At 46.2% G+C, this 57,671-nt stretch carries 49 protein-coding genes and 1 tRNA gene (2 of these 50 only partly in view); 24 read left to right on the forward strand and 26 right to left on the reverse strand.

Annotated elements, in window-relative coordinates; genetic code table 11:
- The 4 genes in view from H027_RS0114440 to H027_RS18490 are tightly spaced (at most 12 nt apart) and all read left to right on the forward strand, a layout consistent with a single transcriptional unit that may run on beyond the window.
- Window positions 1-387: the 3' portion of a GNAT family N-acetyltransferase gene (locus H027_RS0114440; protein ID WP_024873159.1), read on the forward strand. It extends 33 nt beyond the left edge of the window; the window shows 387 of its 420 coding nt (coding positions 34-420); its start codon lies beyond the left edge, outside the window; it ends in the stop codon at window positions 385-387.
- Window positions 380-1,141, forward strand: coding sequence for a hypothetical protein (locus H027_RS0114445; RefSeq protein WP_152536737.1), 762 nt, complete (start codon window positions 380-382; stop codon window positions 1,139-1,141). Before H027_RS0114440 ends, H027_RS0114445 begins: the two co-directional genes overlap by 8 nt.
- A gap of 12 nt (window positions 1,142-1,153) precedes the next feature.
- Complete coding sequence (locus H027_RS0114450; protein ID WP_152536738.1) at window positions 1,154-2,674, forward strand: hypothetical protein; 1,521 nt, start codon at window positions 1,154-1,156, stop codon at window positions 2,672-2,674.
- Window position 2,675: 1 nt separating this feature from the next.
- The gene (locus H027_RS18490) at window positions 2,676-5,216 is read left to right on the forward strand and encodes a lytic transglycosylase domain-containing protein (protein ID WP_024873162.1); all 2,541 of its coding nucleotides are present in this window, start codon (window positions 2,676-2,678) and stop codon (window positions 5,214-5,216) included.
- Between the two features lie 365 nt (window positions 5,217-5,581).
- Here the strand turns inward: H027_RS18490 and H027_RS18865 are convergent, their stop codons facing one another.
- Entirely contained in the window at window positions 5,582-6,082 is a 501-nt protein-coding gene (locus tag H027_RS18865; protein WP_152536739.1) for a hypothetical protein, read from the reverse strand.
- A 289-nt stretch (window positions 6,083-6,371) separates the two neighbouring features.
- Window positions 6,372-6,728 (reverse strand): Arc family DNA-binding protein, encoded by a 357-nt coding sequence (locus H027_RS0114475; protein WP_024873165.1) that lies wholly within the window; start codon window positions 6,726-6,728, stop codon window positions 6,372-6,374.
- Between the two features lie 112 nt (window positions 6,729-6,840).
- Here H027_RS0114475 and H027_RS18945 point away from each other — a divergent pair, with 112 nt between their 5' ends.
- The 12 genes from H027_RS18945 to H027_RS17980 all read left to right on the forward strand — a co-directional run bounded on the left by H027_RS18945 (window position 6,841) and on the right by H027_RS17980 (window position 22,179).
- A complete protein-coding gene (locus H027_RS18945; RefSeq protein ID WP_161632464.1) occupies window positions 6,841-7,017 on the forward strand; it encodes a hypothetical protein in 177 nt (58 codons plus the stop codon).
- A gap of 87 nt (window positions 7,018-7,104) precedes the next feature.
- On the forward strand, window positions 7,105-7,965 hold the full coding sequence (locus H027_RS18495) for a phage antirepressor N-terminal domain-containing protein (protein WP_051448999.1): 861 nt from the start codon (window positions 7,105-7,107) through the stop codon (window positions 7,963-7,965).
- A complete protein-coding gene (locus H027_RS0114495) occupies window positions 7,962-8,153 on the forward strand; it encodes a hypothetical protein (RefSeq protein WP_024873166.1) in 192 nt (63 codons plus the stop codon). The genes H027_RS18495 and H027_RS0114495 overlap by 4 nt, the downstream gene beginning before the upstream one ends.
- A gap of 262 nt (window positions 8,154-8,415) precedes the next feature.
- Window positions 8,416-10,191: a hypothetical protein gene (locus tag H027_RS0114500; RefSeq protein ID WP_024873167.1), complete on the forward strand. Its 1,776-nt coding sequence runs from the start codon at window positions 8,416-8,418 to the stop codon at window positions 10,189-10,191.
- A complete protein-coding gene (locus H027_RS0114505) occupies window positions 10,192-10,455 on the forward strand; it encodes a hypothetical protein (RefSeq protein WP_024873168.1) in 264 nt (87 codons plus the stop codon).
- Between the two features lie 529 nt (window positions 10,456-10,984).
- Window positions 10,985-11,758, forward strand: a complete 774-nt coding sequence (rhlP, locus tag H027_RS0114510) for a rhombotarget lipoprotein (protein WP_081741523.1) — start codon at window positions 10,985-10,987, stop codon at window positions 11,756-11,758.
- Between the two features lie 173 nt (window positions 11,759-11,931).
- The gene (locus tag H027_RS18500) at window positions 11,932-12,552 is read left to right on the forward strand and encodes a hypothetical protein (RefSeq protein WP_152536740.1); all 621 of its coding nucleotides are present in this window, start codon (window positions 11,932-11,934) and stop codon (window positions 12,550-12,552) included.
- Between the two features lie 60 nt (window positions 12,553-12,612).
- Complete coding sequence (locus H027_RS0114520) at window positions 12,613-13,086, forward strand: WbuC family cupin fold metalloprotein (RefSeq protein ID WP_024873171.1); 474 nt, start codon at window positions 12,613-12,615, stop codon at window positions 13,084-13,086.
- Window positions 13,087-13,357: 271 nt separating this feature from the next.
- Window positions 13,358-14,593, forward strand: a complete 1,236-nt coding sequence (locus H027_RS0114525) for an MdtA/MuxA family multidrug efflux RND transporter periplasmic adaptor subunit (protein ID WP_024873172.1) — start codon at window positions 13,358-13,360, stop codon at window positions 14,591-14,593.
- 14 nt (window positions 14,594-14,607) lie between these two features.
- Complete coding sequence (locus H027_RS0114530; protein ID WP_024873173.1) at window positions 14,608-17,709, forward strand: MdtB/MuxB family multidrug efflux RND transporter permease subunit; 3,102 nt, start codon at window positions 14,608-14,610, stop codon at window positions 17,707-17,709.
- Complete coding sequence (locus tag H027_RS0114535; protein WP_024873174.1) at window positions 17,706-20,813, forward strand: multidrug efflux RND transporter permease subunit; 3,108 nt, start codon at window positions 17,706-17,708, stop codon at window positions 20,811-20,813. Before H027_RS0114530 ends, H027_RS0114535 begins: the two co-directional genes overlap by 4 nt.
- Complete coding sequence (locus H027_RS17980; RefSeq protein WP_038149303.1) at window positions 20,806-22,179, forward strand: efflux transporter outer membrane subunit; 1,374 nt, start codon at window positions 20,806-20,808, stop codon at window positions 22,177-22,179. Before H027_RS0114535 ends, H027_RS17980 begins: the two co-directional genes overlap by 8 nt.
- Before the next feature lie 11 nt (window positions 22,180-22,190).
- Here H027_RS17980 and H027_RS0114545 read toward each other — a convergent pair whose 3' ends face one another.
- Window positions 22,191-23,084, reverse strand: a complete 894-nt coding sequence (locus H027_RS0114545; protein ID WP_024873175.1) for a carbohydrate kinase family protein — start codon at window positions 23,082-23,084, stop codon at window positions 22,191-22,193.
- A gap of 140 nt (window positions 23,085-23,224) precedes the next feature.
- Entirely contained in the window at window positions 23,225-23,863 is a 639-nt protein-coding gene (locus H027_RS0114550) for an NAD(P)H-dependent oxidoreductase (protein WP_024873176.1), read from the reverse strand.
- A gap of 239 nt (window positions 23,864-24,102) precedes the next feature.
- On the opposite strand from H027_RS0114550, the gene H027_RS0114555 reads away from it, so the two are divergent.
- Window positions 24,103-24,894: a DNA/RNA non-specific endonuclease gene (locus H027_RS0114555; protein WP_024873177.1), complete on the forward strand. Its 792-nt coding sequence runs from the start codon at window positions 24,103-24,105 to the stop codon at window positions 24,892-24,894.
- Window positions 24,895-24,896: 2 nt separating this feature from the next.
- Here the strand turns inward: H027_RS0114555 and H027_RS18505 are convergent, their stop codons facing one another.
- The 4 genes from H027_RS18505 to H027_RS0114575 form a co-directional block, all read right to left on the reverse strand.
- The gene (locus tag H027_RS18505; protein WP_024873178.1) at window positions 24,897-27,350 is read right to left on the reverse strand and encodes an EAL domain-containing protein; all 2,454 of its coding nucleotides are present in this window, start codon (window positions 27,348-27,350) and stop codon (window positions 24,897-24,899) included.
- Complete coding sequence (locus tag H027_RS0114565; protein WP_024873179.1) at window positions 27,347-27,790, reverse strand: response regulator; 444 nt, start codon at window positions 27,788-27,790, stop codon at window positions 27,347-27,349. Before H027_RS0114565 ends, H027_RS18505 begins: the two co-directional genes overlap by 4 nt.
- A complete protein-coding gene (locus tag H027_RS18510; RefSeq protein WP_024873180.1) occupies window positions 27,787-30,528 on the reverse strand; it encodes an ATP-binding protein in 2,742 nt (913 codons plus the stop codon). Before H027_RS18510 ends, H027_RS0114565 begins: the two co-directional genes overlap by 4 nt.
- Before the next feature lie 196 nt (window positions 30,529-30,724).
- Complete coding sequence (locus tag H027_RS0114575) at window positions 30,725-31,162, reverse strand: carboxymuconolactone decarboxylase family protein (RefSeq protein ID WP_024873181.1); 438 nt, start codon at window positions 31,160-31,162, stop codon at window positions 30,725-30,727.
- Window positions 31,163-31,267: 105 nt separating this feature from the next.
- Here H027_RS0114575 and H027_RS17995 point away from each other — a divergent pair, with 105 nt between their 5' ends.
- Complete coding sequence (locus tag H027_RS17995; RefSeq protein WP_038149305.1) at window positions 31,268-32,170, forward strand: LysR substrate-binding domain-containing protein; 903 nt, start codon at window positions 31,268-31,270, stop codon at window positions 32,168-32,170.
- 40 nt (window positions 32,171-32,210) lie between these two features.
- Here the strand turns inward: H027_RS17995 and H027_RS0114585 are convergent, their stop codons facing one another.
- From H027_RS0114585 to yccS, 3 genes are read right to left on the reverse strand one after another with little or no spacing between them, the layout of a single operon-like run.
- On the reverse strand, window positions 32,211-32,609 hold the full coding sequence (locus H027_RS0114585) for an NUDIX hydrolase (RefSeq protein ID WP_024873182.1): 399 nt from the start codon (window positions 32,607-32,609) through the stop codon (window positions 32,211-32,213).
- A gap of 31 nt (window positions 32,610-32,640) precedes the next feature.
- On the reverse strand, window positions 32,641-32,970 hold the full coding sequence (locus H027_RS0114590) for a TusE/DsrC/DsvC family sulfur relay protein (RefSeq protein ID WP_024873183.1): 330 nt from the start codon (window positions 32,968-32,970) through the stop codon (window positions 32,641-32,643).
- On the reverse strand, window positions 32,971-35,148 hold the full coding sequence (gene yccS, locus H027_RS0114595) for a YccS family putative transporter (protein ID WP_051449000.1): 2,178 nt from the start codon (window positions 35,146-35,148) through the stop codon (window positions 32,971-32,973).
- 178 nt (window positions 35,149-35,326) lie between these two features.
- On the opposite strand from yccS, the gene H027_RS0114600 reads away from it, so the two are divergent.
- Window positions 35,327-35,417 (forward strand) — tRNA-Ser (locus H027_RS0114600).
- Between the two features lie 143 nt (window positions 35,418-35,560).
- On the opposite strand, the gene H027_RS0114605 is transcribed toward H027_RS0114600, so the two are convergent.
- The 5 genes from H027_RS0114605 to H027_RS0114625 are packed head-to-tail and all read right to left on the reverse strand — an operon-like array spanning window position 35,561 to window position 39,975.
- Window positions 35,561-36,568: an ATP-binding cassette domain-containing protein gene (locus H027_RS0114605; RefSeq protein ID WP_024873185.1), complete on the reverse strand. Its 1,008-nt coding sequence runs from the start codon at window positions 36,566-36,568 to the stop codon at window positions 35,561-35,563.
- Entirely contained in the window at window positions 36,561-37,262 is a 702-nt protein-coding gene (locus tag H027_RS0114610; protein ID WP_024873186.1) for a GTP-binding protein, read from the reverse strand. Before H027_RS0114610 ends, H027_RS0114605 begins: the two co-directional genes overlap by 8 nt.
- Window positions 37,253-38,266: an ABC transporter substrate-binding protein gene (locus tag H027_RS18000; protein WP_051449001.1), complete on the reverse strand. Its 1,014-nt coding sequence runs from the start codon at window positions 38,264-38,266 to the stop codon at window positions 37,253-37,255. Before H027_RS18000 ends, H027_RS0114610 begins: the two co-directional genes overlap by 10 nt.
- On the reverse strand, window positions 38,263-39,363 hold the full coding sequence (locus tag H027_RS18005; protein ID WP_051449002.1) for a hypothetical protein: 1,101 nt from the start codon (window positions 39,361-39,363) through the stop codon (window positions 38,263-38,265). Before H027_RS18005 ends, H027_RS18000 begins: the two co-directional genes overlap by 4 nt.
- Before the next feature lie 18 nt (window positions 39,364-39,381).
- Window positions 39,382-39,975: a nitroreductase family protein gene (locus H027_RS0114625; protein WP_024873188.1), complete on the reverse strand. Its 594-nt coding sequence runs from the start codon at window positions 39,973-39,975 to the stop codon at window positions 39,382-39,384.
- A gap of 432 nt (window positions 39,976-40,407) precedes the next feature.
- Between H027_RS0114625 and H027_RS18515 the strand changes: the two genes are divergently transcribed.
- Genes H027_RS18515 through H027_RS0114640 form a run of 3 tightly spaced genes read left to right on the forward strand, consistent with a single transcriptional unit; the run spans window position 40,408 to window position 42,322 of the window.
- Window positions 40,408-41,148: an energy transducer TonB gene (locus H027_RS18515; RefSeq protein ID WP_024873189.1), complete on the forward strand. Its 741-nt coding sequence runs from the start codon at window positions 40,408-40,410 to the stop codon at window positions 41,146-41,148.
- A complete protein-coding gene (locus tag H027_RS19275; RefSeq protein WP_024873190.1) occupies window positions 41,148-41,909 on the forward strand; it encodes a MotA/TolQ/ExbB proton channel family protein in 762 nt (253 codons plus the stop codon). Before H027_RS18515 ends, H027_RS19275 begins: the two co-directional genes overlap by 1 nt.
- Window positions 41,906-42,322, forward strand: a complete 417-nt coding sequence (locus tag H027_RS0114640) for an ExbD/TolR family protein (RefSeq protein WP_024873191.1) — start codon at window positions 41,906-41,908, stop codon at window positions 42,320-42,322. The genes H027_RS19275 and H027_RS0114640 overlap by 4 nt, the downstream gene beginning before the upstream one ends.
- An 80-nt stretch (window positions 42,323-42,402) precedes the next feature.
- Here the strand turns inward: H027_RS0114640 and H027_RS0114645 are convergent, their stop codons facing one another.
- The 10 genes from H027_RS0114645 to H027_RS0114690 all read right to left on the reverse strand — a co-directional run bounded on the left by H027_RS0114645 (window position 42,403) and on the right by H027_RS0114690 (window position 55,417).
- A complete protein-coding gene (locus tag H027_RS0114645; RefSeq protein ID WP_024873192.1) occupies window positions 42,403-43,176 on the reverse strand; it encodes an ABC transporter ATP-binding protein in 774 nt (257 codons plus the stop codon).
- A 1-nt stretch (window position 43,177) separates the two neighbouring features.
- Window positions 43,178-44,248, reverse strand: a complete 1,071-nt coding sequence (locus H027_RS0114650; RefSeq protein WP_024873193.1) for a FecCD family ABC transporter permease — start codon at window positions 44,246-44,248, stop codon at window positions 43,178-43,180.
- A gap of 13 nt (window positions 44,249-44,261) precedes the next feature.
- Window positions 44,262-45,314, reverse strand: a complete 1,053-nt coding sequence (locus tag H027_RS0114655; protein WP_024873194.1) for an ABC transporter substrate-binding protein — start codon at window positions 45,312-45,314, stop codon at window positions 44,262-44,264.
- A gap of 42 nt (window positions 45,315-45,356) precedes the next feature.
- Window positions 45,357-47,546: a TonB-dependent receptor gene (locus tag H027_RS0114660; protein WP_024873195.1), complete on the reverse strand. Its 2,190-nt coding sequence runs from the start codon at window positions 47,544-47,546 to the stop codon at window positions 45,357-45,359.
- Between the two features lie 246 nt (window positions 47,547-47,792).
- On the reverse strand, window positions 47,793-48,656 hold the full coding sequence (locus H027_RS0114665; RefSeq protein WP_024873196.1) for a TOBE domain-containing protein: 864 nt from the start codon (window positions 48,654-48,656) through the stop codon (window positions 47,793-47,795).
- A gap of 316 nt (window positions 48,657-48,972) precedes the next feature.
- Window positions 48,973-49,854: a nitrogenase iron protein gene (gene nifH, locus H027_RS0114670; RefSeq protein ID WP_024873197.1), complete on the reverse strand. Its 882-nt coding sequence runs from the start codon at window positions 49,852-49,854 to the stop codon at window positions 48,973-48,975.
- Between the two features lie 482 nt (window positions 49,855-50,336).
- Window positions 50,337-50,888, reverse strand: a complete 552-nt coding sequence (locus H027_RS0114675; RefSeq protein ID WP_024873198.1) for a NifB/NifX family molybdenum-iron cluster-binding protein — start codon at window positions 50,886-50,888, stop codon at window positions 50,337-50,339.
- Between the two features lie 11 nt (window positions 50,889-50,899).
- Complete coding sequence (gene nifN / locus H027_RS0114680) at window positions 50,900-52,318, reverse strand: nitrogenase iron-molybdenum cofactor biosynthesis protein NifN (protein WP_024873199.1); 1,419 nt, start codon at window positions 52,316-52,318, stop codon at window positions 50,900-50,902.
- A gap of 10 nt (window positions 52,319-52,328) precedes the next feature.
- On the reverse strand, window positions 52,329-53,762 hold the full coding sequence (gene nifE / locus H027_RS0114685) for a nitrogenase iron-molybdenum cofactor biosynthesis protein NifE (protein WP_024873200.1): 1,434 nt from the start codon (window positions 53,760-53,762) through the stop codon (window positions 52,329-52,331).
- A 2-nt stretch (window positions 53,763-53,764) separates the two neighbouring features.
- Complete coding sequence (locus H027_RS0114690; protein WP_024873201.1) at window positions 53,765-55,417, reverse strand: sigma 54-interacting transcriptional regulator; 1,653 nt, start codon at window positions 55,415-55,417, stop codon at window positions 53,765-53,767.
- A gap of 546 nt (window positions 55,418-55,963) precedes the next feature.
- On the opposite strand from H027_RS0114690, the gene vnfD reads away from it, so the two are divergent.
- A complete protein-coding gene (vnfD, locus tag H027_RS0114695; RefSeq protein WP_024873202.1) occupies window positions 55,964-57,385 on the forward strand; it encodes a nitrogenase vanadium-iron protein, alpha chain in 1,422 nt (473 codons plus the stop codon).
- A protein-coding gene (gene vnfG, locus H027_RS0114700; protein WP_024873203.1) for a V-containing nitrogenase subunit delta crosses the window boundary here: on the forward strand, window positions 57,385-57,671 show its 5' portion. It continues 52 nt past the right edge of the window; only the first 287 of its 339 coding nucleotides appear in the window; it begins with the start codon at window positions 57,385-57,387; its stop codon lies beyond the right edge, outside the window. The genes vnfD and vnfG overlap by 1 nt, the downstream gene beginning before the upstream one ends.

Here is a 57,671-nt window from a genome sequence, read left to right on the forward strand (position 1 = left end):
TCTGTTATCTGTCACCCGCGTAACTGGCCTCGATTAGCCGAAGACACTACCAACCAAGAAGCATTCCAGCCAAACCCAAACAGCATTTATTTCAAGCATGAACATTACGGGTTCGTCGAGGCCCGTCATGTGCTTTCGCGTACCTGCGAACTGCATATCTGCATGCTTCCTGGTGCTACTGGTGTGACTGAGTTTGGCTGCTTGGTTCTGGAATACCTCTCATCCAAAGGCATCAAGTCAGTGTTTTCAAGCATTCCTTCGGATAACCGCGCGGCCATTGCATACGCAAAACGGGTCGGCATGACAGAAACAGGTCGGATCAAAAAATCCATGCTTCGGCGTGGCGAGATGATTGATTTAGTGATCATGGGGAAAACGTATGAGTAGTGTAGTTGGTGACGTCGCGTCAATAGCTGGTGGCATCCTTGGAATGGATTCCGCTCAGTCTGCAGCTCAGACGCAATCAGATGCGGCGACTGCAGCCGCGAATGCCACAATGTCGATGTACAATCAGAATCGACAGGATTTATCGCCATATCGGACGTTGGGGCAGAATTCAATCAACCCGCTTTTGTCTGCCATGGGATATAACACTGATTCATCAGGGAATATCACTGGAACCAACTCGAATAATATTCTGCAGCAGAAATTCAGTTTTGATGGTTCAAACTTATCAAATAACCCTGGCTATCAATTCAATTTGCAGCAGGGATTGAATGGTGTTAACGCATCAGCTGCCGCTCGAGGTCTTGGCGTATCAGGGGCCAACATTAAAGGCGCCGAGTCATACGCAGAAGGGCTATCCAATCAGTATTACAACGATTACTACAATCAAGCAAAAAACACCTTCGACACTAATTACAACTCAGCTGCCAATAACGTTAATCGGTTATATAACCTGGTGAACATGGGTCAAAACTCATCAGCACAGACAGCACAATTAGGCTCGAACGCACAAAGTACAGCGAACAACTATCTTACTTCTGGTGCGGCTGCCACTGCTGCTGGGACGGTTGGTTCAACCAACTCACTGACCAGCGCCATCAATAATGCGGTTAATTACGGCAATCAGGCTAACCAAGTCAATAACGCATATAACACGTCCAGCAACAGCAACAACCTTCTCGCTGCAATTTTCTAAAAGGTCATGATCATGGCTATTAATCCAGATATCAGTCTTGGCGTACAACCAGTTCAACTTCAAAACCCTCTGACGCTCGCCATGCAAGGGCAAAGCCTGAGAAATTCGGCGATACAGGGGAACATGCTTACCCAGGCCGTGCAGTCAAATCAGGCTGTCGGTCAGGCCATCCAGCACAACACCGATCAAAACGGCAATGTGAATTATGGTGGGGTACAAAAAGAGCTCTCTACAAACCCATTTGCACAGTACAACTTACAGCAAGCGACGGGGAATAACATTACACAGCAAAATCAGCAGACTGCGAATCAGCAGGCGCAATTTGATTTAGCTAACAAGCAGTTGACCTATTATAAGGATCAGTTGGCTCCATTTGCTTCAAATCCAAATTCAACGCGGGCAGACCTTATCGGGGCAATGGCGACCGCAGTGAAAGAAAAAATGATGACGTATAATCAAATGGAAGCTGAGTTGGCAGATCCGTCATTCCCTAGCTCTGACGGCCAAGCAGTTCAAAGCTACGCTGCTCAGCATCTAAATACTGCAACGGGCGCCCTAGAGTCGCTGCGTAATATTTCCCCGGGTGGATTGATGATTAACACCGGCGATAAGACCATTATCGCTAACGGCAATAACCCACTTCTTACCAACAAGCCATATGCCAGTCCAGAAGCGACGTATCAGCAACAAGTAACACCAGCGCAACTCAATACTCCAATACAGGTTGTTGGACCTAACGGTCAGATGCAATGGACGACTCAAGGTCACGTTATTCAGCAAGCTAATCAGGCTGATAATCCATGGAATGGGGTAACTGGAAAAGCCTCACAACCAACCACAGCACAAACACAACCTGCCTCAGCCTCGCTCCCGCCGGGCTTTGCCGAAGCAACCACAACACTAGCTAAAGGTGGTGCCGACGCAGCTCAACAATTAACAAATTCAGTTCAGGACGCGCCAACGCGCATCACATTACTGAATAAAGCGCTCGATGAACTGCGTAGCGGTGATGTTAAGACGGGTATCGGTACGGAAAATGTGCGAAATGTTACCGCTGCGATCAGCAACGCAGCTCCCGGCTTGGCGCAGGCAATTGGCATCGACCCAACAAAGATTCAGAGTCAGGATGAACTTAATAAGCTGCTTACTCAGTACGCCTCTCGAAAATCCGCTGAGTTTGGAACGGGAACGGACGCAAAATTGGCCGCCGCATTAACGGGTAATGCGAATATGCATGTCAGCTCATTGGCGAATGATGACATTCTGCGTTACACGATTGGTATTGAGAAAATGAACCAAGCTAAAAATGCAGCTTGGCAACAATATGCAGCACAAGGTGGCCCAGCTGCGGCGGCTAATTTCAATAATTGGTCAACAAACTGGAATGCTCAGAATGATCCTCGCATCTTTATGATGGATGAGATGACACCACAACAGCAGCAACGCATGATCTCAAATCTAAGTAAGCCTGACTTCGATAAGCTGAAACAGCAATACAACTCCGCTTATCAGCAGGGATTGGTGGGCCATTAATATGTCAAATCAAGAATTGCCAGATCTGAGTTCATATGACTCACTAATAAACCAGGCAGCGCAGAAATATGATGTGGACCCTTTGCTTATTAAGTCTGTTATTGCTACTGAATCATCAGGTAAATCAGATGCAATAGGAAAGCCTACATCAGCTGGTCAGGCTGTTGGACTCATGCAATTGATGCCATCAATTCAGAAAGCGTATGGCGTCACAGACCCAAAAGATCCAAGCCAGAATATCAATGCTGGTGTGGCGTTACTTGCCGACAACTTAAAGCAATACGGAAATCCACAAGCTGCGGTATTGGCATTCAACGGTGGATCAGATCAGAGCAATTGGAACCCTGATTATGCTAACTCAGTGATCCAGAAATATCGTCAATACCAGCAGCAACAACCACAGCAACAAACTCAATTACTGACAACGCAAGAGAATGCTCCTGATGTGTTTACTCAACGGTTCGGAGATCACCCGCAAAATGAACAAGATCCATTTTCAAGAAAGTTTTTAAGTAATAATCAAAGCCAAGCCGACGAATCAGACCCATTTACTCAGCGGTTTTTAAGCAAGCAACAGCCTCAATATCAGCAAACACTGGAGCAAAAAGCTAACTCTGACGTACCGACTGATGAGAACCTTGCTGCATCAACGGAACTAGCTAACCAGCGAGCTGAGAAAGCAAAAATACAATCAACTCAAGAGGCAAGTAAGCCAGCAGATGTTTCAAATAATCTTGGCATTGATATATCGATACCAAGCAACTCACCATTTGGAAAACCAAGTCCATTACAGCCAATAAAGGATGCTGCAAATGGATTAGAGGAGGCAGCGACATCAGCCATTACGGGCGCAACAACTGGTCAAGCTGCTGGTGCGGTGGGTGCTGCTCAGGCGATCATGGAATCCATTGGAAATGGAACATTCGGAACGCAGCAAGCTGCTGATGAAGCAGAAAAACTATCACAACAATATCAACAGGCAGCAACATATCAACCACAATCCGAACAAGGGCAGAAATATACCGAGATGCTCGGTGACACCTTTTCTAAGTTTGCGCCACTACTTCCTGAATCATCTTTAATGTCTGATATTGGTGAGATGGCAGGTAACGCAGGAAATTCTGCAAAATTTGCAGCAACAAAAACCTCAAACACCATGTCATCAGTTAAAGATCTATGGAAACCAGAGCAGGAATGGGAAGGAAGTCAAAGCTCACAGCCAGCCAAATCTTCATTTGGCGGGGAGTCGTCAAAAAGCGCTGGGGCAGCGGAGGCAACCCCAGAGTCTATTGTTAGGTCTACTGTATCCAACTCATCACCAGAATTGCAGGCAGAAGTTGAAGATGCAATATCATCAAAGCATGGTGTTAATGATATTGATCAGGGCGCGTTAAATAGACAAGCAGTGGCTGATAAATTTGGGATAAATCTCACCGCTGGACAAGCATCTCGGGATGCTCAGTTATTCTCAGATGAGAAAAACTTGCGTGGTGAACATGCTGAGTTTGCTCAACGATTTGCCGATCAACAACAATCGCTATCTAATTCACTTCAAAAAATAAAAGCAGAAGCAGCGCCAGATGTTTATGCGTCAACTCCAGTTGAACATGGAGACAATATGATTGACGCTTATCAGCAGCTGATTGATAAGAAAAACGAAGAGATTGATGGTAAATATCAGGCATTGAGAGATGCGGCAGGCGGATCTTTCCCTGTCGATACCGGCGCGCTATACGACAACATTACCGAGGCACTTGGCAAGCAATTACTCACGCATGACGCCCCTCAGTCACAGCTCAATGCGATAGAAGAAATGGCGGCATCTGGTCAAATGTCATTTGAGCAATATCTTAACCTGCGTCGCAACTTGGGCAATGTTGCAAGAACGGCACAGGACGGAAATACACGCCACGCAGCAAGCATCATGATTGATCAACTGGAAAATATTCCCCTTAATGACGATGTCGCCAAACTTAAACCATTAGCCGATGATGCTCGTTCTACTGCAAGGGCGTTCTATCAGATGCAGGAAGCAGATCCAGCATTGAAAGCAGTAGTTCAAGGGAAAGCATCACCAGATCGTTTTATAAATAAATACATTATCAACGCAGATACTAACAAGGTTCAGCAGATGATGAATAATTTGCAGGACTATCCGCTTGCTCAGCAAACCGCAGCTGCTGGATTGATGGATTATTTATCGCCAAAGGGTACAAGAGAAATTACTCAAGATGCATTGAATCGAGGGATTCAAAATGTTCAATCAAAAATCCCTATCGTTATGCCGCAAGAGCAAGCTAACAACCTAAGGGATCTTGGTAGTGTTGCAGAATGGATGCAGAAGCAACCACCAGGATCATATGTAAACAATTCAAACACCAACACATCGGCAATGAGATACGCAACCAATGCTGCAATGAAGGCGGTGGGTCAAAATCCAGTTATCAATATTGCATCCGATGCTCTATCGGCAATAAAAACGAAAAGAATGTTGGATAAGCATCTTAAGCCTGGGGCTGGAATTCGCTATAGCGAAAGATGATCACCGCTTAATCCATATGGTTGCGGCAATTATTACCGATCCAATTATTATTGCCGCCGCTATAGATAGACCGTTTATTGTGATGTAAGCCACTGTCGCCGTTATGCACGATACGACGATTATTTTGCGGAAGTTTCTTGATATAAACTCAACAATATATGGAATGCATGATATGAATAAGCTTATTGCTACAGAGCAAGATATTGCCATGCATATGTTTTTTTCTGTATTTTGATATGTAGCCAATAAGTAAAATATCCAAACTCCCATGATAATTGGTAGGTGGATAAACCAAAGGGAAAGAGGGCCGCCTTTTGAGAAAATCATATCAATCACCTCTAATTTTAGATTGAAATGCTGTTAACTTATTGAAAATTATTTAGATTCCCATCAATCACATTTTGAGAATACGTCATCACATCGGTTATTCCTGACAAATTTAGCCTAACAACTGTAAAAACACTGTTTCCTATAGGTACTGCAACTGCAAAAATCTTTGCATCATGAACGAGTCTATACATTTGATTAAAGTCATTGATTATCATTGATGATCTTCCGTCACTATCAACTAGGCATACTCCTGTTATTGAGGTTGCAGCTAGATCGGTATTCAAAAGAAGCGGTGTTTCATCTCCATTTCTGCATGTTGTTTTGGCTCTAATTGAAAATGCGCATTTTTTATTAGATGAATAACATCGATAAAACAACCCTGTTTCATAATTATCAACGCTAGTTCCAGCCACAACATCTCCATTTTCAACTAATAGCACTCTCCACAATCCAAATGTTTTTCCATTTGAATTAGATTGATTGGCCGATGAAGAAGCAAAGGATAAAAACACCACAACCAGCAAAATCCATCTCATATCTCGCACTCCACAATTCTAATGGTTTAATAATGAGTCCGGTTTGGTGGTTTGGCAATAAAGTATTGTAAATTAAGCTAGACCAACAAGACCCGCTCCGGCAGGTTTTTTGTTGGACGAGTGGGGCGATACCGACATTCCGGTATCGATGGACAGATTTGTCCATCACTAACCATGAAGATATTCGGAGTTAACTACCGAGATCTCGGTAGTTTGATTTTTTAGCAGAGCACGTTAAAGGGCTTTGGTGATTCCGGACAAATTTGTCCAGTTAATGGAAATGATTTTATTATTCTATCTTGCTTTTATTTGGTGGGCTGTTGTTTTGATCATCATGAGTGACATCATTACCTTCGCTTATTTCAGCAACAGATTTACTGATTCCCTCAAGCGCCCTAATTGCTTCATCAAGAGTCCTTATGAATTGATGGCTATGGTAAATCTTATACCCATCAGGAACTGTTATCTCAACTCGGCCAGATCTATCTTCAGCTTCATTTTGTAGCAAAACTCTTTCAAAGCTTTGCTGCAGTCGATATACGATCTCCGCGTTCATTGTTCGACCGGATTCTTTGGCGGCAGCATGTATAGCCTCATGAAGACTTTTTGGGAGTCTTAGGGCTGTTTTCTGGATTTCATCATTCATAGCAATAATGATATCACTGTGAATTCATTTTTATCAAAAAAATGTTTGACTCCACAGTGAAGTCAGATCTATTCTTGTTGTGACTTCACGGTAAAGTCAAAGAGAGGTGAGCATGATCGTTTCAAGGAATGTAAAACCAAAAACAGTACGTTTTCCAAAGGACATTGAAGATTTTTTTATTCAGGAGGCTTTTGACGAAGGGAGAAGCTTTAACAGCGAGGTAATGCGAGTGCTTAAAAATGAAATGGAGGCTCGAATTGAAAAGAAAAAGCAGAAGCACGCAGCGTAGAAATGTTGAAGTCCTAACTGCTTGCGACAGTCAGGACTTCGGTGAAGTTGTAATCCCTAACCCATCGAATGATTGAGGATAAACATCATGGTTAGTATAACCAAAGTAACAAACAATTCCAGTACAGGTATTGTTGTGGATTCAGAATCAGGATCAATCTCTAACAATGCTATTGTTGTGCCATTTCACGGCACTGAATTACTGCTAGCGCCATTCAATGGTGAGCCATATGTTCCGATGAAACCGGTGGTTGAAGGAATGGGGTTAGCTTGGTCGGTACAACACCGTAAGATTCAGGCTAAGTTCGGGTCAACCATCACCGAAATGGTGATAGTTGCCGAGGATGGTAAGAATCGTGAAATGTCATGCCTCGCGTTACGGAAACTTACAGCTTGGCTGTATTCCGTAAACCCAAACAAAGTAGCACCTGAAATTAAAGCAAAGGTGATCCAGTACCAGGAAGAGTGCGACGAAGTTCTCTGGCAATACTGGACAAAGGGCTCTGTCACCAAAGAATCGGTAGTCAAAGCGCAGAAACCAATCCGCGAACACGCATCAAAAAGCTACCTGCCGGAGTTTCGCAAAGCCAAGGCCATGAAGATGTCCATGGAGGCGATGGATCTGTGCCTGAAATACACAAACCTGTCGCCAGAATCGAAACAAACTTGTGTCGCCATGGTAGTGAATGACATTGCTGGGTTTGAAGCCATTCCGCTTCCGCGTATCGAAGAGCATTACCACACAGCAAAAGAAGTGGGCGACATGCTCGGTTGTTCTGCTAACAAGATCGGCAAGGTGGCGAACGAGCACGGACTGAAAACTGACGAATACGGCAAGTTCTTTCTGGATAAGTCACCGTTCTCTGCAAAACAGGTTGAAGCGTTCCGCTATAACGCCAATGGTGTGTCAGCCCTGAAACACATTATCGTCGGGGAGGATGCAGCATGACCACATCGACACTTGCTCGAACAGATTTACAGCGAATCGACGCTGCACTTGAAGATATTGCATTCATTGCGTCGATACTGGCTAATGCGGCAGATCATTGGCCTGATCCAAAAGCATTAAAGTGGGCGGCAAATGAAATTCATGGTAACGTCAGCCGATTGCATCAAGTCAGAAACAAGATGAGATAACGAAAAGGCCCCGATAAGTCGGGGCTTATTTTATTCAGCCGTTCCAAATCCGGATGAAATCGACTGGTAATAATTGAGTAAAAACCACTCAGTTGGTAATATCCACTAATCATAGGCATCCTTTCGGGTGCCTTTTTTATTTCCGTAAAACGAGCCCTGGCAGAGATGTCGGGGCTTTTTATTTTCCGCCTGATCCAGCACGAAAATTAACTATCACGCCTTTGGTGTGAGGCATTTTCACGTCTGCAATTTGGAGTGATCCATGACCTTATCTATTTTGCCGCAGGGTAAATCAACGTTTTTTTATCCGAATGGAAGTCCTCTAGCCAACGGTTCAGTTGGGTTTTACCAGCCTGGAACACTCACTCCATTAACGACATACGCCGATAATGCCGGAGTAACCCCAAATGCGAACCCGCTATCTTTAGATGCTAATGGACAAGCGGTTGTGTGGGCCACGGGCACATTCAGGCAGATAGTTAAAGATGTAAACGGCAATACGATCTGGGATCAGATTATTTCAGATCCAACTGTAGCATTAAAAAGCGATCTTTCTGCACCATCCGGCGCAGGTCTTAGCGGAATAAATCTGTTAATGGCGTATCAAGTTGGCACTATCGGGGCAACACTTGTTCCAGTTCCCAACGGAGATAACACAGGTACAACAGACTGCTCGTCAGCATTTAACTCAGCATTACAAGCAAAGGCTTTATCTGGTGGTGGTGTTTTAAAACCAATCCCAGGCACATATAAAATCAACGGAAGCGTCCTGATCCCATCCAACATTGTGCTTGATTTGACAGGAGTTACGCTTACCGGAAATGGCAGCAATACAATACTTAAATCTGGCGCGATTATTTCTGGCGTACTTACAGATATTACAACTGAGTGGGGTACATCTGACACTGGAAATGGAACTCACGCAGTATTCGGTTCTACAATATTAAACGGAACTTTGACTAACGCCGCCTTGGGGGTGCGCGGGCATCGTTTAAATTTTGGTTGCTCTTTAAATGGGGTTTTCTTCGCTAATACCTTAACTCAATCCTGGGACACGACACATAGTTGGGGTTTAGAAATAACTAAATGCACAGTGTATGCCCCTGCAGTATGTAGAGATTTTGTTGATTGGACGGAAATACACAACAACAGCTTTGAGGGTTCTGGTTCCACCAATAATACTGTAGGTCTTACAATTGGCGGGACGTGGGGTGGTTCTTATTCTGCGAATATCCACTCTAACGGCTTCCATCACCTCACAACAGCTATCACATTCGCATGCGAAGCTGCGAATACGATTATTGAATCTAACCACTTTGAAGACTGCATGTACCATGTTACCGGCGGCTCACTGCAAGTCAGTAAATTGAGAATTAAAAACAACTGGATGAAGGCGAATTTAGCAACACCAGCTAACACAGTAATACCTATAGATTTTCAAAATATAGTATTTTCTGAAATAGGTCCAAATAACTTCATTACAGATGGTTCTAGTGGGTATTCCGCACTGGTGATAATGAATACAACAAACTGCATCGGTAATAAAATATATGTAGATTACAGTGTGGCGTCTTTACCAGATCTAACCATGTACCAAATCGGTGTTGCTAATACTATCGAACTGGTGGGAGGTTCAAATAATTCAAGCGTGGCCCAACCATTTAAAGAGACGTGGGCTGGATCATCCGGGCTTACTAGCGAAAAGTACCATTCTCGGTACAACGCCGTAGCAAACTCAATACCATTTTGTACAACCACATACTCTGGTACAACGATAACAATAGATACATTCATCCCTTGCACTGCGTACGGCACAACACAGTTATGCGCATTTAATTTAAAAATAAACGGTTCTACAACGTACATAATGGCGGGGACATTAGCCAGATTTACGGTTTCTTACACTGTTAATATCGGTTTTTTTGGTGGTGAAACTGGGCTGACAATGACCTTATCAAATAACGGCGGATTTTTACGCTTAACGATAATTGGAGCACCGAGTGGCGGTAACGTTACCGGGTGGATCAAGGAGTTATAAATGGCTTTATCTATCACTTTGAACAAAAAAGATAACTTTGGCAGAGAAGCATCATTTGCCTCAGCTTACTTATGTATAGAGTCAGTTACAGGAAGTAAAAGCAATCTTACTGTCTCATTGGTAGCTAGAGACAAGAAAGATGGTGTATTTATTGAGTCTAATCAGATAAATGTGCCGATAGATTTAGAGGGTGATAACTTTATAAAGCAAAGTTATCTTTATATAAAAAGCATGCCAGATTATTCATCAGCTAGTGATTGCTGACACACCTTTAACCCGCTTCGGCGGGTTTGTTTTTTTGCTTGGTGATTTAATTTTAGGATTCGCCATACTGTGGCGAATTTGTGTCGTAACTTGTGCCACACGGCAGATATATTATGCCGCAGAATGACACAAAATTAGAAGTTGGCGTGATTAATTGCTTATATATCAAATAGTTAAAAAATACACTGGTGATTCGTAATGCGAAGGTCGCAGGTTCGACTCCTGTCTCCGGCACCAGTAAAAATTTTATTAATTACTATTATCATTCCTGATATTCATAAACCCCCATTCTTGTTTCAACTGATAAATATCTATTCACCTCATAAAAACTTCTGGCTATGTTGTTTTGGAAGGAAAGTCTCGGAACTAGCTAATGTCTGAGTAGGGATAAAATCTTCAAAAATTTGATTAAAGAAAGTAGTTTTTGATCTGTAGCAATCTCGGTATCTCTATCGGTTTAGCAACCCGATAAAATTCTGCTTTACTTTTAATTGATCCAGTCAAAATTTTATAAAATGCCGGAGGCTATATGCGAAGAATCGTATTGTTCCTGGTGTCTGTCTGCTTGGTTGGGATATTTAGTGGATGTGCTTCAATGGATCAGAGCACAAAGCAGAGACAGGTATCTTCGGTGCTAGCTTATCTTTATCCTGATTCAGATAATTTACCCGTAAAATCAAACTCGATTGCTGTTTTGAAAGTACCATTCCGTGTTGGAATTGCATTTGTGCCAGATAATACGAATGCTGAATTCCGTTTATCCGAAAGCGACCGACAAAAACTAGCTACCAAAGTACGAAATTCATTTATAAATTATCCATTTGTCAGTGACTTGGTTACGGTACCTTCTGTGTACTTAAAATCTGGAGGTGGATTTAACAATCTTGACCAAGTGGCATCAATGCTTCGGTTGGATGTAATTGCGTTGATCTCTTTTGACCAGATTCAAAACTCAGGTGCGACTAAACAATCATTACTTTATTGGACAGGTGTTGGTGCTTATTTAATCCAAGGTGATCAATATAATATTTTAACTGCAGTTGAAACATCTGTGTTTGATATTAAAAGCAGACAATTATTGCTTCGTGCAGGAGGGATTTCTAACGTAGATGGTTCAGCAAGTATGATTTCTTTTCCGAAACAAGCCAGAGAAGCCAGAGTCAGAGGTTTTGATCAGGCCATTGATGACATGATCAATAAACTACATACTGAAGTTGATTCATTTAGGCTTCATGCGCCTGCCGATCCGAATATTAAATTGATTTTACCTCCTGGCTATAATGCCAATGAAGTGCATAAATGACATTAAATCAGCACAATATGAACCGATTCAAGATGGGCTATTGTTTGTTTCGGTCGTTTGACCTGATTGTGTCACCGCAGCCATAGGATAAAATCAGATTTACAAATATTAACCAAAATTGGTTTGATCCTTGCTGAATCAGTCAATCATTTGACGTTGTATATGTTATCGCTATGACCCAAATACGTTTTTATTTCTATTGGATATGTCTGTTCTGGATCCCTTTTGTGCATGCAGATTTTGATGAAGACGATCGCGCCGTGGATTTGTATCAGATTACTCTTCCTGCCTCTCAGGAGGAAAAGATGTTGTTTCATGATTTATGGTGCAATGATGAATCGGTTTGTTATGGTGAAGGCAAGTTTGATAAATATGTTTTGTCTGAGATGAAAAATCTGAGATTGAATGTGAATGTGTTCAATCAAAACGGAAATCTGACTAGTTACCAGAAGAAGCAAAAATTATACGCATTGCATCGGGCCGTTTATTTTGCAAAGCAAATCAATGTTGCCGTAGGTGGTTCGCTGTTTGATTTAATTCGGCGCTGCTCGGCGCCCAACAGTATCAATAATTCTTATGCCCAGCTTGATTTTGATACTGTCCATGATATGAAAACGATGAAAATCAGCTTCTTTCCGGTATTCAAAAACACCACAACAGGGGAGGCTGAGTATATGGAATTCACCTTCATCCGCAATGGTGACAAAATTTTACCCAAACGCGATCTGTTTTCCCCAGATATCCTGCAGCAGAAAGATTTTTTCCGAAATTACGGTATTCGTTGCTGGTCTTAAAATTGACTGCCGGGGCTATTGGTATTAGCGTTGAGCCCTTTGTGTTACTGAGAGATTTATATGAATAAACTTAGTTTTGACCGTCTTTCTGCGTTAAGTGCCGAAGCTCAGCAATCTCCGCGTCAGCGGATGAATCATAATATGCATACTGAGCTGGCTGCTCCTATCCAACGCTTGGCGATTGCAATGGAACCGGGCACATATATTCGTCCTCACCGACATACCCAGACTTGGGAACTTCTGACGTCATTACGTGGCCGGTTTGTTGTGTTGAACTTTGATGACACAGGAATGGTGATTCAGCGTGCTGTGTTAGGTGAAGATGTCTCTGTCATCGAAACACCGGTCGGAGGTTGGCATGCTGTGTTATCTCTGGATCCGGGCGCTGTTATTTTTGAGGTCAAACATGGCCCTTATGTTCCGTTCAAGGAAGAGGATTTTGCTCCCTGGTCGCCTGCTGCAGATAACGAACAATATAAAGATCTGATGGCTTGGTTCCGTCATGCAGAAGTCGGGCAACGTTGGCCTGGTTAATTTTTTTTGTGCTGACACGATTTGTCACATTTTCACATAGTTCAGTGAAATCTCGTTTATAGACTGAATTTCGATAGATTAAAGACTGATATCTGAAAATAGTCGTATTTGAGCAAATGGTAGTAACACCTCGTTTTTTCGTGAGGAAAAGCTGAGGTGTTTTTTCATTTGTATTTGTAGATATCGTCATAAATCAAAAAGAGAAATCGACTATGTTTTTTATAGGTTGATTATAAAAAATTAATTCAAACACTCTCTTTGGAATGCAGCTATGTCTGAAATACAAACCCAGGCGTCATCTTCCAAGTTAAAAATCTATTTTGGGTTAATAGTCATCATTGCCGGAATTGGTGGATGGCTCTATTTCAGACAGGTAGGCCAATCGACGAATGCTGTTGCCCGGCGAAGCCCTCCCGTTTCCGTTTCGGTCGCCAAGGCGGAGAAACAGGATGTTCCGATCCAGTTGTCGGCATTAGGAACGGTTAACTCCACCTATACTGTGACCCTGCACAGCCGGGTAGATGGTCAGCTGAACAAAATTCATTTCGACGAAGGTCAGACAGTAAAACAAGGGCAATTACTGGCGGAACTGGATCCGCGCCCGTATCAGGCGGCACTGACGCAAACGCAGGGACAATTGCTGCGTGATCAGGCCTTACTGCGGAATGCAGAAATTGATCTGGCGCGTTATCGTCGGTTGTGGGCGCAAAATTCGGTGGCCAAACAACAGGTGGATACACAAGAAGCCTTAGTTAATCAGTACCGTGGTACGGTGAAACTGGATCAGGGGTTGGTTGCAAATGCCCAATTGCAACTGAGCTATAGTCGAATATCCTCGCCTATCAGTGGGCGGGTGGGGTTACGCCAAGTTGATCCGGGTAACATTGTGCATAGCAGTGATAGTTCCGGTCTGGTGACAATTACACAAACACAACCAATCAACGTGCTGTTCAGTATTCCGGAAACTAATCTGAGTCAGTTATTGCAGGCGACCCGACAGAACCCACAGTTGGTTGTTGAAGCTTGGGATCGCGACTATCACACAAAGCTAGCAACCGGACATCTGCTGGCGATCGACAATCAGCTGAATACCAACACAGGGACGGTCAGCCTGAAGGCGCAGTTTGCCAATGATGATCAGCAGTTATTTCCCAATCAGTTTGTGAATATCCGTCTGTTACTTACGACGCGAAAAAACGCGGTAACGGTGCCGGATGTTGCGGTGCAGACCGCTCGGCAGGGTAGTTATGTCTATCTGCTGAATACTGATAATTCAATCAGCATGACCCCTGTCTCCGTCGGGGCTGGCTATGGTGATCGGGTTATTGTTGAAAAGGGGGTGCAACCCGGACAACAAGTGGTTGTTGATGGTCTGGATCGGTTACGCAATGGTAGTAAAGTCGTTGTGCGGGGTGAACAGGGCAAAACGGGCGGCAGCGGCCAATCGGGTCAGTCCGGCAGGAGTAAGGGCGGAGCGGGTCAGCGTGCTCCATCAAATGCACAGTAAAGAAGAGCGACGCTATGAATCCTTCCTGTCTGTTCATACAACGCCCGGTTGCCACAACGCTACTGATGCTGGCGATTTTGTTAGCTGGGCTGACTGCCTGGCGTTCGCTACCGGTTTCGGCACTGCCTGAAATTGATTATCCCACCATTCAGGTGGTGACACTCTATCCCGGTGCCAGCCCCGACGTGATCACGTCATCCATTACCGCGCCACTGGAACGTCAATTCGGGCAGATGCCGGGGCTGTCACAGATGTCGTCTTCCAGTTCTGGGGGCGCATCGGTGATCACGTTGCAATTCAGTCTGGATTTGAGTCTGGATGTGGCTGAACAAGAGGTTCAGGCCGCCATCAATGCCGCCAGTAATCTGTTACCCTCCGATCTGCCTAATCCGCCTGTCTATAACAAGGTAAATCCGGCGGACACACCGATCATGACGATTGCGGTGACCTCTGCAACCATGCCGATGACCAAGCTGGAGGACATGGTCGACACTCGCATGGCTCAGAAAATTTCGCAGGTCCCTGATGTCGGTTTGGTCAGTATCGGTGGTGGTCAGCGACCAGCGGTGCGTATTCAGATCAATCCCAAGGTCCTTGCCGCGAAAGGGATGACACTGGAGGATGTGCGAACTGCCATCAGCAGTGCCAATGTGAATCAGGCCAAGGGCAGTTTTGACGGAAAAAAACAGGCTTCAACAATTGATGGAAATGATCAGCTAAAATCGGCAGATGAGTATCGGAATTTGATCCTCTCTTATCGCTCGGGGGCGCCAATCCGTCTGTCAGATGTGGCCGCTGTAGTGGATTCAGCGGAAAATATCCGGTTATCGGCCTGGGCGGGTGTGACACCGGCGGTGATCCTGAATATTCAGCGTCAGCCGGGCGCGAACGTGATCCAGGTGAGTGATCGCATCAAGGCATTATTGCCGCAACTGACCCATGATCTGCCCGGTTCGGTCGACGTAAAAATCATGAGTGATCGCACCGTCACCATTCGCTCCTCAGTTCAGGATGTCGAATTTGAGCTGATGATGTCAGTGGCACTGGTGGTTATGGTGATATTCCTGTTTTTGCGCAATTTGGCCGCGACCATTATTCCTGCCGTCGCGGTTCCGCTATCCCTGATTGGTACTTTCTTTGTCATGTATCTGATTGGTTTTTCGATCAATAACCTGACGCTGATGGCGTTAACCATTGCGACCGGTTTCGTGGTCGATGATGCCATTGTGATGATTGAGAATATTGCGCGTTATATTGAGGAGGGCGAACAACCCTTTGCGGCGGCATTAAAAGGCTCGCGGCAAATCGGTTTTACCATTATTTCGCTGACCTTTTCGCTGATTGCGGTGCTGATCCCGCTGCTGTTCATGGGCGATGTGGTGGGTCGCCTGTTCCGCGAATTTGCGATCACACTGGCGGTTTCAATCCTGCTATCAGCGTTCATTTCGCTGACGCTGACGCCGATGATGTGTGCACGGTTACTCAAGTATATTCCGGAAGAAAAGCAAAGCCGTTTTTATCACAAGAGTGGGCAATTCATCGAGCGTATCATTGCAGGTTATGCCCAATGGCTACGCTGGGTGCTGGAGCGGCAGGGGCTGTTTTTGCTGGTAGCCGCAGGCACACTGGTGCTGACCGCTGTGTTGTATCTGGTTGTGCCAAAGGGCTTTTTCCCATTGCAGGATACCGGCGCCATTCAGGGGATCAGCGAAGCCCGGCAATCGGTATCTTTTGGGGAGATGGCAAGGCAGCAGGAAAAGCTAGCGAGTCTGCTATTACAAGATCCTGCTATTGAAAGTCTGACCGCGTTTATTGGCGTTGATGGTAACAACGCGTCGCTTAATAATGGCCGTTTACAGATCACGCTCAAGCCCAAAGAATTGCGGGATGATATCAGTACGGTGTTAACCCGCTTGCAAAATTTAGCGAAGGCAGCGCCGGAGACAACACTCTATCTGCAACCGGTACAGGATCTAACCATTGACTCCCGGCTGAGCCGCACGCAGTATCAGTTTACGCTGCAGGACAGCAATGCAGATGAATTGACGCAATGGACATCCTCGTTGGTGGATAAGCTGCGGCAACGACCGGAATTAGCTGATGTGGCTTCCGATCTGCAAGACAAAGGGCTGCAGGCCTACGTCAATATCAACCGTGATACGGCTTCGCGTCTGGGAATTTCGATATCGGCGATTGATAATGCGCTCTACGATGCCTTTGGGCAGAGGCTGATTTCGACTATTTTTACCCAGACCAACCAGTATCGCGTGGTGCTTGAAGTCGATCCTGCACATCAACAAAGCCCGCTGGCACTCAAAGAGATTTACGTTCCAACCGCCTCAGGAACGCCGGTATCTCTGGATACGGTGGCTTCGATAGAATCACGGAACAGCCCGCTGACGATTAACCACCTTGGACAGTTCCCGACGGCCACCATATCGTTCAATCTGGCTGCCGGGGTGGCGCTGGGGAAAGCGGTGGATGCCATTAACCAGACGGAGCAACAGATCAATCTGCCAGCCAGTATCAATACGCGTTTTCAGGGGGCAGCGTTGGCATTTCAGGCTTCGCTGAGCAATTCACTTTGGCTGATTCTGGCTGCTGTTATCACTATGTATATCGTGCTTGGCGTGTTGTATGAGAGTTATATTCATCCCGTCACCATTCTGTCAACGTTACCTTCTGGCGGTATTGGCGCTTTACTGGCACTGATGCTTTCCGGTACCGATCTGAATGTACTGGCGATCATTGGCATCATCCTGCTGATTGGTATCGTGAAAAAAAATGCGATCATGATGATCGATTTTGCACTGGAAGCAGAGCGTGAACAGCATATGAGCCCGCGCGATGCTATCTATCAGGCCTGTCTGTTGCGGTTCCGGCCAATTATTATGACCACAATGTCGGCATTGTTGGGGGCATTACCCCTGATGTTGGGTAGTGGCATGGGGTCAGAATTGCGCCATCCGCTGGGCATTACCATGGTGGGTGGCCTGATTTTTAGTCAGGCTCTGACGCTGTTTACGACTCCAGTTATCTATCTTGCCTTTGATCGACTGGCCCGTCGGTTGGGGTATAAGCAGCCGGTTTCGCTGGAACAAGAGGCGCAGTCATGAATTTCGCCGCGTTGTTTATTCGTCGTCCTGTTGCGACGACATTATTAACACTGGCGATTTTATTATCCGGGGCGCTGGCATTTTATCTGTTGCCGGTTTCACCGCTACCGCAGGTCGATTTTCCGACTATTTCCGTGTCTGCTCGTTTACCCGGCGCTAGCCCGGAAACGATGGCGGCAACGGTGGCAACACCGCTGGAACGTGCATTAGGTCGAATTGCCGGTGTCAGCGAAATTACGTCGTCGAGTTCGTTGGGTTCTACCCGGGTCACGCTGCAGTTTGATTTGCAGCGCGATATTAACGGTGCCGCGCGGGATGTTCAGGCCGCGATCAATGCCGCGCGCTCCATGTTGCCGACCATGCCTTCCAATCCGACTTACCGCAAGGTCAACCCGGCAGATGCGCCGATCATGATCCTGGCTCTGACCTCCGATATGCTGTCGCGAAGCGAGATGTATGATGCTGCAGATTCGATCCTAAGCCAGAAACTGGCACAGGTGGAAGGCATTGGCGATGTCAATATTGGTGGTGGTGCACAGCCTGCCGTGCGAGTAGAACTCAATCCGCTACAACTGAATCATTATGGTGTGAGTCTGGAAACTGTTCGTAGTGTCATTACCACAACGAATGCAAACCGACCGAAAGGTACCGTCGAGAACAACCGTGATCACTGGCAGATACAGGCAAATGATCAAGCCAAAACGGCCAGAGAGTATATGCCACTGATTGTCAGTTATAAAAATGGCGCCGCGATTAGAATGTCAGATATCGCGCAGGTCACCGATTCGTCTGTTGACCTGCGCAATGCCGGTCTGGTTGGAAAACAACCCGCCGTAATGATCATTTTATTCCGGCAACCCGGTGCCAATATCATTGCAACAGAAAACCGCATCAATGCACTGCTGCCATCCCTGCAAGCATCTATTCCCGCCGCCATCAAATTACAGGTGGTGATGAGTCGCAGCCCAACTATCCGGGCTTCACTCAATGAGGTGGAACGTTCGCTGATCGTTTCTGTGAGTCTGGTTATTCTGGTGGTTTACCTTTTCCTGCGCAGTGGTCGTGCGACCTTGATCCCTGCGGTGACAGTACCGGTGTCACTGATTGGTACTTTTGCTGTCATGTATCTGCTCGATTTTTCTCTGAATAATCTGAGCCTGATGGCGCTGACGATTGCGACCGGATTTGTTGTGGATGACACAATCGTGGTATTGGAAAACGTATCACGCTATATCGAACAGGGCTTCAGACCATTTGACGCGGCAGTGAAAGGGGTCAAAGAGGTCATGTTCACTGTGCTGTCGATGAGCTTATCGCTGATCGCGGTATTTATACCGATCCTGTTGATGGGTGGCATTATCGGCCGCTTGTTTCGCGAATTTGCCATTACCTTGTCGGTATCGATTCTGGTGTCTTTGCTGGTTTCGGTGACGACGGCTCCCATGCTGTGTGCCCGTCATCTGAAACCGTTGTCTACGTTGAAACACAATACATTATTGAACACCTGTGAGCAGATATTTACGCATTTACATTCCGGCTACAGGAAGACGCTGGGCTGGGCATTGCGGCATCCACGGTTCATGCTGCTTTTGCTGGCCATAACCGTGACATTGAATGTCATCTTGTATATTACGGTGCCGAAAGGCTTTTTCCCGCAGCAGGATACCGGCAGTCTTAATGGTACGATCCGTGCCGATCAGAGTATTTCGTTTCAGGCCATGCAGACCAAACTGCAATATTTTATCAATGCCGTCAGTCAGGATCCGGCAGTGGATAAAGTGATTGGTTTCACCGGCGGCGGGCAAAGAAATACCGCCAATATGTTTATCAGCCTGAAACCATTGCCGCAGCGGACGGAAAGTGCCGATCAGGTTATCGCCCGTTTACGAAAGAAGCTGGCGAGTGAGCCGGGAGCGACGCTGTATTTGCAGGCCGTGCAGGATATTCGCATGGGCGGGCGTTCCAGCAGCGCGCAATATCAGTACACGCTGCAAGGGGATGATCTGACGGAACTCAGGTCTTGGACCATTAAGGCTCAGCAGGCGATCATGAAACTGCCGATGCTGGCGGATGTGAATTCCGATCAGGAAGTGAAGGGATTACAGACCTCGCTGGTATTTGACCGGGACACCATGTCGCGCCTGGGGATTACCCAGCAGCAAGTCGATGCCATTTTATATGACGCATTTGGTCAGCGACAGGTTTCCACCATCTATAACCCGCTGAATCAATATCATGTGGTGATGGAGGTCGCGCCAGCATTCTGGCAGAGCCCGGCCGCGTTAGAGAATATTTTTATTCAGACATCAGCCGGTCATGCTATTCCGCTATCTGCGATCGCCCATTGGGGGCCGACCAATACTGCCTTGTCAGTCAATCATCAGGGGCAGTTTGCCGCAACAACCCTCTCTTTCAACTTGTTACCAGGCAGCTCGTTATCTGATGCAACGATGGCTATTGAAAAAACACTGAGTAATATTGGTATGCCTGACACCATTCATGGCAGTTTTCAGGGGAATGCCAAGCTGTTTCAGTCTTCGCTAGATAACCAGCCGTTGTTGATTCTGGCGGCGCTGATTGCGGTGTATATCGTTCTGGGGATGCTATATGAAAGTGCGGTTCATCCAATCACAATTCTGTCTACGTTGCCATCAGCAGGGGTCGGCGCCTTGCTGGCATTGCTTGCCAGCGGCAATGAGCTGAATATCATCGGGTTGATCGGTATTTTGCTGTTGATCGGCATCGTAAAGAAAAATGCCATCATGATGATTGATTTTGCATTAAGTGCAGAACGGGAACAAAACCTGTCAGCAGAACAGGCCATTTATCAGGCTTGCCTGTTGCGATTTCGCCCCATCATGATGACCACGCTGGCCGCCCTGTTTGGCGCGTTGCCACTCGCCTTAGGGCATGGCAATGGCGCAGAAATGCGTATTCCACTGGGTATTTCGATCGTTGGTGGCCTGATTTTCAGCCAGTTACTGACACTGTATACGACCCCGATTGTTTATCTGTATCTGGACCGACTCCGGCAATGGGGGTTCAGTTGGCAGAAAAAATCGCCGCCGGAATCAAACAGCATGAGGATAGAAACAGATGAATAAACGTTTGGCTGTTAACCTGTTGCTGGGATTGCTGCTGAGTGGTTGTGCGGTCGGGCCTGATTACGTCAAACCCACTCTGAAGCTACCCGCCAGTTTTAAAGAGGATGGCCGTTGGAAGATTGCCCAACCGAAGGATGAATATCCGCGCGGGGCGTGGTGGCACATCTATCAAGATCCGCAGCTTGATCAGTTGATGGCGACATTAAACCGGCAGAGCCCGACGATAGCGCAGGCAGAAGCACAATATCGGAGTGCGCAGGCTTTACTGAAAGAGGCGGATGCGGGTTTGTATCCGTCACTTTCCGCCTCAACATCCCGAAGCCGCACTGTTTCATCGCCCGGTACAGCTGCCAATACAGTTTATCTGGGCAGTCTCAATGCTAGCTGGGAAATGGATCTCTGGGGTAGCATCCGCAGAACAATAGAAGCTGATCGGGCGAAACAGGAAGCCAGTGCCGCACAACTTGCGGCGATTAGACTCAGCAGCCAAGCCCAACTGGCCAGTGCCTATCTACAGCTGGTTGTTGCCGATCAGCAAATCAACCGGTTGCAACAAAGTCTGCATCTTTTAGAACAAACCTTGACGCTGACTCGAAATCAGTTCGCCGCTGGGATCATCTCTGATGCCAATGTGGCTCAGGCGGAAAGTGCCGTCGAAAGTGCGCGGGCACAACTGACGGATAAGCAGTTAACCAGATCACAGTTGGAACATGCTATTGCGGCTAGCCTTGGTGAAACACCAGCAGAACTATCGCTTAGTAGCAACCATCCGCAGCCTTACTTGCCGGAGATTCCTGCCGGTGTTCCGTCACAGCTACTGGAACGGCGCCCCGACATCGCGAGTGCTGAGCGTAGCGTTGCGGCGGCCAATGCGCAGATCGGAGTAGCCGAAGCCGCATTTTTCCCAACGCTGACGCTCTCTGCCAGCGGTGGTTATCGCAGTAATGATTTTAGTCAGTGGGCTACCTTGCCAAACCGTATCTGGTCGATTGGCCCGCAGGCAGCATTAACCCTGTTTGATGGTGGGCTGCGTAAAGCTCAGAAAGAGGCTGCGATAGCCAATTATGATGCCAGCGTTGCCAGTTACCGTTCTACCGTATTGGCTGCATTTCAGGCAGTAGAAGACGATCTGGCGGCTCAACGGTTGTTATCACAGGAAGCAGAACAGCAGCAGCGTGCTTTTCAGGCTGCCAGTCGGGCAGAGCAAATAGCCCTCAACGAATACAGGGCTGGTACGGTCAGTTATCTGAATGTGCTAACCGCACAAAATAGCCGTATCACGGCAGAAAACACGCTCTGGAATGTGAAAAACCGGCAATACGTCAGCAGCGTATCCTTGATCGCTTCGCTGGGAGGGGGTTGGTGATCAAACCCAGTTTATTTTAATTCTCGTACCCTGAATTCTGATTCAATCAACTCTGTTGATAGTTGTTCAGATGCCAGTGAATCAGAACTCACGCAGAGTCCTCCACAGATAGCGGCGTATTTCATGCAGTCTGCCAATGATGCGCCGCGTGCATGTCCGTATAAAAAACCGGAAAAGAACGCATCACCAGCACCATTGGTATCAATAACGTCATAGTTGGAAATGATGCCGGTTTCTACAAATTCTCCCTTGGCATTCAATGCACAAGCGCCTTTTTTCCCGTTGGTACAAACGACAAGCTGTTTTCCAGAGGCTATTTGGTGCCGCATAAAACGGAGGGGATCAGCCATACGTTCTGCACTCAAAAACAAATAATCAGCACCGGCAACAAAATCTTGGTGGTATTCACTGACCCCATCATAGTCGTGAAGATCGCACCAAATTTTCTTTCCATGCTTTTTCCCGATGGGAATGATCTTCCGCGCATAGTTTAAGATATTGACGACAAGATAATCTGTTTCCATGACGACTTGCTCAAGTGCCTGAAAATCCATATCAGGTTCAAAGGTGTTATATCCTGTGTAAATAGAAATTCGCGAACCGGATTTGTCCATCAGATTAACGTGTGTTTCTGTACCTCTCGGGTCGTCAAAGAACAATGTCTGCATTGGCAATGCCGAGAAATATCTGCGAACTTTTTCTCCTGCCGCATCAGTTCCAACTTGCGCATGCAAGAGAACCTGAAAGCCAAGATGACAGAGGTTGGCAGCCTTCCCTGTGCCTGTCGACCCAATTTGTTCCCGCATGCCGGAGCTAAAAAGCGTTTCAGATTTTCCCTGTGGCAGCTCTTGCAAATAGATCACGGTATCAAGCGAAACACCACCGAAGACGCTAACTTTCTTCATATTTGCTCCTCGAATCTGATGACATCTCATGACAGACAAGTATTGACGATCTGTTCTGGAAGAGTGTCTTTGTGCTTGAGAACAGATAAATAAAGAGGAACTTGGTGTTCCCCTTTATAGGCTGTCAAAAGTCGGAATGACTATTTCATTTCAATGATAAATTGTTCGCGAGGGCGTCGAACTTTCTTTAAGTTAACCAGCCAGTCGCCTTCTGCAGCACGATATCCCAGAGGGAGTAATATCACTGAGCGCAAGCCCAGCTTGCTAAGGCCGAGGATCTCGTCAACTTTAGCCGGGTCAAAACCCTCCATTGGTGTGCAGTCCACTTTCAGCTCAGCCGCAGCAACCAGCGCTGTTCCCAGACCGATATAAGCTTGTCGTGCCGCATGTTGGTAGTTGGTTTCGGCATCGCGTTGCGGGTAATTGTGGAGGAGCATCTGACGATAGTTTTCCCAACCTTCATTGATGAAGCCGCGTTCCTCATTGACCAGATCAAACATCATGTTAATTCGTTCCGCGGTGTAATTATCCCAGGCGGCAAACACCAGCAGATGTGAGCAATCGGTGATTTGGCTTTGATCCCATGCGTTTGGTTTAATTTGCGCCTTTAATTCTGGATTGGTAACCACAATAACCTGATAAGGCTGCAGGCCGCTGGAGGTTGCGCTGAGACGGATCGCCTCCAGAATGAAATCGACTTTTTCGGCTGATACTGCCTGGTTTGAATCCAGTTTTTTGGCGGCATAACGCCATTCTAGTTTTTCCAATAAAGTAGTCATTTTCTCTTTCCATTGTTTACAAGGGGGAGAGCAGCCTCGGGCGGAAAACGCTGAGACTGCAAAGCGATAACGCAGAAAGCAACAACAGATGACTTTCAGATCACAACTTAAGATATGCCAAAGATACATTTATCGCGAGGAAATTAGGCTACTTCATCAGAGAAACTAAAATAGTTCACCATATCCATTCAATGCTCGGTAATATTATTGGGAATTTTTAACAGCCAAAGGACGTCATCATGAAAAAACAAGCACTTACCATCGCATTATGCTTGTTCACTTCATCCGTATTCGCTACTAGCTGTCCGCAACACTATTTCAGCGGGCAGGAACCCGGCTTAACAATCCCGTTGCAACAAAACAGAGAAATTTGTTATACCGTTTTTGCTACGGGTTATTCCGATGCAACCCGGACGGCTTTCTATTCAGCAGAGCATTTGATTAAAAAGAACGTTCTGGCCGCGAAGAAATTAAAGCGGGAAGATTCATTCCATGAAGATCCTAACCTGCCGGATTCGGCACAAGCCAAATTAACTGATTATAAAGGTAGTGGCTTTGATCGCGGCCATCTGGCACCGAATGCCGATATGCCAACCAAACAAGCCCAATATGAATCATTTTCTCTGGCAAATATGGTGCCCCAACTGCATGTGAACAATGCAGGGATCTGGAGCGAAATAGAATCAACCGTCAGGAATATGGCGACGACATATGGTGACGTCTATGTGGTCACAGGTGGGCTATATAATGCGTCGACCCAAACAATTAAAAATCGTATACCGGTTCCCAATGCGTTATTTAAAGCGGTTTATGTTCCTAAAATGAAAGAGGCCGGTGTCTTTATTTCCGACAATAACAGCAGTGGCAGCTATAAAGTTATTTCTGTTAATCAGCTGAAAAAGCTATCGGGTATTGATGTGTTCCCTAGTTTGCCCAACCAGAAAAAAGAACTGGCAATGGAATTGCCGGAAGTGAAGCAAAAAGATCATAAACCGGCCAAATTCACATTGAAAAACTTACTTGGTAAATGAGCTTAATGGCTGAGAGCCCAATGGATAAAGTCTTCCGACGGTATCGGTTTGCTGTAATAGTAACCCTGAGCTTCATCGCAATGATAAAGTCGCAGATATTTAACCAAGTGTTCTTCTTCAACACCTTCTGCAATGGTGCGAAGCCCTAAGCTTTTCGACATTTGAATAACAGCTCTGACAATGCTGGTGTCACTTGAATTTTTATCCATTTCACGGATAAACGATTGATCGATTTTCACTTTGTCTACGGCAAAACGCTTTAAATAGGACAGGCTGGAATAGCCTGTCCCGAAATCGTCAAGTGATAATTTAATACCAAGCGCTTTTAGTCGTTGTACGGTTTGTAATACCTTTTCGGTATCGCCAATAAGAATGGATTCTGTCAATTCGAGTTCAAGATATTGCGGTTCTAATCCGGATTCACTCAGTGCTGAAATAACCGTTTCTTCCAAATTTCCCCGCTGAAACTGAATGGCAGAAAGGTTCACCGCGACCACGAGATCGGATAATCCCATTTCTTGCCAGACAATAGCCTGACGGCAGGCTTCACGTAATGCCCATTCACCAATAGGCACAATCAGGCCGCTTTCTTCGGCAATAGCAATGAATTTGCCCGGCGGTAACAGCCCCCATTTCGGATGCTGCCAGCGGATCAATGCTTCTGCACCAATGACCGCACCACTTGCCAGTTCTATTTGTGGCTGATAGTGCAAAACAAACTCGTTGTGTTCCAGCGCTAGTCGCAGGCCATTCCGAAGTTCGATTTGCTCCATAGCGTAACTGTTCATCTGGCTATCAAAAAAGCGATAGGTGTTACCTTTCGCCTCTTTGGCTGAATACATTGCCGAATCAGCTTTACGTAATAAGGTGTCAAAATCAGTGCCATCATCAGGGTAAACGGTGACGCCGATAGAGCTGGTAATGAAGAGGGAGTGACCATCTACGTTAACGGGTTTGACGATCTCATCCAGAATTTTGGTACAGACTACAGAAATAGAATCGTCGGGTGTTATTTGTGAGAGAATAATCAGAAATTCATCTCCTCCAAATCGGCTGACAGTGTCTGAACCTCGAATGATATTCAGTAAGCGGTGAGAAACGGCATCCAGCAAAATGTCGCCACTTGCATGTCCTAAACTGTCATTGACGGATTTAAAGTTATCCAGATCCATAAAAAGGAATGCAACCTTTTGTCCTTTCCGTTTTGCACTTACCATCGCTTGTTCAGCCCGATCGCGAACTAAAAGCCGATTGGGTAACCCGGTTAAGGCATCATGGTGGGATAGAAAATCAATTACCCGTTCTGATTTCTTTTTCTCGGTAATATCAGACAACATCCGTAAAACACATTGTTGCCCCCCAATATCAATCAGTTCAGCCGATATCAATAAAGAGCCAGTTTCACCAGATTTCTTTTTGAACATCAATTCATAGTTTTTTATTTGTTTGTGCTCATTGAGTGAAGAAAACAACTGCTTTTTTTCTTCAGGATACAGCCATGAGTTCAGTTCAAAAGAGGTATGTTCAATGACCTCATCGCGGGTATAACCGAAGAGTTGTAAAAAGGCTTCATTGACATCAATGAACTTTCCCGAAGGGTAATGACTGATTGCGATGGCAAGGGGGTTTTCATAGAAAACCGTAGAAAAACGAGCTTCACTCTCCATGAGTGCCAGCTCCCTTTTTTTACGGGCAGTTATATTATGGGCTATACCAAAAATGCCTGAAACTTGGCCATTATGGTCCATCATCGGACCTTTGGTAACGTGAAAGGTCATTGATTCATTTGAGAGTGTGGTTAATGACTCTTCATGTGTTTGGATCTGACCGGAATTCATGATCGATTTATCGATAGCCGTGATTTGTGCGGCAATGTCTTCAGGAAAAATGAACGCATCATCATGACCTATGATGTCAGTCAACGGTTTACCAACAAAGGTTGATGCAGCCTGATTAGCCAGTAGGTAGATACCGTTGAGGTCTTTGACAAAAATAGCATCGGTTGAGCCTGTTACGACGGCGCTCAGCAGTCGCTGTTGCTTGGTTAGTTCTTCCTCGGCCAGTTTACGCGCCATACGGTCGTTGGCTTCGCGTAAACAGCGATGTAACGATGGTACTAATCGTTTCAAGTTATCTTTCAGCAAGAAATCCCACACGCCAAGCCTTAGCAATTCAAAGGCTTTTTCCTCTCCGATGCTGCCTGATACGAGGATGACCGGGGTATTGGGTAAACGAGAACAAATCAATGCTAAATTATTTTCAAAGCTGAGCTTGGGGACACTGTAATCCGATAAAATAATATCCCAGTGACCAGTTTCCAATGCGTGCTGTAACTCATCAATGGTATCGATTCTAACGCAGAGAGCATTGACGCCTTCAACCCGCAGATGCCGTTCAATGAGCCGAAAATCAGAGTGGGAATCTTCGATAACAAGAATGGAGAGCGAGTCAGTCATGGGAGTTGATTCCTTGAAGGCGCGGGTTTATTGGTCAGCATCCAATAAATACCGAGACGAGCGACGGTTTCTGCAAATTCACTGAAATCCAGCGGTTTATTGACGAAGCTATTTGCCCCATTCTCATAACTTTTCAGTCGATCGCGTTCATCATCGGATGATGTCAGGATCACTATGGGTAATAATTTGGTCTGTGGATCAAGGCGTAATTTAGCTAATACGTCTAAGCCGTTGACCCGAGGCAGGTTGATGTCGAGCAACACTACGGTAGGTAAGGGCATTCCTTGCAGATGAGCAAATTCATTTTCCTGAAAAAGATAATCTAACGCTTGCTGACCATCTCTGACGACATCAATCTGATTGGCCAGATTCATTTTCTTCAGCGAACGCAATATCAGTTTTTCATCTTGAGGATTATCTTCAACCAGTAATAAACTCATGCTTTGTCCCCATCTTCCACGTTGTGCTCTTGTGGTAGTGTAAAACAGAATGTTGCACCTTCACCGGGTTGGGCCGTCGCGGTGATTTGTCCTCCGTGACGATGAATGATCCGTTGCACCGTGGCTAACCCGATCCCCATGCCTGGAAATTCATCTTGCCGGTGTAAGCGTTGGAAAGGTTTAAACAGGCGGTCTGCATGCGCCATATCAAATCCGTCACCGTTATCAGAAATACAAAAACCGGGTTGGTTTTCTATTGCGCCGGCGTAAACCCTGATCGTGGCATCGCTTTTTTTCGCTGTATATTTCCAGGCATTACTGAGTAAATTACGCATGACTGCTTCCAGCATGCGCTCATCACCGTAGGCTTGCAATCCATCTGCTATTTGCTGTTGGACGTTTCGCGTTGGTTCAGAACGAGATAACTCAGCTAAAATACGTGCTGCCATCAGGGTAAGATCAACATGATCACGACGTAATTCTCCGCGGGTGCTGCGAGACAGAATCAAAATGCCATCAATCAATTCTCCCATCCGCTGGCTGGCCATGTTTATTTCATTCAGATAATCCAGTGCTTCTTCATTGAGCTGTGGGCCGTAATCTTCGGTTAAAGCCTGCGAAAAACCACTCATGGCGCGTAGCGGGGCGCGTAAATCATGTGAAACCGCATAGGCAAAAGCATCTAACTCTTGATTGGCTGCTTTTAACTCCGTGGTGCGTTGTTCCACCCTGAGTTCCAATTCAGAATTCAGCTTCCGAATTTCTTCTTCGGCATGTTTACGATCCGTAATATCAGTGAAAATACAGGCAAATCGCCCTTTTTGAGGGGAGTACAGCGAGTTTTCGTAATATCGATTATTGACGGCCACTAATCCTTCCAAATGCACTGGTTGGCCGGTAAATGCAGTCTTTTTATAGGCATCAAGCCAATAAGGTTCCAGCCCTGGAAATAACTCCAAAATAGTGTGCCCAACCACCTCTTCACGTTTTAACCCGATTATTTTGGAGTGTGCTGGATTCACATCCAGAAAACGCCAGTCGATAGGTTGCCCTGTTGTATCAACAACGGCCTCGGCGAGAAAAAAGCCTTCCAGCATTGTTTCAAACAATTGTCGATAACGTGCTTCACTCTGGCGTAGTTCCTCTACGCTACGTTGTCGGATGGACAGCAAATTAGCGACATGGATGATAATCTCCTGACTGGAAAATGGCTTGGTCAGATAGGCTTGTATGCCCATTTGAAACATTTTTATTCGTATATCATCGTCTTCACGGGCCGTTAGCAAAACAATGGGAACATCTGCCATATCCTCTTGTTGTCGTAGTGTCGCAATCATTTGTTCACCACTCATTTTGGGCATCATCAAATCGGAAATAATTAAATCCGGCTTGAGTGATAAGGCTTTCTGAAGCCCTTCTTCGCCATTAAATGAGCTTGCTACCTGATATGTTTCCGACAGCAAGGAGACAAGATAAGCATTCATGTCCGGGTTGTCTTCAACAACCAATATCAGAGTTCGCTGTCTATTTTGAGAGCTATTGAATTCTTGTTCGTTCGAGGTAGCTGTGTGTTCTTGCTTCAGTTCATCAATGACCTGAAGTTGCAACGCAGCGTCAACATGGCTGGATTCCGTGTTGATGATAGATCCTTCCGGGGCAACTAATGGCAGGATCACCTGGAAGGTGGTTCCTCCGCCATCGGCGTCGAGACATGCCACGTGACCTTTATGTAAGGCCACAAATTCTTTTACAATCGCCAGCCCTAAGCCTGTGCCACCATGCTGACGGTTTGTCTGGCCATCAATCTGTCGGAATCGTTCAAATATCGATTGTCTCATAGCAGGTGGAATAGACGGGCCGTTATCGGAAATGGCTATCACGGCATTGCCAGCTTGCGCCGATAAAGTAAGGGTAATGACGCCCTCATCAGGCACAAACTTAAAGGCATTGGACAATAAATTCAGCAATACGCGCTGGATTTTTCCACCATCCAGTTGGGCAGTCATCTGTTCTGGCACAATGATTTTGAAGTCGAGTTTTCTGTCTGTAGCCACACTGTCGAAGAAAGAGGCCGTGACTCTGATAAGGTGAGCCAGATCGACAGATGCATAATGCGCCGTCATTTGTTTTGCTTCTAATTTCGCTACATCCAATAGATCTGAGACATGTCGATAAAGAAAACGGGCATTTCGTTCAATGACCTCAAGGGTATGGTGATGTTTGGGATTTAAATCTGCATCCGCCAGCATGTTTTCAATAGGCTCAAGGATCAACGTCAGTGGTGTGCGCAACTCATGGCTGACATTGGAGAAGAATTGCGTTTTTAATTCATCTAATTCAAGTGTTTGCTGATAAAGCTGATCAATTGTCAGGTTTGCAGCGTGCGATTGTTCCAGTGCTTTTTCGGTTTGAAGGTTGGCCTGCCGCAGCCGTTCCTGCGATTCACTGAATAAATAGCCCATGAATAAAAACAATATCATCGACCAGAGGGTACCGATCTTTTCAAGCTCAAAGGAAAAACGTACCGGAATAAAAAAATACCAGACAAACAATAATGAGAGGAGGGTAGCGGCCAGGCCTCCTTTTAATCCTGCAACGCGGGCACTGAAGAACACTGCAGGAAAGAAAAAAAACCAGACAAAAGGCTCAATCCAGTGCCAAAGTAATAGCTGAGTGCAAAGTGCCAATATTGGGAATGTGGCAGCCAAAACATATTGTGTTTTGATGGAGTATTGCATCGCGATATAAACCCTCCGCAGGTCATTGGTCGTCTAAAACATAAGGACTCGATTTAGTATAGGCTATCGCACGGGGGGTAAAGGGGAAGCAAATGGGACAGAGAATGAAATGTGGTTCACGAAGCTGGCAAGAATAAGAGGGGCGATAGGTATCCTGCCAGCTAGTCATCATGAGATATTTGAATAGAAAACTATTTCACTCAGGCATCTTACGAAATGCAATGGCTATGCGATTCCAAGTATTGATCGTGCCAATCAGTAAGGTCAGATCAACCAATTCTTTGGCGGTGAAATGCACTTTGAGCTGTTCCCAAATCTCATCGGGTGCATGCGTCTGGGCAATTAACGTCAGAGATTCCGTCCACTCCAACGCCGCGCGCTCACGCTCACTAAAAAAGGGCGTCTCACGCCAGACAACAACTGCTGCAAGCCGTCTTTCATCTTCACCTGTTTTCCGGGCATCACTCGTGTGCAAATCAACACAATAGGCACAACCATTAATCTGTGATGCACGTAAACGTACCAATTCCATCAGTGATTTTGGCAGAGTTGAAGTACGAATGTATTTTTCTAAATTGACCATCGATTCTATGGCTTCAGGTGCTGATGAATAGAAATTAAGACGTTGTTCCATGGTGGATCTCCTGAGTGGTTTAGATAATGATCACGATAATTCATGGAACAATGGATGATAAGACACCAAAATTAAGAATAATTATCTCATTTATAGGACAATAAAATGGATTTAAATGATTTGCGATATTTTGCGTTGGTAGTCCAGCATGGTGGTTTCAGTGCGGCAGAACGCCATACCAACATCAGTAAATCTAAATTAAGCCGCCGAATTGCATTAATGGAAAATGATCTGGGCGTGCGACTGTTGCAAAGGAACACACGCCGTTTTTCTCTGACAGAAACAGGGCGGATCTTTTATGAGCACTGTGCTGCCATGATGATAGAGGCTGAGGCGGCTCAACATGCCGTTGAGCAATTACAGAGTGAACCTGCAGGCCATTTGCGAATGACATGTCCTACGGCAATGGCACAGTCTTATATTATTCAGCTGATAGCCAATTTTATGCGGTCTTATCCGAAAGTGTCTGTGGAGTTAGACTCTTCTGATCGTGTAGTGAATTTGATTGATGAACGTATTGATATTGCACTGCGGGCGTTAGATGCCGGTTTGCGAGAGCCGGGTTTGGTTGCCAAGCGCATAGCTTCGGGCCATATGATATTAGTTGCCAGCCCTGCTTACCTAAAAACGTGCGGCAATATTGACGATCCCCAGCTTCTTTCACAATTCGATACCATTGGCTCATTGCACGGTGGGGCGGAACAAACGTGGTCGCTAATCTCAAATGCGGAAGACAAAATAAAAGTGACACACCGACCGCGCTTAACCTGTTCTGATTTTATGGTGCAATATAACGCCGCACTCAGTGGTGTCGGAATAGCATTACTGCCTGAACGGATTGTTTCACCAGGAATTAAAAAGGGGGCGCTCGTACATATACTGGAAGAGTGGGGAACCCAAGAACAAGATATTCATATTGTCTATGCCAGTCGCAGAGGCATGTTACCGTCCGTGCGGGCAATGATAGATTATCTGACGGAATATGTGCCTCAGGTCTTAACGGTATAGACGGGTATGGCTATTTATCATAGCCATATCGGAATAATCGTTAGTCAATTTTATCTTCGCTGACCAGCCAGTCCATAATCAGCGTTGTTACTAGCGAGCTCTTACTTTTATCTGCCGATGTCAGCCAGGCTGTTTCTTCAATTTCGGAAGCAGGCTGAAGCGTGCCGTTATAACGGCTGTAGTAACACGTCATCTTAACCATAACGCCTTCTGGTTTTCCGTCGGCCTGAGCGTTAAATGTGCCTGCATATTCCATCGATTCAGGAATCAGATCGACAGACAGCTCTTCGTTAATTTCCCGCATTAATGCTTGCTGATCGCTTTCGCCAGCTTCGCGTTTTCCGCCGGGAGAATAAAAAGGCATCTTTCCTTTTGAACGCGCACATAAAAGTTTTCGGTTCTCGATATATAACCAGGCTAATTTATCAATGCTATTCATAGGTCTATTACTTTTCTTAATTATCAAGCAATTAAATACATTTGGCTGGTTTAGGCAACCCGGCGATTTTGGTGGCCTGTTTAGCCGGGCCTTCTGGAAAAAGACGATATAAATAGCGACTGTTGCCTTTATCCTCACCTAGTTTTTGCGCCATTGCCTTAACCAGGGCACGAATTGCCGGGGATGTTTTATATTCAGCATAGAAATCACGCACAAAATGGATCACTTCCCAGTGCGCATCGGTCAGGGTGATATGCTCTTTCGCCGCAATCAATTCGGCGAGTTCTGGTTTCCAGTCACCTATGTTTTTGAGATATCCGTGCGCATCGGTTTCGATTTCCATGTTGCCAAGAACCAACATTTATTTACTCCAAAAAAAAGCCTTTTCTGCACTATGACTCTGTATAAGGGGTCTTAATAAGCGAGACAGTTTTAAGATCTCTGTGGTCATAATACCGATATGATTCATCTCTTGCTGAATTAACCCTATACGTTGATCTGTGTTTTCATTTGAATCGGCATAGGGGATGGGAGTTAAGGATGCCAACTCAATAGGATTCTCGTTATTATTACCCGACAGGGCTGTAACAGATTCATCTAGCGCCTTAAAAAGAGATTCTGCGTATTGTATCAATTGTGGTTCAAACAAAGAACCATGCAATTCCTGATGGACGCCCAGTGCGGACACATAAGACAACAAACTGTGGTTTCTATAAATCAGTGCAGCACACAACGTAATATAGCGTCGCTGTTGTTTGGGATCGGTTTGCATATTGAGCCATGCTTGCGCCAAGGCGCTATCGGAATGATGCGCCGCTATCCGTTTACGGTTAAATTGCTCATCTTGCTGTGATGTTTGTAATGATGAAATGATCGATTTCAGATATTCATAATTACAGCGAGTCGCATTAGCCAAGAGTTCCGGAATACGCTGATATTGCCATTCAGGCCATAACACGGTCACTGCGCCGAAAGACAGCACACTACCCAATAAGGTGTCGACAAATCGCGGCAGGATGATGCTTTTCTCCTCTACACCTAAAAGCCCAAAAGCCGTCATGGCAAACAAGGTAATAAAAATCACCGCCACACTATAGTTACTTCTCAGTTGGGCAAAAAAGAAAATGGCGGCGATAGCCATTAAAACCAACTGAATACCTGGCTGCGGCGAAAACCACAATAAGGGAAGGCTAAGAATAAGGCCGCTGCAAGTGCCCGCAATACGTTGGAAAAGGCGTTGGCGCGTTGCTGTATAACTCGATTGGCAAACAAAGAGACAGGTTAATAACACCCAAAAACCTTGTTTGATATTAAACAACTGTAAAAGCCCATAAGCCGCCACCAGACATAAACTCATACGACATGCATGACGGAATAATGGCGATTTGAAACTGAAATGAGCACAGAACTTTTGCCAGACAGACAGAGCACTTAGATTGGGGCTCGGTGCAATATTTTTGACAACCAATTTGGTTTCTTGGTTAACACTGTTATCAAGCGAAGCTAATAATTTAACAATTTCCAGCAGGTTTTTTTGCAGAAAACGCAGTGCATTGACAGTATGAGGTGAAAAAGGGGATTTTTCGTGACTGAATTGTAACTGATCGCCCAATGCCTGAATTCCCCAAAGCAGACCGGGTGAGACCTGATATGGGTTATTGATAAGTGTGGCATAGCCCAGTTGCTGCACTGCACTTCCGAGTTGGCGCAGTAATTCGCGAAAACCGTCTAACAACGGATTGCTATGCACATCCTCCTTTAGGCGATTATAAAGATAATGGCTGGAGGTGATCCGTTCATGGATCTGTTCAGTAATAGCTTGCAGTGTCGCAAGTTCTTGTAACTCGGAGTCGGGATGCTGAAGTCTTCTGGCTAGCATTTCCTGACAGGTGTTAATTGAATTCATGCAATCAACATTCAGAATGGCCAATTTCTGATGAATAGCAGACTGTTCATCGGCATTACTCGGGAATAACCACGCTTTTTGCGTGCAATAACGCGCGAGTGAAAAACAGGTCTGAGTGAGTTGTTCACGTAAAGGTTTGTTCGGCGTGATCCGCAGCCAGTTGAGAGAAATAAAGCCATACCACAATGCGCCGGTGCACAACCACACTGGCTGGAACCAAATCGTCGGAGCCTGTGCTGCTCCCATCATGGAATAAACGGCAACCAACAAGCTACCAAAACTAATGCTGCTGTAGCGTTTACCTAAACCACCTAACATGATGAAAAAGAAAGTTGAAAACAAGAGCCCGGTTGCGAAGAGCCAAGGGTAGGGGTAGAGGAGTTGTACCGATAAGGTGGCGATCCAAAAACAACAAAGTGTCAATAATAACGATTTGGCTCGACCAGATGGCGAATCATCAGGCTCGGCGATGGCGCCTGCTACAACCCCTAACGCCATAGCCACTGTTTCATGGATCATATTCAAAAATAGGCCGGGTAGCAGAATGCCAGCCAAGGCACATGATACTTTTAAGGCAAAGAAAACATGCGTATCAGTGATGAACCGCTGCAAAAATCGGGAGAAAGCCAACATACTGAACAATGACCATTCAAGAAGTAGTGATTTATGATAATCAAACCAGAACTGTGCGCAAAACAACAGTTTTATATGAGTATTAGGCAGTAATTAGCTTAATAACTATTCAGTTAGCATCGTGAAATAGCTTTCATATTTACAACGAACAAAAGCTTTAGTAGTATTTGCCGCACTTGGAAGGATGGCAGAGTGGTTAAATGCACCGGTCTTGAAAACCGGCAAGGGTTTGTAGCCCTTCTAGGGTTCGAATCCCTATCCTTCCGCCAAACATTTAGAAAAAAGCCCTGATTTATCAGGGCTTTTTCATTTTCGTCTTTCCTTGGTATGCCATTGATGTTTGGCTTCAGTAATAAATATCGTGAAGTTATGTTACTTCGGTCACTTGTCTGAGCTCATATAAGAGTAGGAGTCAACCAAAACGAGTTAGTTGATTACCCGCCCTTAATGTGTCTCTGGCATTCAGTAATACCGACTCCAGCGATTCGAGTTTATCCAGAACGTGTTTTTCTTCTTCTGAAACCGGAATGATTTTATGTATACCGCCGTTTTGAATCACAATCCGGCTGTTTCCTCGCAGTGCCAGTAACGGATCATGGGTGGAAATGAAGACGATTTTGTCTTCGGATACCAATAGTTCTAATGCCCGCTGGCGATCGACACCGGCATTTTCGATTTCATCAATAAGAATGATGGGAGCTGAACCAAGCAACGCAATGTCGGCAATCATCAGTGCACGGGTTTGACCACCAGAGAGCTGAGTCACTGGCGTGGATGGCAGAAATTGTTCACCGGTTAGGTCGTTGGCGCAGGCAATGACGCGGGCAACCGTTTGTTCAATATCCCTGATATGACGGCAAGTTGCGTGCATGGTGATGAATTCCTGCACAGTCAGGTCAACCACAAAGTTCATGTTCTGTGAGAGCTGTGCCACCAGTTTATGTTGCGAGGAAAAACGCATCTTCCGATCTGGCAGCATGCCATTAATAAGAATGGATCTTCCGGATGGTGTATCGCACTGCGCCAGACATTCAATATCTGCCAGCAACCGGCTTTTCCCTGAACCGGTTGGGCCGACAATGGTGATGATTTCTCCGGGGTGGACACAGATCTGTTTCTCCTCTGGTATCCCCTGTTTGGTTGTGCCGCCAAGGATGGTCAATGAGGTGATCTGTTGGTTTGTCACCGTGTCGATTTTCTGGTATTGGACAATCATTTCCTGCAGATAAGGCAGGAGGGCATTCTGGTGATAACCTGCTTCCTGTAATTGTTCGGGATTCAGCTGATTGATCCACTCTGAAAGAGAAAGATTTTTTCCCTGCACAGGCAACCCGATCTGCTGAACAAAGTCACGGATACAGGGGTATTTGGCGATCAACAGCGACAGTGGCTGCAGGGCAATATCGGGTTGATCAATCATGACACATCTCCTCAAACTGCATTTTCTTCAAATGTCCGCGCTGATGCTGTGGGCCAATGGCAGTTTCGCCGACGCAATAAGGGCAAACTGCAGCCGGCATCGGGAAGCGGAGCTTGTAACCATTCAACGTTGTTAGATGTGGGCTTTGCTGTAGCTGTGAGGCCAGCTCCAGTGCACCCTGGCCCGTCAGACCATTACAGAAAAATACTTCGGCTTTGGGGTTAGCCAGCTGGGTGTAATAGGAAAAGACTTCTCTTTCGGCCTGAGAAACGATGTCACCTTTGGTAATCACCACGAAATCAGCCATCTTCAGCATCGGCCCCATTTTCTGAGGGGTATGAATACCCGAGAGCGCATCAATAACACAGATAGCCGTGACGTTTTTGATATGTGGCGCACACCGGTTGCAAAGCCCGGCACTTTCGCTGATCAGCATATCGAACTGATGACGCAGACCCCACTGCAGACAGTCATCAATGTTAGTGACAAAGAAATGATCAGGGCAAATGCCACCCGAACGTCCGGTTTTCACCGGTATTCCGTGTTTCTGATAGAGCTGATCGTCCAGCGTAGAAAGTGCATCAAATTTAACCACACCGGTTTTTATTCCCTGGCGATGCAATAGCCGAATGGTCTGAATAATCACGGCACTTTTACCTGATGAAGGTGGGCCGGCAAAGGTAATTAACTGCATTGTCTGTACTCCTTTACAGGGATCCGGTTTGCGGGTATCCAGGCATTAAAAAAGAGGGTTGCGGCTGTTTGACTGAGCTGTAGCATCGGGTTTTCGCGCACAAAATCCCAGCCTAACCATTTGAAGGAGGCATCATTCGGCAGTGCCGTACACCACGTTGGCATGACGGGTGGGTAGCAGGCCTGCATCAGGAATTGCTGCCACTGCGCGGAGTAAAAATAATCGATCAGGGGGCGGAGTGACGTGATTGCTTTGGGTTGAATCAGACAGGCGAGCGGCATCGTCAGGGCGCCATCATCGGGCCAAATGATTTCGGTATGAGCACGGTGTGGGCACATCGACGCCTGCATCCAGGGGAGTATCGAAATGGCGGAAGCTTGAGGGCTGCGAGTTCCGGCTGTGCGGGCGATGACGACATGATGCTGTATATCTTTGACGTTTTGCGCAAAGGCATGTAACCCTTTACTGCCGAAAAACCGATAGATAGCCAGCAAAAGAAAACGATTGAATTCGGTATAGGGCTTACCAGGATCGGGTTTCCACCCGCCAAAAACAATATCACTCTGATAGAGTGGGTTGAGTAAATCTGCCCAACGTCGGGGGGCTGGCCGGCCATCCAATTTTTCGTGGTCGATTAATAGAACAAACGGGATGGCAGCAAACAGATGAAAAATATGCTGCGGGTCGGGCAGGCCACTTTGCGCAAATGCCGGGTGCATTGCGCTCGCCGCAAGCAACGCGTGATCATTGCGATAATGCGTCAGATTCGGCGAACTGAGTATATCGGCCGAGCCGGTGATACAGAGCATGTCGGGAAGATTTTGCGGTGCAGTCCGTTGATTCAGTTGTTTAAACGGGGCAAACCATTCTGCCCCAGAACAAGTTTCATAGCGGAGTGTTTTTCCCGTATCTGCCTCATAATGATTAGCCAGACGCTCAATATCGGCCTGAAATGTTTGCCGTAACGGTACCGGTACACGGCCTAGAAATCCGGGAGTTCTCATTCACCCAACCCTCTGATCTCGAATAACTGCTCCTGCATCCACTGAAAACTGTTGAAGCGGTGTGCCGGTGTTTTCCGGGTTGCCAGCATGTGTTGTAAATCGTCGACAGCATCCAGTCCGGCAGTAAAACGATGTTCCGCCAGTGCAATCTGTGCCTGATGCAAAACCTCATTGGCAGTATTGTGGATCAGATAGTCATCAAACCCGTGTTGTGCGGCGATACGGAATAACGCATGATCCGGATGATCCGAACGCCCTTCCAGTTGATGGTCAAGCGCAAGACCAATCAGCAGATAGAAACAGGCGCGGAGTGTGCGGGCATCGGGCATTGCATCAAAAGCTTTGAATTCAATCCGTCCGGTTTCAGATGGCAGCCGTGCCTGTGCTGATAAGGGGTATTGTTGGTCGGAGACATCCTGAACATAGTATTTGCAGCTTGGCCGCAAGCCGCCACGTTCATACGTCCGGCGCGAATAGAGAGTCGGGCCTGCAGGCATAATGCAGGGAGCATTAAAACTGAATGGCACGATGAATGGGGCATAGTAGGTGTATTTTCTGGCAATATCGCGGCATTTTTCCGGACTCATCCCCAGAAAAGACAAATTCAGATCCGGGCCATAGGTCAGTGTGGATACGTGTGATGCCTGATATTCCTTATGCTGCTGGCGAAGAGTTTGTTCAAATGCATTTAACGGTGGATTGTAAACATAAGCCGACTGTTCAGGATTAAAAGCGCTAATGGCAAGCCGCAGCGCATTTTTATGCAGGGTCAGTTTTAACTGATGCTCTATATCCAGTAATGACGCGAGTGCCTCTTCGACAGAGCTGCGTGGCGGCGTTCTTATCTCAACACCTTTCACTTCGAGCTTGCTGAAATGACCATTTTCATCGAAACGCTCGTCACCTTCGAGATACCAGTATCCATCCTTGATGCCTAAATCGCCTTTTGCCAGCGATCTATCATCTCTGCCAGGTTTTTGATCCAGCCAAGTGACAAAGTCGTGATACTGATGCGTGCTGAAATTCACCAGTTTTCCGTCGGTATTGACCAGCATGTATTCAAATTCAATACCACATTTAAGCTGAACCTTATTCATCGCTTGCCTCCTGCCGGTTTAAAGCCATTCTGTATATGCGTAAGGATCAGTTGCCGGTGCCGGAACTTTTTCATGAGTCAGTGGTGTACCGAGATAGAGAAAACCGACAATCTGATCTTCGGGTTGCAGATGGAGTTCCTGATGTAATGCCCGGCTTTGCATCATCCAGCCGGAACGCCAGATACCGTTGTAACCAAGACTTAAGGCAGTCAACTGCATCATCAGTACGGCGGAAGCGGCACACAGAATTTGGTCTAATGCAGAGACATGCTTATTTTTCTTAGGCGTTGCCACTATGGTGATGACCATAGGAGCTCGCGAAGGCATCAGGGCTACTCTGCGGATGATTTCATTGGTTTTATTTTCAGTGCGGGCAGCGTTAGCCATCTTCTGACCCAGCCGGAACAACCCGTCATTTTCTGCGATCAGAAAACGATAATTCCGTAATGTCTGGAAGTCCGGTGCCTTCAACGCTGCCCGCAAGATCAACTCCAGATGATCAGCCTGTGGCGCAGGAGCTGACAGCTGGTGGCAGGAGTGACGGGAAAGCAAAAATCCGCTAACGGGGTTAGTTTGGTTGGTGTAATCAAAGTCATTCACTTTTCTATCCACCTCATTTCTCCCGAATAGTTAAAGCTGAGTACAGCAGAGATGTAATTACCAGCTGGCATTAAGCGTGCCACTGAATAAACGATCTTGAACGCACAATTATTTCAATAATTTCAATGTATTATTATTTGTTTGTGACAGTCGCAATAAATTAATGCACTGATTGGTACAAAATTAAAATATTTAGTTCCTATTGGTCATATCGTGCATGAATATCTGGGGGTGATTAACTGGGTTTATTGTGTCAGTGGATGTGAATGTTCCTGAATGTCAAATAATTACAAAGAAAATCCATTATTTCCTCTGGTAAATCAGAGTGTACACAGGAATGGCATTTTTGTTGCCTGCAATAGATGAGGTGTTTCATCAATGGCCTGAATCATGAAGAATAGAGGTTTGACGTTTTTTTATGTTGATAATTATACAGGAATGTTAATGACTGATGACGTTTATAAACATCAGTCTGAGGCAGTAAATAAAAAATATCGGGATCGAATTTATCATGGAATAAAAAATAGCTGTTTTTTCATAATAGTTGTGATTACCCATCTGTGCGTGTGGCTATGTTGGACAGATAGCCCAGCGAAAACAGCACCCCCAGTGGCAACGTTGGAGATTAGTTTTGTATCACCACCTGAGAATACAATAACACCGTCTACAGTCATAATTCCGGCTCAGCAGCCAAGAACACCGATTATTGAAAAAAAAGAAACGGTCACATCGCATAAATCTGATGTGACTACAAAACAAGTTTTCAGACAAAAACTAAAAATTAAAAAAATAAGCATAGATAAGTCTGAGAAAAAAACATTAACCAAAAATGAAAATCAAAAAGTGCTTAATGACACGTTAGAACATGTAAGAAGTAAACAGATAAATGAGGCAATAATAGAACCAGTAAAATTTAATGCAGGCTATCTGAATAATCCTAAACCGGATTACCCGGATGCCTCTGTGAGGTTGCATGAAGAGGGTGTTGTTATTTTAAAAGTAGCGGTTGCGGCATCTGGTCATGCAGAGAAAATAGTCCTAGAGAAAAGCAGTGGTTTTGGCAGGTTAGATGTGGCAGCTCAAAAAGCTGTATATGGCTGGACATTTATTCCAGCAATGAAAGGAACAGAGAAAATATTCTCGTGGATTCTGGTACCGGTAAAGTTCAAACTGGAGGATGTGTAATGGAATTACTAAATGCTTTTATATTAACACCGCTTGAAGAAATTGCGGGTTCTATAACTGGCCCCGGATTAATTGCATTATTTATTCTGCTATCTATGTCGTTATTTTGCTGGTATCTAATTCTTAGTCGGTTATGTAGTTATTTATTTCGTATTTTTTCAATTCGAAAGTTTTATCTTGACTTTAGTCAGCATGGAAATCATCAATATCTGTCTGCATTAATTAAAGACAATAAACCTCAGAGAAATAGATATCCACAGTTATGCGTCTGCGCCTGGCAATGCTGGCTGGTGTTAAGCCAGAAACATGAGATGACGGACGATGCACGTTATTCATTATTATTGAACGTGCTTCAGGATGAGCTGGATAGTGAGCGAATCAGGCTTGAATCTGGTTTAACCTTACTAGCCAGTATCGGTGCCTGTGCTCCCTTTGTCGGCTTATTTGGTACAGTCTGGGGAATTTATCATGCATTACAGGCTATCGGTGCACAGGGTTCATCCAGTCTTGAGCAGGTTGCCGGACCAGTGGGCGAGGCGTTGGTGATGACGGGGATCGGCTTGTTGGTCGCATTACCAGCCGTGTTTGCCTATAACCTGTTCGTGCGCCTCAACAGACGAGAACTGGCACAGTTAGATCACTTTGCGAACCAGCTCAGTATCGTGATCCGCCATAATGTTTTACTTCCGCTTACTCAAACAACCGCATTGTCCTCGGTTACTGAGTTTAATGCTTCGCATAAGCAAGGGGAGTTGTTATGAACCTAGGCCGTCGTCAACAACAGAGTGATACCCCTATGGCAGAAATCAATATGGTACCTATGATTGATATTATGCTGGTATTGCTGATTGTTTTCATGATCACCGCACCACTGATGACACATGCAGTAAAGCTGCAATTACCGCAGACGGACAGCCAGCCGAATAAAGTTGAAAACAAGCCCGTATTTATTTCCGTGGATGCAGTCGGACAGTTTTTTCTCAATAATGAGCGGCTGGAAAAAAATGCGTTGGAGTCAAAAATTGCAACATTAGCTGGATCGGTAAACACACCAGAAATTCAGCTCTATGCAGATCAATCGGTTGCCTATTCATATGTGGCTGAATTACTTGGCTTATTGTCACGATATGGTTTACATAAAATATCTTTCGTTACCCATCCGGCTGAAAAATAACATCTGTCGTAAACAATTTATCCAATTCCCAATAAGAAACCACCTCATGATGAGGTGGTTTGGCTTAAGAAGAAAATGGCTCAGGCAGGGATGAAGACGGTTTGTCCGTGTATTTGCATCGTTTCGACATGAATGTTGTATAGTTTGTGAATGGTTGATGACGTCAGGATCATTTCAGCACAGCCGGTTTGCTGGATCTCTCCTTCATTCAATAATGCCACCCGGCTTGAAACCCGTAGAGCATGTTCAGGATGGTGAGTTGTCATCAGAATACCGAAATTTTGCGCAACCAAAGCTTCAAGAGTATCCAGTAAACGGAACTGATTGCCATAATCCAGTCCGGTTACTGGTTCATCCATGATTAATATTCGCGCCCCCTGCGCTAAGGCACGGGCTATCAACACCAGTTGGCGTTCCCCTCCGGAAAGTTCAGTATAAATACGACGGGCAAGGTGATGGATCTGTAACAGTGCAAGTACCGAATTGACCACCGCTTTATCTTCGTCGCTGATACGGCTGAAAAACCCAGACCAGGGGATGCGTCCCAGCAGCACTACCTCTTCAGTGGTATAGGGAAACGGTGGAATATGTGACTGGGGTACATAGGCAATGTATCTGGCCAGTTCCCGGCGGGAAAAATTCTGCAGTGGTTTCTGATTTAAGGTTACCTGCCCCTGAGAGGGCGTTAAGAACCCCTGCATGATTTTAAGTAACGTGGTTTTGCCCGCACCGTTTTTTCCCAGAAGCGAGACCAGTTCACCTTCTCTGACAGAAAGTGATACGCCATGTAAAACTGTGTGGCCTTTATAGGCGTAGCAGACTTGTTCTGCGGTTAGCTCGGTGAGAGTGTTCATATTAATGCCATCCTTTACGCGAGCGTTTTAAAACCATCAGAAATACGGGAATTCCTAGAATTTCGGTGACAATTCCAATCGGGATTTCGGTATTTGCAATACAGCGCGAAATAACATCGGCAAGAAGCAGGAATATTGCTCCGAGAATTATACTTGCGGGTAATACTCGAGTATTAGCGGGCCCGAGCAGGAGACGCACGATATGCGGGATCAGCAGTCCGACCCAGCCAATCGTGCCTGCAACAGAAACCGTTAATGCGGAAATCATCGTGGTTATGGCGATGAGACTGTAGCGCGTCCAATGAACCGGTATTCCTATCGATCGGGCTTCATCATCCCCCATCGACAGGGCATCAAGCAGCCGGCCACAGAATGAAAGGGCCAGAATACCCACCAGCAAAGGGCCAGCGAAGATCAGCACCTGATGCATATTGGCGAGAGCAAGATTCCCCATCAACCAGTAAACAATGGAAGGCAGCACATTCATGGGGTCGGCAACATATTTAATAACCGATAATAATGATGAAAAAAAAGCGTTGCTGATCATGCCGCCTAAAACCAGCATGACCATTGAGGATTGCCCGAACACGTTGGCGATCAGCACACTGGCAAACACAGCAACCAGCCCCAATAAAAATGCCAGCCCCTGAATAAGCGGCCAGCTTAATCCCAAAAGTATGCCTAATGCAGCACCAAAGGCCGCGCCACTTTGTACGCCTAATAAGCCTGGTGAAACCAGTGGATTGCGGAATACCGACTGAAAGGCGGCACCAGCCACAGATAACGTCGCGCCGACTAACATTGCGACCAGAATACGAGGCAAACGGATGTCGATCAGCACATTGTGTAATGCGTCAAAGCGGCCGTTGTCCATTTCAGCCAGACCGGCCCAATGCAGAAAAAAGCGAATGATCTCTGGTGGGGAGGTTGGGTATTTTCCGATAGAGAACGCGACCAATATCGCAGCAAACAACCCACCCAATAACAAGCTGTACCATGTTAGCTTGTGAAAACAGCGCCTGTTTTTGGCGCTAGAATAACTAATTTGTGAATTGGCAGTTGAAGCATCCATGACAAGTCTCCCGTTAATTGGATTTATTCAGCAGTTTGCTGATGGCTGTTTTATCTAAATCCACCTGGAAAAAGAGTTGATAAAAGTCATGTGTTTCTTTTTCTAAATTGACGGGATAAACCGAAGGATACAGTTTATTAGCCAACCACTGCGCACCCATGATTCGCATAAATGACGGTGGGCGGTCAAACCAGTTAAATGGCAGAGAAGGGATCGCATACACTCTGTGTAATTTCACCGCGTTCAACATGGCCCAGCGTGGATCGTTGCTGATCATGTCGGTCGTGGCAGGGAATCGGGTAATAATGACATCCGGATTGATTCTGACCAGCGTTTCCATGCCTGCAACCACGTTACTGGATTCAATATCAGCAGGAATAGCTTTCGCTGGTGGCAGATCCTGACAGATGAGCGCATTGACTGCGCCAGCCAGACGAATCACCTCGGCGCGGTCGGCTTCACCACATTGTGATGTCAGGCCATCAACAGATTCGGCATAATAGACACGGATTTTATCTTTCTCTGGGATTGTAGAAACAGCTTTAGCAAGACGCATACTGGCTGTTTCTATATAACGGGCCAACTTTTCCGCCCGTTCAGATTTATCAAGAACTTTACCTAAGAAACGGAATGTTGCCGGGTAGTCACTGAGTTTATCAACACCAACCAGCACTGCAGGCACGGAGACCCGTTGTAATTGTTTCAATTGCTCTCGCTGAAAGGCCGGGGTATTCCATCCCACGGCCAAATCGATACCTGCTGCTTTTACCTGTTCCAGATTCATATCCTGCCCAACTGAAATTTGCGGAAGATCACGAGCGGGCACTGGTAGATAAGCTCGGTATTCCGGCTTCATTTTGAATGGAAAAGGAAACCCCACCAATTTTTCAGGAGCCAGAGCAGTAATAATCGAAAATGAATGAGAAAAGGTGTAGATACGCCCGATATGTTGAGGTAAAGATATTTCTCTACCAGCCATATCAACAACTTGTTTAGCTTGCACTGGGGTTAGAATGAAACCCAGTATCAGGGCAACTGAATAAAAGTAAGAACGTATTTTTTTCATGAAATTACCTCGCAATATGAATGGCCAGCATGATTTCTTAATTTAGAAATCCAATTGCAGTGAGGTTCTGAAGGTTCGGGGTTCACCCAGATAGGCACTTGATGCCGCGACCGTATTCCCTTCGGTATTGCCCGGCATCAGCGACGCCCAGTATTGCTTGTCGGTAACGTTGTTGATACCAAGCCGCCAGGTCAGCGTCTTTTTATCGCCAATTTTTTTGGTGAAGCGGGTACCGATATCAGCGATGGTATAACCGTCAGCCCAAGCGGTATTGGTATTGTTGGCGGCTCGTTTGCCGGTGTAGTGCAGGTTGCCAGTCAGTGTCAGACCGTTAATCTGAGGAAGATCGTATTCCGCCAGCATATTTGCCTGCCATTCGGGAACGCCTATCACCCGTTTGTTGTCTGTAGATTCAAGAAAGGTATCTTTCAGTTTAGGATCAAGCCAGGTTACACCGCCCATAACAGTTGTATTGTCAGTTGCCCGGCCACGGCTGTACAACTCAATACCATGGTTTACCTGCTGACCTTGTTCCCGGTAAATATTATCGTTGCCGGTATAAGCCAATGGGCGTTCAATACGGAAGATGGCCGCGGTATATTCCATACCGGCCATTTCGGTTTTATATCCAGTTTCGATTTGTTTTGTGTGGTAAGGATCTAATACCTGATTCTGATTAAGGGCACCTACTGGTGCGGTTCCACCTGGCTGGATACTGTCAGCATAATTAATATAGGTGGTTATATTGCGACGTGGTTTATACATCAATGCGGTTGTCATGCTAGGCGCATAATCCACATTTAGTGGCCCACCTCCATTATCGCTATTGTTCGATGGTGCAAATGTTTTTACATGCATCCAACTGTTGCTTAGCATGCCCATGACTGACCAGTTCTGGTTTAGTTTCATGGTGTCGCCGAGGATCAGTGTCTGATAGGTGGTATCGCCGGTTTCAGAAAAGCTGCCATAACCATTCCAGCTTGGTTCCGTTGTGATAAAGCAGGGATTATCAAGCGATCCCTTGCAGGTAGAGGCTTTGGTCGCAGCATTCGTGGCCTGAAACCCGGGGTTATGGTAACCGTTTGTACCGATCACGAGGTCGTGGCCGTATTGTCCGGTTCTTACTTTTCCATTCAGATAAAGTTGATTACTGAGTAGTTGTTGCTTGGTATAACTTTCACTGGTCGTGGTCGTGTATGAGCCATCATCATTGAAGTTTTTATTACTGGCACCATGAGTCGATCTGAGAACATCTTGTTCCTGCAACCCTCCGACCACTTTCCAGTCATCTGATAGATGACGGGTTAATCTGGCACCGAACAGATCACTGGTTGTATTTGATATTGCAAAGGATTGTCCATAGCCCAACTTTTTTGCATCTGCTGCACTAGGCATTGCTGTCGCAGTAGTACTAAGACCAAAACTGCCGGGATAGCCGGTTTGATCATAAATAAATCGGCTGACATTCGCTTCCAGCAGCGTTTGATCATTTATTCTTGTATCGACTGCTAATCCAACCAGTTCACGTCGTAGATTGCTGTTTTCAACATAGCGTTCACCATCGCCATGCATCAGATTTAAACGATAACCAAACTTTTCATTATCACCGGTGCGTCCGCTAAAATCGCCACGGGTGACATACTGACTACTGTCTTCATACGACTGACTGACCCTACGCAATGGAGTATCAGTAGGTCGTTTCAATACAGAATTAAAAACCCCGGCTGCGTTTGATGGGCCATAAAACGCACCAGACAGACCATAGAGAACATCCTGATGCTCATACAGCTCAACGGGTTGAGGATAGTGAGATCCCACACTGTAACCATCAATACGTGTATTTTGCAGCAGATCAGCCTGGAAACCGCGTGTTTGCGGGCGCCCAATTTCACCGCCGCCACGATATTCCACCTGCGCAGATGGCGTGTATTTGAGCAAATCCGGCGTGCCATTGACCTGCTGGTTTTGGATCAAGTCACTTGATACAGACTGAACAGAGTAGGGCAGATCCAGTATTTTTTTATTGCCTAGCGGCCCGATGCTGGCGTTGGTAACTCGATATCCCTGAGTGGCTTTCCCTGTCATAACACTTTTCTTTTTTTGACCTGTGACTTGCACAGTTGGTAATTCTTTTATTGCTGCATCATTCACGGCAGCAGTAGCAGGGAAACCAATACTGATAAGCGACGAACAGACAAGTGATAGACAAAAATCATACTTCATTGATTTCATAAGACATTCCTTTGTAATTGCGTTACGAACGTGATTAAGCTCACATGTTTAATTCCAAAAGACATGCCATAAAACGGACATTTTTGTTTTGTTTTAACTATATGAAAAATAATGAAAAAATATTAATTCAAACAGTTTGGTACATTACGGTAAGAAATTTGAGGATCGCAGTTCTACATTGCGGAACTAAAAACGAGTAACTGTTCGGTTCTGAACAGTTACTCCGTGATTTTTTATAAGTGCGCACTATCCCTGAAAACTACAGAGTAAGACGGCTGATGCCTTAAACGCAGCAGAAGCATCTTGCCCTTCCTGAAGCCCCATCTCTTGTGCACTTTCGGTAGTGATCACGGCACAGACACTCCTGTCGCCGGGTAAACTGATTACTACTTCGGTATTAACCGGCCCACGGAAGATGTGGCTGATCGTTCCCCAAAGTTGATTGCGGGTCGATAATTTTAGCTTTCGATCAGTCACCAACATAACTGACGACGATTTGATCAAGGCATACAGTTCTTCGCCGGGAAAAATCCCCAGACGTTCTGCTGATTCACTGGTTATTAGTGCTGTCAAATGGGTATGTTCATCAAGCTGTAACGTCACTTCAAATTCAACAGGGCCGGAGCGGATAGCGGTGACAGTACCAATGAATTGATTACGAGCACTGCTGCGCATGGATAAGCGGCGTAACAGGCGACGGAATTGCGGGGCATCATATTGTTCGCATTTCTCTTTATTACCTTGGCAGGGTTTGTCTTTTTCCAATTGTTGCTGGATCTGTAGCAATGCCTGCTGATATTCCGCCTGTAATGCCCGGTATAACGCAACAGTTTGTTTACCATAGGGTGTTAACTGAGTTCCACCGCCATTTTTGCCGCCTGTCATTCGTGTTACCAGCGGTTTATCGGTCAGATTATTCATATCATCCAACGCATCCCATGCCGTCCGGTAGGAGATGGGAATCGAACGGGCTGCCTGTGTCAGGGATCCCAGCCGGTCAATTGCTTCCAGTAGTTGAATGCGAGTATCGCCCAGAGATGGGCCCACTTCGGTACATAATTTTAATTCCCCCAGTAAGGAATTGGGGTGATGAGGTGCTTTTGGGGTCATCTTTGATCTTGCAATATGTGTATTTGTATATTGCGAAGCAAAGGGCATACCGTTATGTGTCGTAATTGGGTTAGTATGAAATTTTTGTCAATTTGTTGAAATTAAAGAAATATCTATTATTTACCATTGGGTGAAATCATAGGGGTATTGTCATTTTTGTCTGATTAATGGTTTGATATGCAATAAAACATACAACGATTGCGCTGCAATATAGCGGTGTCTGATAAGCAAAGAGGAAAGGCTCAGCACCTTTCCTCTTCACGGGATCATACTTTCAGAATGAGTGTCAACGTCATCCGGAAAGAGAAAGCGTTTTTTATGCGACCACTTCTTCAGCAGCTGTTTTACCGACAATCGATTCGTCTTCTGCATCCATCAGACCGAATTCCATCAACAACGCTTCCAGTTCTTCCATCTCTAGTGGAGTTGGAACTACAAACATCTTGTTGTTGATAACCTTGTTGGCCAGAGCGCGATATTCATCGGCTTGCTTGCATTTTGGATCGTATTCAATCACGGTCATACGACGAATTTCGGCGTGTTGCACCGTGTTATCACGTGGGACGAAGTGGATCATCTGTGTACCCAGCTTATCAGCCAGCGCCATGATCAATTCATCTTCACGGTCAGTTTTACGTGAGTTACAAATCAGACCTGCCAGTCGCACAGAACCTGATTTAGCATATTTCACGATCCCTTTAGAAATGTTGTTGGCGGCATACATCGCCATCATTTCGCCTGAGCAAACGATATAGATTTCCTGAGCTTTGTTTTCACGAATTGGCATCGCGAAACCACCACACACAACGTCACCCAGTACGTCATAGAACACGAAATCCAAATCGTCGCTATATGCGCCTTCTTCTTCCAGGAAGTTGATGGCGGTAATAACCCCGCGACCAGCACAACCCACTCCTGGTTCAGGGCCACCAGACTCAACGCATTTCACGTCGCCGTAACCCACTTGCATGACATCTTCCAGTTCCAGGTCATCGACAGAACCGGCTTCTGCAGCCAGATGCATCACGGTAACCTGCATTTTTGAGTGCAGGATCAAACGGGTTGAATCGGCTTTGGGGTCACAACCAATGATCATGACTTTTTTACCTGCTTCAGCCAGTGCTGCAACCAGGTTCTGAGTTGTAGTGGATTTTCCGATACCACCTTTGCCGTAAATGGCGCATTGACGAATTGCCACGGTAAACCTCCAGTTGGTTTTATTAATTTACAGATATATAAGAGCAACTGGCATGCCATGATTGTAATTTGTTGATATTAAAGGATATTATTGCATATTGGGTTATGCAAATCTCTATATTACGTACCTCAGAGTACAAAGAAATAGAAAATGCACTTAAAAGTAAATTATTTAGACTGAAAAATAGCAGTTATAAAATTGAATGCTCTGAAAGGGGTATTGTGAAAATAACTGAGTGTATGACACGATAAAATTTATTTCGGCTAAAGTTGAAATTTTCAGAGAGGACGTGTTTCTTTGTTTATCAGAGGAATGAAGATGGGTCTATTTAAAATCCTCCAGCAACACCCATTTTCCATGGCTTGATTTCAGTTTGTTCATTTTTGAAAAATATAATAATAAACAGCAAGTTTTGTTATTTAAATAAAAAGAGGATGCGTTTTTGCATCCTCTTTTAAATGTGAAACGGCGGGTCTGCGTGATTATTCTGTAAGGTCTGTGATTAACGCGTGTTGACTGGATAAACCAGACCATGATTTATTTTCCAGAGAGGAAAAACGATCCGGCGCTTTATTTTTCGCTTTAGCACGATCAACCCAGGATAAACCGCCATGAACCAGGGCAAAACTCACCTCATTTAACAGATCAACCAGTTCATGGCCGTAATCAACAATGACTGGTTGAATACCGGCATTCATCAGACGACGAATAGATGAGGTGCCAATAGAGGCTGCATAGACGGCTGCGCAGTCACCAACAAATTCAATTTTCGCAATGACTTTATCTTCGGTAAGCAGCGCCGGTTGTTCCTCCTGTGTCACCTCGGATTCCAGCACGGAAGCCGGTTCAGCATTGTCTTCATAACCCGGCACTTTATCTTTGTGTTCACCTTTCATGGTGGCCTGTTCAAAATGACCGACATTAAGCAGATCCGCCATACCCGGCTGCACTTCAAAGATCATTAACTGTTCACTGGCACCAAAATGCTGATCGATGTGAACTCCATCCGAACTGGCAAATGCGACTTTTAACATAGTAGTTCCCTCTAGGCAGAAGTAATGGTTGCGGCTGAATAGATCTGGTCACGTTCAGGCCAGAAACTGGAACGGTAGGGCTCTACCACCTGTTGTCCTGATGCCAGTAAGTTGTCAATGCGATAGAGCGTCTGCCGGATACCGGCATAGCCGATCCATTGGCGTGCATGTTCTCCGGCATGTTTGTGCAATGGGTAGCCGGCAGGCAGCAACGGGATACCGGTGCGTTCGGATATTTCCTGACCATGCGAATTGGTGATCAACAATTCGGCATGTTGCTGGCATGCAAGATGTTCAAGTACGCCCAGATCGCCAACGATGAGCATTTCAGACGGAAACTGCTGTATTTTATGGCGGATAAGAGCTGTGCTGGCATGTAGTGGCAAGGTCGGGATCACCGCCGCGACGATCTCACAGCCGATTTCGCTCAGACCAGAGGTCAGTGCAAACAGAAAATCGCTTTCACAGCCCATTGCAATACGTGAGACTCCCAAGCGGAATTGTGTATCTACCATGGCATCCAGCAACTGGCGGCGTTGGCGTTGCTGCCGGGCCGGCACCGGATCACCGGACAGTTCAGACAAAAACAGATTGAGCTGATCACAATCACTAAGGCTGTGTAAACCGGTTAAACGCAATTGTGGAACCGGATGATACTCATGCAACCAGTCAGCCACCTGATTCAGGCTGTGCCCAATGGTAATGACGGCATCTGATTCGGCGATCTGTAATATTTCCGCTAACGTTGTTCCACCCTGCGTCAGGGCATTAAAGCCTTCATCCATCAGATTACCGTCCAGTGATAACGAGATGTCGGGCAGACAGATGGCGGATAAGCCATAAGATTCCAGCCATTCTTTCAGCACTTCAATATCTGCCGGAGTCAGCATCGGCGAGGGCAGCAGGGTGATTTTGCCGGTTTTAAATTCCGCTACGGTTGCTTGTGTTCTGACTGGCAGCAATGTTTTCAGTATGGCAAGCAGCGCCAGCGCATAACCGGCTTCTAATCCGCCCTGACTGTCACAGGTTTCGACTGGAATAACCACCACATCGGCATATTGCGGACATTGTTCCCGGAACGCTTTGAGTGAATGCTGCAGACAGACACCTTGTGTGGCACTGAGCCCTGTGGTGGTTAAGCCAATCACGGCCGGGTTATTACGTTCACAGATAGTTTGTAACGCCTCGACCACGTTGGCATCAGCCCCCATTACGACCGTGGTCAGTTCCATCGCGGTGGTTTGTAACGGGATGGGCTCACGAAAATGGCGCATGAAAAATAGCTTGTTAAATGACGTGCAGCCGCGGGCGCCATGCTGTAGCGGCATGCAACGATCCAGTCCCAGAAAGGCAAGTGACGCGCCGATAGACTGACCAACTTTTAATGGGTTCAGTACCAGTGGTGCCTGTGAAATTTCGATTTTTGCCATATCCGACCCCCTATGCCACTTTGCTGATTTTCAATTCCGATGATGCCGGCAATTCAGGTGTTTCCACGGGTGGTGTGAGCCAGGGGGCGGGGCTGGAAACATGCTCCCATACCGGATTTTTCAGCGCTCGGGTCAGTTGACGAGCGAGTTCGGCAACCCCGGCATAGCCGGTGTAAGCAATATGTCTGACATGATCGACATCGAGAAATGGAATACGAGATTTCAAGCTCGGGTAAATGTAACGATCCCCTGCAATCAGAATATCGGCTTTGAAATCATGGAACGCCCGGATCAGGGCCTGCTGGTCATTGTCATCAATAGTTTTGACCTGATCGCCCATGAGTCTGGCAATACGCTCTTTATCCTCTTCTGTTGATTTTTCGGTACCGGTGGCAACGACATGCATGCCTAACTCCTGCATGGCCGCAACCAGAGACCAGGATTTAAATCCGCCACTGAAAATCAGCACGCGCTTTCCTGCCAAAAACGGTTTTAAGGAGGCTAGTTTTGTCTGAAGGGTGCTTTCCTCCCTTTCTATCAGGGCAGAGACTCGTTGTGCCAGATCAGCGTCATCCAGCATGGCTGTAAGCCGCTTTAATGCCGAAGAAGTATTATGCATGCCATAGAAGCTGCATTCAGCGTAAGGTGTGCCATATTTTTCCTGTAATCCCCGGGCGACATTCAGAAAGGCTTTACTGCACACCAGCAGATTGGCTTCGGCACAATGTAATGTCTGAACTTCGGCAAAACGCGAATCACCGGTGAGTGTTGACAGAACCCGAATACCGAGTTCATCCAGTAATGGCAGGATCTGCCAGAATTCGCCGCCCACATTCCATTCACCGATGATGCCTATATCGTGTGTCAGCCGGACACTGGCAGGTTTCCAGACCGGCAATGGGGGTTCTCGCGTACCGATAACCTGGTTCAGCAGTATTTCGCCGGCCAGACGGTTTCCCAGATTTTTACTGCCGTAATAACCGGCGCAATCAACGGCAATTACCGGGATCTGCCAGCGCGTAGCCGCTGCTCGTGCTACGGCAGCGACATCATCACCATGCAAAGCGGGAACACAGGTGGTATAGATAAATACTGCGGCAGGTGAGCACTGTTCAACAATTTGCTGGATGGCAAAATAGAGACGTTCTTCGCCACGCCCCATGATGATGTCGATGTCGCTTAGATCGGTGGTGAAGCCTTTGCGATAAAGATTTGCGCCGGAAGAACGTGAACCACGGTTATCCCATGATGTGCCAGCACAGCTGATCGGGCCATGCACAATATGGGCAGCATCGGCGATCGGCAACAGCGCGTTTCTGGCTCCATCAAAAAAGCAGCCGCCTTGTGTTGCACCAGGTTTAGCTCTGGCACAGCCGGATTTTCCCGATTTATTGTGCTGACAGGCAGGCTCTTGTTGCAGTATTTCAATTGCTCGAATATCCATGCTTATTCTCCTTCCTGAGCCAGACCGTCACCTTGACGGTAGTTTTTATAATTGAGCTGATATTTCGCCATGCGTAAACCGAGGATGCGGCGGGTTAAACCCAGATGTGTCGCGGCTTCACTGACATTACCCTGATGTAATGTCAGCGCTTCTATAATCAGCTCGTATTCAATCTGTGATAAACGAGCTTCCAGCCCACCTTGCGCACTGATTTCCCCCAGTACTGGTGGCTGTAAATAGGTTGGCAGGTTGTAGCTGTGAATGACGCCATCTTCGGCAAGCAACACGGCCCGCTCCATCATGTTCTCCAATTCGCGCACATTACCTGGCCAGTTATAGCTGAGCAGGAGATTCAGCGCAGGGGTAGCAATCCGGGGCACTTCTACATCCTGCTCTTTGGCAAACCGCGCCACAAAATGATCAGCCAGCGTGACAATGTCATTGCCCCGGTCTTTCAATGGCGGGATCGTAATCGGGAACACGTTAAGGCGATAAAACAGATCTTCGCGGAATGTGCCTTTCGCGACCATGTCCGGCAAATCCCGGTTGGTGGCTGCCAAAATCCGTACATCGACACGGATTGTGGTGTTGCTGCCAACGCGTTCAAAGCTGCGCTCCTGTAAGACACGCAACAGCTTGGCTTGCATTGGCAGCGAAAGTTCGCCGACTTCATCAAGAAAAATGGTGCCGCCATTTGACTCTTCAAAGCGGCCGGCCCGGCGCGTGGTAGCACCGGTAAAGGCCCCTTTTTCATGGCCAAAAAGTTCACTTTCAATGACTGATTCAGGGAGCGAGGCACAGTTGAATTTAACAAATGGCCCGCTGGCGCAACTGCTGTGATAGTGGATCGCACTGGCGACGCGTTCTTTACCGACACCACTTTCCCCTAAGATCAGCACAGTCGTTTTGGCGTGGCTGACTTTCTCAATCATGCGATACACAGCCTGCATCGCCTTGGAATTACCGATGATGTTGCTGGGCTTAAATTTTTCTTTCAGCTCATTTTTAAGTTTGATGGATTGATCCCGCAATACCTTCTGATGAGCACGTTCCAGCAGATGTAATTCTACCGCCTGTGCAATAGTAGTCGCGATGATTGCCAGCACCTCCAGATCCAGATGCAGCAGCATATGGTTGTCATAGCGACGCTCTGCGGCAATTGTGCCCATTACCTTCTGACCGCGGATAATCGGCACACAAATAAACGAGTGCTTTAGATCGTGTTCCTCATTCCAGCTTCCGGTACGGTTGAGAAACTGCGGTTCATCGGCAATCACCGGCACAATGATCGGTTTGCCGCTTTCTACCACTTTTCCGGTAATGCCTTCGCCGGGGTAATAGACGCCTTTGGCGATCTCATCCTCGGTCAGACCCAGACTTTCATGGATGAAGATTTGGTCGCAGCCGGAGTCATAAAGCGAGATCATGGCTCTGACGACCTGCAGGTGTTTTTGCAGCAACTCCAGCACGACCTTGAGTGTTTTCGACAAAGAGCCATCTGCACTGACCACCTTGCTGACTTCCGAAAGCAAGGGGAGTGTTTCAGAGCGACATTCGCCCAAAGAACAGGCACAGGATGATGTGAGGGAATGATTTCGCTGTTCACGTCCTCGCTTTATTGTGGATTCTGGTATTACTTCGGCCAAATGATTCATGTTGCCTCCCATCTACTTGCCGTTATCCCTGACACGCTGCATGTTCTGATTTGTCGGTTTCAATACACACATTGTTGGCTTTTTGTTGGATCGCTATATAAAAACAAACATAGCGACACTGCTTTTCACTCCAACAAATGAGATGTCGATCACAATGCAAATTGAGCGCCATGATCGCCTATCGTTATGCTTAAAAATTCACAACGATGATTTTTACTTGTGTGTCAGTACATAAATTAAGCAGATTTGAACAGGCAAAATTTGAGCAAAATAGAACTGAACAGCGAAGAACATTCGCGGTTTTTATGTACGTTTATGAACTGAAATCAAGTAGATAGATAGTTGGTGTGAGGGGCGAAGAAAGATTTTCAATAATTTTTATAGCATAGAAAACAGTGAGTTATATCACATTGTAAGGCGTTATATAACATTTGGCACAACGAATGCTCTATTGAACCTGGCAATTAAATTTAACGAGTAATTAATTTACCAAGTCAAAGAAAGGCCAGTTGCCAGGCTGGCCATCTCAATAGAGGAGTCTGACAAATGCCAATGGTATTGTTGAAGTGCGATAAGGATATTCCTGAACGCCAGAAGCACATTTATCTGAAAGCCCCCGGTGAAAGCACAAAGGAATATCTTCCTATTGCGAACGTCGCCACCATTCCAGGAACACTGTCTGAACGTGGTTGTGCGTTCTGCGGTGCCAAACTGGTTATCGGTGGGGTGGTTAAAGATGCAATTCAGATGATCCACGGCCCGATTGGTTGTGCTTATGATACATGGCACACCAAACGCTATCCGAGTGATAACGGTCATTTTCCTCTGAAATATGTCTGGTCGACCGACATGAAAGAGAGCCACATTGTATTCGGTGGCGAAAAGCGTCTGGAAGAAAGCATCCATGAAGCGTTTGACGCCATGCCTGAACTGAAAAGCATGTTCCTTTATACCACTTGCCCGACTGCACTGATTGGCGACGACGTGAAAGCGGTTGCCAAAAAAGTCATGAAAGACCGTCCGGATGTCGACATTTTTACCGTGGAATGCCCAGGTTTCTCTGGCGTCAGTCAGTCAAAAGGCCACCATGTGCTGAACATCGGCTGGGTTGATGAAAAAGTCGGTCAGGTTGAGCCGGAAATCACCAGTCCCTACACCATCAACTTTATCGGTGACTACAACATTCAAGGTGATACCCAACTGTTACAGCAATACTGGGACAAACTGGGCATTCAGGTTATCGCGCATTTCACTGGTAACTCTACTTACGATTCGCTGCGCGGTATGCACAAAGCACAACTGAACGTCGTGAACTGCGCTCGCTCTGCCGGCTATATCGCGAATGAATTGAAAAAACGCTACGGCATTCCGCGTCTCGATATCGATACCTGGGGTTTTAACTACATGGCAGAAGGGATCCGCAAGGTGTGTGCTTTCTTCGGTATCGAAGAGAAGGGGGAAGCATTGATTGCGGAAGAAGAAGCCAAATGGAAACCAAAACTGGATTGGTACAAAGAGCAACTGAAAGGTACCAAGATGGCGATTTGGACGGGTGGCCCGCGTCTGTGGCACTGGACTAAATCAGTCGAAGATGACATGGGCATCGAAGTCGTCGCTATGTCTTCCAAATTCGGCCATGAAGAAGATTTTGAAAAAGTCGTGGCGCGTGGTCGTGAAGGCACTTACTACCTGGATGATGCGAACGAACTGGAATTCTTCGAAATCATCGATCTGGTGAAACCCGACATCATCTTTACTGGCCCGCGTGTGGGTGAATTGGTGAAAAAACTCCATCTGCCTTACATCAACGGCCATGCCTACCACAATGGTCCTTACATGGGCTTTGAAGGTTTCGTCAACATGGCTCGCGACATCTACAACGCCATGCGCAGCCCAATTCATAAACTGGCGGGTACAGACATTCGCGATTTGTCCAGTACATCTGCCGTACTGAAGGAGGCTGTGTAATGGAACAGCAAATTACCGAACTCTACAACTACGTTCAGGAACGTTGCCTGTGGCAGTTTTTCTCCCGTAGTTGGGATCGCAAAGAAAACATCGAAGGTATTGTCGCGCAGGCGAAAACGCTGTTTGCCGGTGAAGAACCGAAAGCCGAGACCCCAGATGACCGTTGCCATCTGGCGGATGCCAAGCTGATGGTCGCTGATTTCAAATCCCGTTTCCCGTGGGTGAAAGAAACCAGTTTTGCCGATATCAGCCTCATGCTGGATGGTCTGGCAGCCAAATTGACCGA

The organism is Tolumonas lignilytica (genome assembly GCF_000527035.1).
In the GTDB taxonomy this organism is placed as follows: Bacteria; Pseudomonadota; Gammaproteobacteria; order Enterobacterales; family Aeromonadaceae; genus Tolumonas; species Tolumonas lignilytica.

Coding starts and splice junctions, on each gene's coding strand:
- H027_RS0114450 (WP_152536738.1), top strand. CDS start 1,154: ATGGCTATTAATCCAGATATCAGTCTTGGCGTACAACCAGTTCAACTT.
- H027_RS18495 (WP_051448999.1), top strand. CDS start 7,105: ATGGTTAGTATAACCAAAGTAACAAACAATTCCAGTACAGGTATTGTT.
- H027_RS18865 (WP_152536739.1), bottom strand. CDS start 6,082: ATGAGATGGATTTTGCTGGTTGTGGTGTTTTTATCCTTTGCTTCTTCA.
- H027_RS0114475 (WP_024873165.1), bottom strand. CDS start 6,728: ATGAATGATGAAATCCAGAAAACAGCCCTAAGACTCCCAAAAAGTCTT.
- H027_RS18510 (WP_024873180.1), bottom strand. CDS start 30,528: ATGCAATACTCCATCAAAACACAATATGTTTTGGCTGCCACATTCCCA.
- H027_RS0114575 (WP_024873181.1), bottom strand. CDS start 31,162: ATGGAACAACGTCTTAATTTCTATTCATCAGCACCTGAAGCCATAGAA.
- H027_RS17980 (WP_038149303.1), top strand. CDS start 20,806: ATGAATAAACGTTTGGCTGTTAACCTGTTGCTGGGATTGCTGCTGAGT.
- H027_RS0114500 (WP_024873167.1), top strand. CDS start 8,416: ATGACCTTATCTATTTTGCCGCAGGGTAAATCAACGTTTTTTTATCCG.
- H027_RS0114535 (WP_024873174.1), top strand. CDS start 17,706: ATGAATTTCGCCGCGTTGTTTATTCGTCGTCCTGTTGCGACGACATTA.
- H027_RS0114660 (WP_024873195.1), bottom strand. CDS start 47,546: ATGAAATCAATGAAGTATGATTTTTGTCTATCACTTGTCTGTTCGTCG.
- rhlP (WP_081741523.1), top strand. CDS start 10,985: ATGCGAAGAATCGTATTGTTCCTGGTGTCTGTCTGCTTGGTTGGGATA.
- H027_RS18490 (WP_024873162.1), top strand. CDS start 2,676: ATGTCAAATCAAGAATTGCCAGATCTGAGTTCATATGACTCACTAATA.
- H027_RS0114585 (WP_024873182.1), bottom strand. CDS start 32,609: ATGAATAGCATTGATAAATTAGCCTGGTTATATATCGAGAACCGAAAA.
- H027_RS0114525 (WP_024873172.1), top strand. CDS start 13,358: ATGTCTGAAATACAAACCCAGGCGTCATCTTCCAAGTTAAAAATCTAT.
- H027_RS0114555 (WP_024873177.1), top strand. CDS start 24,103: ATGAAAAAACAAGCACTTACCATCGCATTATGCTTGTTCACTTCATCC.
- H027_RS0114445 (WP_152536737.1), top strand. CDS start 380: ATGAGTAGTGTAGTTGGTGACGTCGCGTCAATAGCTGGTGGCATCCTT.
- H027_RS18945 (WP_161632464.1), top strand. CDS start 6,841: ATGATCGTTTCAAGGAATGTAAAACCAAAAACAGTACGTTTTCCAAAG.
- H027_RS0114650 (WP_024873193.1), bottom strand. CDS start 44,248: ATGGATGCTTCAACTGCCAATTCACAAATTAGTTATTCTAGCGCCAAA.
- H027_RS18500 (WP_152536740.1), top strand. CDS start 11,932: ATGACCCAAATACGTTTTTATTTCTATTGGATATGTCTGTTCTGGATC.
- H027_RS18505 (WP_024873178.1), bottom strand. CDS start 27,350: ATGACTGACTCGCTCTCCATTCTTGTTATCGAAGATTCCCACTCTGAT.
- H027_RS19275 (WP_024873190.1), top strand. CDS start 41,148: ATGGAATTACTAAATGCTTTTATATTAACACCGCTTGAAGAAATTGCG.
- H027_RS0114690 (WP_024873201.1), bottom strand. CDS start 55,417: ATGAATCATTTGGCCGAAGTAATACCAGAATCCACAATAAAGCGAGGA.
- nifE (WP_024873200.1), bottom strand. CDS start 53,762: ATGGATATTCGAGCAATTGAAATACTGCAACAAGAGCCTGCCTGTCAG.
- H027_RS0114610 (WP_024873186.1), bottom strand. CDS start 37,262: ATGCAGTTAATTACCTTTGCCGGCCCACCTTCATCAGGTAAAAGTGCC.
- H027_RS0114605 (WP_024873185.1), bottom strand. CDS start 36,568: ATGATTGATCAACCCGATATTGCCCTGCAGCCACTGTCGCTGTTGATC.
- H027_RS18000 (WP_051449001.1), bottom strand. CDS start 38,266: ATGAGAACTCCCGGATTTCTAGGCCGTGTACCGGTACCGTTACGGCAA.
- H027_RS0114550 (WP_024873176.1), bottom strand. CDS start 23,863: ATGACTACTTTATTGGAAAAACTAGAATGGCGTTATGCCGCCAAAAAA.
- H027_RS0114520 (WP_024873171.1), top strand. CDS start 12,613: ATGAATAAACTTAGTTTTGACCGTCTTTCTGCGTTAAGTGCCGAAGCT.
- H027_RS0114530 (WP_024873173.1), top strand. CDS start 14,608: ATGAATCCTTCCTGTCTGTTCATACAACGCCCGGTTGCCACAACGCTA.
- H027_RS18005 (WP_051449002.1), bottom strand. CDS start 39,363: ATGAATAAGGTTCAGCTTAAATGTGGTATTGAATTTGAATACATGCTG.
- H027_RS0114640 (WP_024873191.1), top strand. CDS start 41,906: ATGAACCTAGGCCGTCGTCAACAACAGAGTGATACCCCTATGGCAGAA.
- H027_RS0114505 (WP_024873168.1), top strand. CDS start 10,192: ATGGCTTTATCTATCACTTTGAACAAAAAAGATAACTTTGGCAGAGAA.
- H027_RS0114655 (WP_024873194.1), bottom strand. CDS start 45,314: ATGAAAAAAATACGTTCTTACTTTTATTCAGTTGCCCTGATACTGGGT.
- H027_RS17995 (WP_038149305.1), top strand. CDS start 31,268: ATGGATTTAAATGATTTGCGATATTTTGCGTTGGTAGTCCAGCATGGT.
- H027_RS18515 (WP_024873189.1), top strand. CDS start 40,408: ATGACTGATGACGTTTATAAACATCAGTCTGAGGCAGTAAATAAAAAA.
- H027_RS0114665 (WP_024873196.1), bottom strand. CDS start 48,656: ATGACCCCAAAAGCACCTCATCACCCCAATTCCTTACTGGGGGAATTA.
- vnfD (WP_024873202.1), top strand. CDS start 55,964: ATGCCAATGGTATTGTTGAAGTGCGATAAGGATATTCCTGAACGCCAG.
- H027_RS0114645 (WP_024873192.1), bottom strand. CDS start 43,176: ATGAACACTCTCACCGAGCTAACCGCAGAACAAGTCTGCTACGCCTAT.
- H027_RS0114545 (WP_024873175.1), bottom strand. CDS start 23,084: ATGAAGAAAGTTAGCGTCTTCGGTGGTGTTTCGCTTGATACCGTGATC.
- nifN (WP_024873199.1), bottom strand. CDS start 52,318: ATGGCAAAAATCGAAATTTCACAGGCACCACTGGTACTGAACCCATTA.
- H027_RS0114590 (WP_024873183.1), bottom strand. CDS start 32,970: ATGTTGGTTCTTGGCAACATGGAAATCGAAACCGATGCGCACGGATAT.
- H027_RS0114565 (WP_024873179.1), bottom strand. CDS start 27,790: ATGAGTTTATTACTGGTTGAAGATAATCCTCAAGATGAAAAACTGATA.
- H027_RS0114675 (WP_024873198.1), bottom strand. CDS start 50,888: ATGTTAAAAGTCGCATTTGCCAGTTCGGATGGAGTTCACATCGATCAG.
- H027_RS0114495 (WP_024873166.1), top strand. CDS start 7,962: ATGACCACATCGACACTTGCTCGAACAGATTTACAGCGAATCGACGCT.
- yccS (WP_051449000.1), bottom strand. CDS start 35,148: ATGTTGGCTTTCTCCCGATTTTTGCAGCGGTTCATCACTGATACGCAT.